Raw genomic sequence first — 57,671 nt, forward strand, 5'->3', positions numbered from 1 at the left:
AGAGTGCCAGATTGTTTAAGATAGATTGGAAGTAGCAGATGGATGGTAAGAATTTGATCGTGATCACGACAGACCAGCAGAGGTATGACAGCCTGGGCTGTAACGGGGGATATTGGATGCACACCCCATATCTGGACAGGATTGCCCGGGCAGGGGCCCGGTTTGAGCGGGCCTATTGTCCGAACCCTGTCTGCACGCCCTCCAGGGTCTCTATTATGACGGGTCTTATGCCCTCGCGCCATGGCTCGTATAATATTGGGACAAGGGTGTTTTCCACAGAACATTTTCTGAGTACAAGGCTGCGAAGGGAGGGGTACTGCTGTCATCATATCGGTAAGGCCCATTTTTATCCCTGGGATGTCAGTTCCCCGGAAAACTGCGGCGTGTTTCCCGAGGAGGGGCTAAAGGATTTTGCGGGTTTTGAAACCGCGGAGATTTCCATCGGACATAGTGACTGGGGTGTGAACGGCCATTATGAGAGATGGCTGGAGGAGAAGGGGATACGCAAAGGCAGGCATATGCCTCAGCTGCAGGTGAAGCGGCTTTTTGAGAAGGACGCCTACGGGACAGGAGACTGGGGAATGCCGGTTTCCTGCCACAGCGGGGCGTGGATCCTGGAGCGGTCGGAGAAGTTTTTGAGAGAGCGGAGAAGGGACAGGCCTTTTTATCTGAATCTGGGGTTCCAGGACCCTCATCATCCACTGGCTCTGCCCTGTGGGCACCCCAGACTGGCCCCGGAGAGTATCCCCCCAAGCCGGGGCGGATATGACAGCCGGCTGGAACATCAGGAGGAGCTTGCCAACGGCAGGATCCTGGACGGAAGATTCGCCGGGCCGCTGGGGATTGCGGGAAATCAGAATACTTCATGGGTGGACTACACTTATGAACAGAAGCAGGTCGTTAAGAGTTATTATTATTCCATGGTGGAACTGTTCGACCGGCAGATGGGGCAGCTTCTGGAACTGCTGGACAGGTATCAGGTATCTGAGGATACCATGCTTGTCATAACCAGTGACCATGGGGATATGCTTTTTGACCATGGGATGGGGGAAAAGGGGCCTCTGGCGTATGAAGAGGTGGTAAAGGTCCCATTGCTGCTTTGTTTTCCCGGGAGGATAAAACCGGGTGTGGTGAAGGAAGTGGTATCTCTCACCGATATTGTCCCTACGGTTCTGGACTATTTGGAAATGGGGAGTCAGCCGGTTTGCGACGGGCTGTCTCTGCGGCCTCTTCTGGAAGGGAAAAAGTGGGACAGGGAAGGGGTCAGGATTGAATTTAAGGAGGAGAAGGATGCGGTCCGCTATAAGTGTTTTGTGACCCGGGAGTGGAAGCTGATAGAGTATATGGGGGAGGCATACGGAGAATTGTATCATCTGAGAGAGGATCCGGGGGAACAGCGCAATCTGTATTTTGAGGAGGCCTGTCTGCCTGTAAAATATGAGCTTTTGAGGATGATGACGGAAGAGGCGGAAAAGAGAGAATTTTGTGCCGAGAGGCCATGCAGATGTTGAGTACAGCGGGAGGAATGTGTATGAAAAATAAAATTATGCTGATCACCTATGCGGACAGCTTTGGAAGGAACCTGAGGGAATTGGGGGATGTGCTGGATACTTATTTCAGGAGGGAGATTGGGGCGGTCCATATACTGCCTTTTTTCCCCAGCAGCGGGGACCGGGGGTTCGCACCTCTCACTTATCAGGAGGTGGAGCCGGCGTTTGGTTCCTGGGAGGATGTGGATAGACTGGCAGAGAACTATGAGCTGATGTTTGATTTTATGATCAACCATTTGTCGCGGCAGTCTGTTTTTTTTCGGGATTTTGTGAAAAAACACCAGGAGTCTCGGTATAAAGATATGTTTATCCGGTTCCGGGATTTCTGGCCCGGCGGGTTTCCCAGTGAGGAGGAGACCGCCGTGTTAAATAAGAGAAAGGACCATGCGCCCTGTGAGCGGATTTTGTTTGATGACGGGGAGGAGGAGGATATCTGGTGTACCTTTTCGGAGGAGCAGATGGACCTGAATCTGGAGTCTGGGGTCACCTGGGAGTTTATTGAGGAGTCTCTTCGGTTTCTTATGGCCCATAAGGCTTCTATGATCCGTCTGGACGCGTTTGCCTTTGCCACGAAAAAGTACGGCACCTCCTGTTTTTTCGTGGAACCGGAGATGTGGGAGCTGATGGAGCGGGTGCAGGATATTCTGGATGAGGGGCAGGTCCCCATGCTGCCGGAAATCCATGACCATTATAAAGTGCAGATGAAAATAGCGGAGAGGGGGTATGGGGTCTATGATTTTGCCCTGCCGGTGCTGGTGCTGCATACTCTGTACACGGGGAACTGCAGACGTCTGAAGCATTGGTTTGAGATATGTCCCGGGAATCAGTATACGACGTTGGATACCCATGACGGTATCGGGACCGTGGATGTGGAGGGGCTGTTGACGGATGAGGAGCTGGAGCAGGTGATCAAAAAGACGGGTGAGTACGGCGCTAATTTTAAAATGGATTTTTCGGAAAAGGCCAAGGACAAACCTGTGGTGTACCAGATCAATTGTACTTACTATTCCGCGCTGGGGGAGGATGACAGTGCTTATCTTCTGGCCCGGGCGATCCAGTTTTTTGCGCCGGGGGTGCCACAGGTATATTATATGGGGCTTTTGGCGGGAGAGAATGACTATGAGCTGATGAAGGAGACGGATTTCCCCAGAAATATCAGCCGTCATAATTATACGGTGGAAGAGGTCAGGGAAGCGGTAAAAAAACCAGTGGTGCGGGAGCTGTGCAGGCTTATGCGGATCCGGAATGAATATGCCGCTTTTGACGGGGCTGTCCGGGTGGCGGACCTGCCGGATGATAGGCTGGAGATCACAAGGGAGAGCAACGGCTGTAAAGCTGTCCTGCTGGCGGATTTAAAGTCCAGGGAATTTTGTATCACCTGCGGTGACGAGTCTTTTGATTACAGGAGCAAATAAGGAAAGGCATGACAAAGAGATGGAAAAAAGAAGGATTCATATGATAGGAAATACACATATTGACCCGGTGTGGCTGTGGGACCGGGCGGAAGGAATGCAGGAAGTGAAGGCGTCTTTTATGTCTGCGCTGGACAGGATGGAGGAATTCCCGGAATTTCGTTTTACACAATCCAGTATCGCATATCTGGAGTGGATCAAGGAGAACTGCCCTGAGATTTTTGAGCGGATACAAAAGCGGGTGGAAGAGGGACGCTGGGAGATCGCAGGGGGAATGTGGGTGGAACCGGACTGTAATCTTCCGTCCGGGGAAGCGCTGGTGCGTCATTTCCTGTATGGGAAAAAGTTTGTGCGGGAGAATTTCGGGAAGGATGTGCTCACGGGGTATAATGTGGACAGCTTTGGCCATTCTTCCAATCTGCCTGCCATCTGCCGGGGGTGCGGAGTTTCTTATTATCTTACTTCCAGACCGGATAAAAAACATCTGGAGCTGCCTCCTGTGTTTTTATGGAAATCGGCGGATGGAAGCGGGATCCTGACTGAGAGGACGGGCGGTGAATATATGGCCTGGACTAGGCCTGCGCTGGAAGGGAACCTGAGGGAAAGCCTGGAGGCCATGGAGCAGTATGGGTGTGACAACATGGCTGTTTTTTATGGTGTGGGCAACCACGGCGGGGGACCTACGGTGGAAAATATCCGTACCATCTGTGAGATGCGGGATGAGTATGCAGACTTGGAGATGGATTTTTCCGGCGTGGACCGGTTTTTCGGCGAGGTTTCGGAGGAGGAGGTCCCGGTATTTTCCGGGGAGCTTGGGCGTATTTTTTACGGCTGTTACAGTGCGGATAAGAAGCTGAAGGAATGTAACCGGAAAGGGGAGTGGGGGCTTTTAAAGGCAGAGGCGGCAGCGGCCATGGCGGCAGAGATGGGAACAAAATCGTACCGAAATCCCGCAAGGGAGACAGAGCTTGCGTGGAAGGAGGTTTTGTTTAACCAATTCCATGATGTGCTGGCGGGAACCAGTGTGAAGCGTGCCAGGGAGGAAGCAGTCCAGGAGCTCCAGGGTGCGGCTGCGGCAGGAAGAAAAATGGTAGGGGAAGCCCTGCAGGCCATTGCCAATGAGATGGATACCCGGGGGGAAGGGCTTCCGCTTTTGCTGTTTAATTTTACGGGGACGCCTTTTACGGGGATTTATGAGGCGGACTTTTATCTTCCGAGAGCGGAGAAGAAGGCATTGCGTCTGAGGGATTTCAAGGGCAGGGAGATACCGTACTGTGAGAGCGGCTATGGGAATCATTCGCCTGAGAGCAGAAAGGCGATCCTGTTCCGGGCAGATGTTCCTGCTTACGGATATGCGGCCTACCGGATTCTGCAGGAAAGCCCGGATCTTGTGCCGAAGGAGGAAGATATCTGTGCGGAGGAAGGTTTGCTGAATAACCGTATCCTCTCGGTGCGGTTTGATGAGACTACGGGCTGTCCCTGTTCCATGGTACTCAGGGGGGAAGAAATGCTGGATGGCACTTCCCGTGTGGCAGTGTATTATGATGACAGAGGGGCCTGGGGGGAGACGGTTTATGAGGAGGAGGAGCGGGGACAATTTGAAGTCATATCCTGCAGGGTAGTGGAAAACAATCCTATGCGTGCCGTTTTAAGATATTTACTCAAATATGAAACTTCAGAGCTGATGATAGACTACATACTGGAAGCCGGCAGCGAACATCTGCGGGCAGACATGAAATTGAGGAACGCGGAGAAGCACCGTCAGATCACGTTGAATATACCTGTCAAGGCGGAGGATCCGGAAGTATTGACAGAGACGGGATTTCTGGCGGAAAAGAAAGTGGACTGCCAAGGGCAGAACCAGGAATACTGCCATCATCGTTTTGCGGATATTGCGGAGGAAAGCGGGCGGGGGATCGCTGTGTTCAATGACAGTGTCTATGGCATGCGTCAGGCGGGCAGTGAATACCGTGCTATCCTTCTGCGCAGTTATGTCTATGCCAGGGGCAGCGGCGGCCCTCTTTTGGAAAACCTGGAGGAGGAGTATACAGGCCAGGGGATTTATGAGTATTCTTTTGTTCTGCGGCCTCACACAGAGGCGGTGAAGAAAAGCAGCCTGTTTGCGGAGGCGGATTTTCTGCATATGCCGTTGGAACATCTTGCGGATAACTGTCACAGGGGACGGAATTTTAAACGAAGGGATTCTCTGTTCCGATACCGGGAAGAGAATGTCCAATTCTCTGCGGTGAAGTGTCCGTACGGGGAGAAGGATGGTTTCCTTGTCAGAGCTTTTGAGACGGAGGGGGAGAAGGGTTCTTTGTGGGTGGAGAAGGACGGGATTTCTGCGGCGGCAGATTTTTCCCCTTATCAGATCAAAACCATGTATTTTGACGGGAATGGGTGGATGGAATGTAATATGCTGGAGGAACAGGAGACATAAGTATGGCGACGGAAAAGGAGTTGTTCACAAAGCGGCAGCTGGCAGCATTGCTGATCCCGCTGATTTTGGAGCAGATATTGGGGATCACTGTGGGGATGGCGGATTCTGTTATGGTGTCAAGTGCCGGGGAGGCGGCGGTGTCGGGGGTATCTCTGGTTGATTCCATCAATATCCTGCTTGTGAATACTTTCTGTTCTCTCTCCACCGGAGGGGCTGTTTTGGCAGCCCACCGGCTGGGAGAGAAGAAGTTTAAGGAGGCAGCCAGGACCGCGGACCAGCTTTTGCTGTGTGTCACGGGGATTGCCCTGGTTATCATGATATTTTCTTTACTGGCAAACCGTATCCTTCTTCAGGCCATATTTGGCGGGGTGGAGCGGGATGTGATGGAGAATGCGGTGGTATATTTTTATATTACGGCGTTGTCCTTTCCGTTTCTGGGGATTTACAGTGCAGGGTCTGCGCTGGCCCGCTCTATGGGTAATTCTAAGGTGACGATGTATATTTCTGTCATGATGAATGTGGTGAATATTGCAGGGAACGCTGTGTTTTTGTTTGTTTTTCATGCGGGTGTCTTTGGCGTGGCGGCTTCCACGCTGATCTCCAGGATTCTGGGCGCTGTGGTCATGACGAAGATCATGCGGAACAGGGACCTGCCTCTTTCTTTTTCCGGTAGAATCCGGATAAAGCCCTGTGGGCAGGTGATCCGGGGAATCCTGAAAGTGGGGCTTCCCACGGGGATGGACAATTGTATTTTTCAGATCGGTAAGATTTTGGTGCAGAGTTTGGTGGCCGGGTTTGGGACTTCTGCGATCACGGCCAATGCCATCACCGGTGTTGTGGCGGGGGCAGCCGTAATCCCGGCCAGCGCCACAGGGGTTGCCATGATCACCATTGTGGGACAGGCCATAGGCGCAGGAGATTTTGAGGCTGCCAAGGGGTATGTGAAAAAACTGCTTTTGGCCGCATATGCAGGGATGTTCTTGCTGAATGGGGGGATCATTATCTTTGCCGGGAATATTGCCGGGCTGTATGATGTCTCGAAAGGTACGGCTTCTCTGGCAAAGGAGGTCATTATCTTTCATTCTGTCTGCGCGGCTCTTTTCTGGCCCCTGGGATTTACGCTGCCCAACGCCCTGCGGGCTGCTTTTGATGCGGCTTATACGATGTTTATTTCTATTGGTTCTATGTGGGTTTTCCGGATCGGATTCAGCTATCTGCTGGGTGTGTATTTCCATATGGGGCTTCTGGGGGTATGGGCAGCCATGGGGATTGACTGGTTTTTCCGCTCGGTGTGTTTTTTGTGGAGGATGAGAAAGGACAGATGGCTGCGGCAGGTGAGGAATGGGTAGGAGCAGCAGGGGGCGATGTGGCATGGAGTCTTTGTATGTTATGATAAAGCCGGTTTCGGGTTTGTGTAATATGAGATGTAAGTATTGTTTTTATATGGATGAGATGTATAACAGGAATGTGGCGGATTATGGCAGGATGTCGGAAGAGACCCTGGAGCTTATCATTCGTCAATCCATGGAGGAAGCGGGCAGGGAGGTCACTTTTTCTTTTCAGGGCGGTGAGCCTACCCTGCGCGGACTGGCATTTTATGAGAAGGCCTTGGAACTGCAGGATAGGTATAACAGGAGGAGGGTGAAGGTTCATAATCTGCTGCAGACGAATGGGTATGATCTGGATGAGGAATGGTGCCGGTTTTTTAAGGAGAACCGTTTTTTGATCGGGTTGTCACTGGATGGGATTTGGAGGACGCATGATGCCAACAGGGTTTCTCCGGATGGGGGCGGTACGTTTTCCCGGTGCCTGGATTCTGCCAAGAGGCTGAAGAAGTTTGGGGTGGAATTTAATGTCCTGACGGTGGTGAATAGACAGACAGCGCCCAGGATACGGAAAATATATCAGCAATATGAAAAGTGGGGATTTGCCTATCAGCAGTATATCGCCTGCCTGGACCCTGTGGGGGAAGGGAAGGGGGGCCGGAGTTATTCGCTCTCTCCTCTGAGTTATGGGCAGTTTTTGTGTGAGCTGTTTGACGTCTGGTATGAGGACTGGAAAAGGGGAAAGCAGCCGTATATAAGGAATTTTGAGAATTATATCGGGGCTTTGCTGGGGTATCTGCCGGAATCCTGCGAACAGGGCAGGGGATGTACGGTCCAATTTGTCATAGAAGCGGACGGGAGTGTGTTTCCCTGTGATTTTTATATGCTGGATGAGTTCTGCCTGGGGAATATCCGGGAGGGAACATTTGAGGATATGAGAAGGATGGGGGCTGAGATGGGGTTTGCGTCTGATGCGGAATCTTTTTCGGGGGATTGTAATGTGTGCCGGTATGAGTTTTTGTGCCATGGGGGATGCAGGCGGCATTGGTATGGAAAGGAGAAGGCGGAGGGAAGGGGAAATTGTTTTTGTGAATCGTATAAGATGTTTTTTGGACAATGTTTTGAGGGGTTGGAGAGGGTTGCTGCCGGTATTTGTGAGAGGGGATGTTAAAGTCCGCTGTCTGACGGCTCTCATGCTTAACGGCGCAGAGCAGCTCCGGCCCCGGGAGAACAGATACCAACAGCCACCCACACATGGATGGCTGGTTGATATCAGAACAAAAATACAAGGTTTGGCCGGCATTTTACTTGCAGCGGACCCAGCTGTTTATCAGCCGCAAACCTTATAGAGCGGAAATATCTCTTACATCGGCCCATTCATGTGTTTGGGCCGATTCTAATATGGCATCAGAAATCAATTCAACTGCATATCCGTCACGGAAATTAGGGACGGGTTCTGTATCTTCCTGCAAAGAACGGAAGAAATCATAGCATTCAATAATTTTTGTTTCGGTATATCCGATGCCGAGAGCGGGGATTGGCCATAATCCGCTGCCGTATGGATGATTGGGGCCTGTGTACACCGTGCGGAATCCCCGTCTGTCTGCAGCATCGCTGGCAAAGCAGACCTGAAGCTCGTCGCGGCGTTCGTAGTTAAAGAAAATAGAACCCTCTGTCCCGTGGATCTCAAAGGTGATATAGTTGTTCCTTCCCCAGGCGTTTCTGGTAGCTTCGATGCTTCCAAAAGCGCCGTTTGCGCATTCTACCATAAATATACACTGGTCATCCACGTCCACCGCTTTTTTAGGCGCATTTTGTTCCACGCGCGCATTGCCGAGGCTGTCGGACATGCCGGACTGTAAGGGCCTTTCTTTGATGTAAGTTGCTGTCCGTGCGTTCACTCTTTTAAAATCTCCTACAAGAAAGCGGAGCATGTCTACCACATGGGTTCCGATATCGCCCAGGGCGCCGCTTCCGCATATTTCTTTTTGAAAACGCCAGGATAGAGGGGAATCAGGATCAGCTGACCAGTCCTGAAGATAGGTACCGCGGAAATCAAGGATTTCACCGATGGCCCCTTCGTCAATATATTTTTTTGCAAGCTGTACCGCGGGTGTTTTCCGGTAGTTAAAAGCCACCATGGTCTTAACATGATTCTTTTTTGCAGCCAGGTACATTTCTTTTGCTTCATCGGAGGTTAGAGCAAGAGGCTTCTCACAGATAATGTGTTTTCCTGCTTTTGCTGCTGCGATGGCAATCTCGGCGTGTACATTGTTTGGCGTACAAATATCCACAACAGAAATTTCCGGATCGTTTATAATATCATGCCAGTCTGTGGAATAAGCCTCGAAAGCCAGTTTTTCCTTAGCGTCCCTGGCTATGGATTCATTCATATCTACGATCATTTTTTTGACAGGGATCGCGGGAGCCGGCCAAAAAAACATTGGCATACCGGCATATGCGATAGAGTGTGCTTTGGCCATAAAACCGGCTCCGATAAGTCCTATATTTATTTTCTCTTGTTTCATATGTTTATTTCTCCTCTCAAATAACAAATTGTCTCATGTAACGGTAAGAAAGCCGGAGGGCGTCCAGCACCCGTTCGGAAGAACTCTCGAAAGCTTTGTCTTCTATTTCTATGCAGCTGTAACCGTTGTAGCCGATATCGGTCAATGCGGATACATATTTTCCCCAGTCCACGTCTCCCAGTCCGGGGAGTTTTGGGGACATATAGTCTAAGGGGTAGGCCATGGTTCCTACATCCTCCAGCTTATCTTGATAGATCTTTATGTCTTTATAGTGTACATGGAAGATTTTTTCTTTGAACTCATATAATGGCTTGATGTAATCCATCTGCTGCCAGACAAAGTGGGAAGGGTCGTAGTTTAAACCGAAGTAATCGCTTGGGATCAAGTCAAAGGCTTTACGCCAGATCGCAGGGGTGGTCATAAGGTTCTGACCGCCCGGCCACTGCTCGGGGCCGAAAAGCATTGGACAGTTTTCAATCGCTATTTTTACTTTGTACTGTTCCGCAAGTTGGATGATAGGAGTCCATACCTCTTTGAAGATCGTTAGATTCTCCTCTACGGTTAGATTTTGGACACGGCCGATAAAGGTAGTGATGGTGTCGACATTTAATTTCGGAGCGGCAATGATCATAGCTTTTAAATGCTCTACTGCCTTTTGGCGCTGGTCAATTTCATCTGACAGAGTGTTGGGATAATAAGCCAGTGCAGATATGGCAACATTTTTTGAGAGACAGTATTGTTTAAGGGAAGCGATCTTGCTTTCGGTAAGTGCTTCAATATCAATATGTGTGATCCCAGCATAACGTCTGGCTGCTTTCTCTTTTGGCCAACAAGCTACTTCAACACACTCATAACCAAGTTCTGAGGCGGTGTCAATGACTTCTTCAAAAGAAGAGGAATCAAGAATCGAACTGATAAATCCAAGTTTCATAGTTATATATTCCTTTCTGGTTTGTTTATTGACAGGAGCGCGCGCTCTTGTCTAAGTATGTAACAGTGGCAAAAATAATTTGCGCAAATTTTTATATAACATATTATGAGGGGGAGCGCGGAAAAAGTCAATGTGTGAAAAGTGACAATAAGAAAAGGCGCAGATTGTGAAAAAATACCAAAAAACAGGAGAATTTGAAAAAGATATTGACGAATAAAACCAAACGAGGTATGATTGCTGCATCAAGAAAATTTGCGCAAATTTAATAAACAGCACAAAAACGGAGGTATTGTTTATGAGAGTTGGTTATATGACAAATGGTTTCGGCCCCCTTGTTGGGGATGGTGCCGGTGTGACAAGTGTCAAGGATATCCGGTATCTGACTATGGGGAATGATGAGGAGATCTTGAAAAGCATAACAGAAGTTGGATTCAGAAGTATTGAAGTCCTGGAAGGCAACCTTACAAAATATAGTAATGACCTTTCCGTGTTGAAAGACATGCTGCAAAAGTATTCCGCAGAAATGATGAGTGTCTGTGTGGGAGCAAACTTTATATATCAGGATGCTCTGGAAGATGAGATGTATCATATGGAAACCGTTGCGAAGGCAGCAAAAGAAGTTGGCGTTACATATATAGGTATCTGCGGAGGTGCCATCAGAGGAAAAGGGATCCAGGAAGAAGATTACACACTGCTGGGGAAAGGACTGGATATGGCTGGTCATGTGTTTGCGGAATACGGGCTGAAAGCAAGCTATCATCCTCATCTGGGTTCCATGGCAGAGGCGCCGGAACAGATTGATAAGCTGTTTGCCAGAACATCAATTGATATTTGTCCGGATCTGGCGCATCTTGCGGCAGGCGGAGGAGACCCTCTGGAAATCGTGAAGAAATATTACGACAGGATCTCTTTTGTACATTTAAAAGATTTGGATGAAAACGGATTTGCTCCTCTTGGTACGGGCAGTATTGATATTAACGGGGTTCTTGACTTCCTGAAACAGAAAGATTACAACGGGGATTATCTTGTGGAAGTAGATGGATATGCCGGTGATCCGGTTTCTGCGTGCAGGACTTCCTATGAATTTCTTAAAGGTAAACTTATTTAAATATAGAAAGGGCAGGTAAAATATGAAAAGAAAATTGGTAAGTGTGATATTAGCAATAGGAATGATCGGGACGATGATGGCAGGCTGCGGAAACTCTGCAGATAGTTCAGATGCGGCAGCAAAAACGAAAACCGATACAGCAGCAGATGCAGATACAGAAAAAGAAACGGACGCCCCGGATGAGGCCGTTCAGGATGCAGATGGCAGTAAGATCTTATCAACGGGTCCGAATGGAGAAGCGGCAACCCCGGCATCTGATATTACATTGACAGAGGAAGAGAAACAGCAGATCCGTGACGGCGGATACAAAGCAGCCATTTCGCTTCATTATGGAGGTAATGACTGGGCAACTTCCCAGCTGGAAGGCTTAAAGGCCACCTTTGAAGATCTGGGTATAGAGATCGTTGCGACCACGGATGCGAATTTTTCAGCAGAGCAGCAGGTATCAGACATAGAGACCATTATGGCTAAAGATCCGGATGTCATCATCAGTATTCCGACAGACGCCACAGCTACTGCCGACGCATTCAAAAAAGCGGCAGATGAGGGGATCAAGCTGGTATTTATGGACAATGTTCCGTCAGAGATGACAGCGGGAAAAGATTATGTGAGCTGTGTATCTGCGGATAACTATGGAAACGGTTGTGTTGCTGCGGAATTAATGGGGGAAGCTCTTGGCGGAGAAGGACAGATTGGAATGGTCTATTATGATGCGGACTTTTTTGTGACAAATCAGAGAGACGAGGGCTTTAAAGAGACAATGGCAGCCAAATATCCGGATGTTGAGATCGTGACAGAACAGGGATTTACAGATGAAAACGGATGTTCCGAACAGGGAGATGCCATCTTAACACAGTATCCTATGATCAATGGAATCTATGCAAGCTGGGATGTTCCCATGGAAGGTGTGCTCTCCTCTGTAAAGGCAGCAGGCTTGACCGGCGATGATGTGAAGCTTACGACCATTGACTTGGGAAATAATATAGCGAAAGAAATTGCAGAAGGCAATGTTGTGGGACTCGGCGCACAGCTTCCCTATGACCAGGGAGTTGCTGAGGCAACACTGGCAGCATATTCTCTGCTGGGAAAAGAGGCACCGGCATACGTTGCGGTTGCGGCAAAGAAAGTAGATGGGTCCAATATCCTGGAAGCATATAAAGATGTTTATCATGTTGAGGCGCCGGACTGGCTGCAGGAAGCAGCAGGCAAATAAGGAGGGAGAAAATGAACCCATATGTGCTGCAAATGCAGGGGATTGAAAAATCTTTTGGAGTACCGGTACTCAAAGGTGTGGATTTTTCTTTGAAAAAGGGGGAAGTCCACGCGCTGGTTGGCGGTAACGGAGCCGGAAAATCTACATTGATGAAGATCATGACAGGCGTTTACACAAAGGATGCCGGGAAGATTTTGGTCAATGGGCAGGAAGTATCCATTCAGGACACGCACGATGCGAAAAAGAACGGAATCGGGATGATATTTCAGGAATTGTCTCTCATCCAGACTATGACAGTGGAGGAGAACATATTTCTGGGGGCGGAGATCGTTGAAAAAGGATTCCGCAAAACTTCAGACATGACAAGACGCTCCCGTGAGGTTCTGGAAGAATTAGGGATCGAAGTGAACCCAAAAGAGATGGTTGGTAATCTGAGTGTAGGTTTAAGCCAGATGATTGAGATCGCAAAGGCCATGGAAAAAGAGGCAAAGATCCTGGTACTGGATGAGCCTACCGCGTCCTTATCAGATGCGGAGACCAAACAGCTTTTTAAAATGATGAAGGACCTGCAGGATAAAGGGGTTTCCATGATCTATATTTCGCACCGTATGAGTGAAATCATGGAGATCGCGGACAGTATTTCCATATTGCGGGATGGCAAAATTGTACATACCAGTCGGATTTCCGACATTACTATGGATGAGATCATTGCTCATATGATGGGGGAGAATACAGGAAAAAAATTTGACTGGGTTCCCAGGACATATGACAAAGACGGCCCTGATCTGTTGAGCGTAGAGCATCTTAAAATAAACGACAGGATATCAGACATTTCTTTCAGCCTGAAAAAAGGAGAAATCCTGGGATTTGCCGGTTTGATGGGAAGCGGCAGGACAGAGATCTTGGAGACTTTGTTCGGGATTAGGAAACAGGAAGGGGGCGTCGTAAAACTGAATGGTAAAACCATGAAGATAGGAAACCCCAAAGAGGCTGTTAAAAACGGTTTTGCGTTGATCCCTGAGGACAGAAGAAAAAAGGGTCTTGTCCTGATCCACTCTGTAAAAGAAAACGCCATCTTGCCCAAAGTGGCAAAACTGAGAAAACACGGAGTTTTTGTTGACGAAAAAATGGCTGATGAGATGGTGGAAGATAATGTCCGGAAACTTAATATAGTGACAGATGATATTCATAAGAGGATCAATCTGCTGTCCGGCGGCAACCAGCAAAAGGTAGTCCTTGCTAAGTGGATGAATATGCAGCCGGAAGTCATGATGCTGGATGAACCCACGGCAGGCGTCGATGTAGGAGCGAAAGCCGAGATCATTGCGCTGATGAGGGATTATGCGGAGGAAGGAAAAGGTGTTTTGTTTGTTTCATCAGAACTGGCGGAACTTATGGCAGTATGTGACAGGATCATCACCATATATGATGGAAGGATTACCGGAGAGATGGATAGGAGCAAAATAGATTCAGAGGAGGAATTACAATATGCAATCCAGCAAAAATAAAAAGAATATACAGTGGGATAAGTATATGGTCTATATTATTTTTACCGCTGTGTTCATACTGTTTGCATTGATCCTGGGGAATAAAGGATTTTTACAGCCCAGGAACCTGATCAATATACTGAGGCAGACAGCAATGATATCCGTTATGGCAGTTGCCGGTGTTTTTGTTATGGCAGCGGGCCAGATCGATCTGACCGTTGGTGCCGTAACTGCCATGACAGCAATGTTGGTATCTCTTGTCCTGCAGGCTACCAACAGTATTCTGCTGGCGCTGGTGACGGGCCTGGGATTTGGCGTGGTCATTGGCTGTATCAACGGGCTGTTGGTCACAAAACTGAAACTCCCGGCCTTTCTGGCTACCCTTGGCGTCATGGAGATCGTAAGGGGTGCTGCCATGTGGATCACCAATACAGCGGCAGTTCCTATTGCAAATAAAACGTTTTGTAATATTTTTGGGATTGGAAGCGTTGCGGGAATCCCGGTACTGGTTTTGTGGACGATCCTGTTTTATATCATTGGAATTCTGATCTTTAACAAAAGCGCATTTGGCCGGCATGTTCTGGCCACAGGCGGAAATGAGAACTCTGCGGTTTACAGTGGTATTAAAACGGACAGAGTAAAGATCATTGCTTTCACCATGTCAGGTGCATTTGCGGCATTTGCGGGGATCATGTATGCGGCCCGTATGCAGGCAGGAAGATATTCCTACGGCGACGGCGATGAAATGTCTGTTATCGCAGCAGTTGTACTGGGAGGAACGGCGATGTCGGGCGGCACCGGTTCCGTGATCGGAGCGTTGTTTGGTTCCGTGCTCATGGGAATGATGAATAACGCAGTTATCCTTGCGAATCTCAGTTCTGCGCAGCAGACAATGATCAAAGGCGGAATTATCATTCTTGCCGTTGCGATCAGCAATTTAAGCCGAAGAAAAAAGAACAATTAAATAAAATATCTATTTTAAGGAGGATTCATCATGAAAAAATTAAATGTAGGATTAGTAGGGGCAGGTTTTATGGGAAAGGCACATGTGGTAGCTTATTCTAATATGCCAAAATTTTTCTGGCCCGCTCCGGCAGTACCTGTCTTAAAGACGATCTGTGATATTGAACCGTCTATCGCGGAGGAAGCAAAGGATAGGTTTGGTTTTCAGGCCTGCTGTACAGATTGGCATGATATTATCAATGACCCGGAAATTGATGTGGTGAGCATTTGTACACCAAACAACGCCCATGCGCCCATTGCTATTGCCGCGCTGCAGGCAGGCAAACACGTCATTTGTGAAAAACCGATCGCATCTACACTGGACGATGCCAAAGCAATGGCCGATGCCGCCAAAGAAGCTGCAAAGAAAGGCATTGTAAGCATGAATGCCTATCAGTATCGCAGAGTTCCCGCCATCGATCTTGCTAAAAAATTTATTGACGAAGGTGCGGTGGGAGATATCCTGAATATCCGCTGTACCTATCTGCAGAGCTGGTCTGCGGACCCGGATTCCCCTCTGTCATGGAGATTCCAGAAGGATATTGCGGGAGCAGGAACGCTGGGTGATATTGCTTCACATGTGATCGACATTGCACAGTATCTGGCCGGGGACATTGAGGAAGTGGTCTCCATGGTAAAAACATATATTAAAGAAAGACCTGTACAGGAAGGCGGAGTGGACCTGCTTGGGACTGTAAAACTGGGTGCAGATGCCCCCAGAAAAGAAGTGGATGTGGATGATGAAGATTCCTTCCTTGTAAAGTTTAAAAACGGAGCTGTCGGCAGCATTGAAGCCACCCGTAATGCATGGGGCAGAAATAACTTTATCACCATCGAACTGCACGGAACAAAAGGCAGCATTGCATTCAATTATGAAAGACTGAACGAATTACAGGTATGCTTTGCGGATGATCCGGATGACAGAAGAGGATTCAAGACAATTTATACCGGGCCGGCGCACTTCCACGGGGAAGTTACCTGGAATATACCGGGTATGAACATCGGTTACGGGGAACTGAAAACCATCGAAATGTATGAGTTTATAAAAGCGATCACAGAGGGATATCAGCCGAGTACCAATTTTGAAGTGGGATACCGTGTGGAGAGAGTCTGCGACGCAGTTATGAGATCCGCCCAGGATAAAGCATGGATGAAAGTTGAAGATTAAAAAAGAGTGCAGGGACCCTTTGCGGTTCCTGTTTCTTTCGTTACGAAAATATGTTACTGTTCACTGCGTTCCAGTAACATGCATAAATCCATTAAAAATCGCCTGCTGTGATGGGATTTATGCACCCTTGCATTACTTTCTCACGTACTGCGCAGTGAATGCACAGTACTGAGTAAACAGTTACGAAAATATTGCCAAATTTGCGCAACAAATTGACTTTTCTATTCGGTAACGGTATAGTAGTAATATACTATATAAGGTGGGAGAAAAATAATATGGCCACAATTAATGACATTGCAAAAATGGCAGGTGTTTCAACGTCTACGGTTTCCCATGTAGTTAACAAAACACGTTATGTTAGTCCAGAGAAAGTGGAAAAGGTGGAGAAAGCAATACGGGAACTGGATACTCCGCCTAATTTTGTTCTAAAGAAAACATTGCCGCACATGCCGGAAATAAAAGAAAAATATATCCTTATGCTGATAGCTGATAAGAAAAGTAATTTTCAACGCAGGGTAGAACAGCAGATTGATGAAAGTTTAAGAGATACGGGGTATTCTTTGATCACCATAGAATGTAATTCGGATATATCCAGCATGAAAAACTTTTTCGATGTTTTGCTGGAGGGGAATACAGTAACCGGGATCATTGTCTTTCCCGATGAAAAGGACATTTTGATACAGCGCGTTCTTTTGGATGTTAAGATCCCCGTAATCGTTCTTGGCAGAGAAGTCAGGGATTTTATGGCAGACACAATTTGTACGGACACTTTGGATGGGGCCTATAAAGCCACAAAGCATTTGATCAATAAGGGCCATGAACGGATCGGATTTCTGGGGAGGAGCAAGGAGCGTTCCCCCCAGCGGTTGGAAGGGTTCAAAAAAGCGCTGCAGGAGTACCATATTCCGGAAGTGTCCGGCTATATCTATCCGCATCTGCAAAAAGAGCAGGATATTTTTGAGGCTTTGGATGAACTTTTGAGTGGTGAACAAATGCCCACAGCATTAATAGCTGCCAATTACGCGGTAGTGATACCTTTTCTGAAATATATAGATGCCCATAATATAACCTGTCCAACAGACATATCCGTGGTATGCTTCGGTTCTTTTGACTGGGCACCTCTGCACACCCCGGCGCTTACAACTGTGGAACAGGATACGGAACAGTATGTAAAACTGACCATTGAGACCTTGCTGCAAAGGATCGCAAACAAAGAATATGCCAATGTGTCCGCTTATAAAAACGTTTATAGGACCGTTACGCTGCCCACAAAACTGGTGGTGCGCTCCTCCACTTGCGGAATCGGCAGGGGACCATTTGGAGAAAAGGCATCTTCCATGAGTGAACTTGTACTCTCGGAAGCCGAGATACAGAATATTCGATATAAAAAGCTGACAGCAGCCATTTCTTTCCATTATGCGGGAAAGGCATGGATGGAGCTGCACCAAAAAGGGATACGGGATATTTTTGACAATCTGGGCATTTCTGTCATTGCGATCACGGATGCCCACTTTGATCCTCAGCTGCAGTGCAGGCAGCTGGACAGTTTAAGGATGCTGGAACCGGATATCCTGATCGCTATCCCCACCGATAATAAGCTGACGGCAGACGCGTTTAGAAAAATTGCGGACAGTGAGATAAAATTGATCTTGATAACAAATGTACCGGATGGACTGCAGCCGGAGGATTATGTTACCTGTGTTTCTATTAATGAACACTCTCATGGACAGAATATGGGACATGGCCTTGGGGAATATATGTATCAGCATAATATGAAAAATTATGGATTGATCGTCCATGGAGCTGATTTCTACGCGACTATGCAGAGGGACAACGCGGCAAAGCAGGTGATAAGTGAGGAATATCCGGTGCTGCATTTATGCGAAGAGATCAGGTTTGAAAAAGAAGATGAAGTATATAAAAAGACAAAAGATCTGATCAAACGGTATCCGGAAATAGAAGCCCTTTATATCTCCTGGGATGGTCCTGCCATGGAGGCCATTGCCGCGCTGACAGAAATGGGGCGGACCGATATTGCCATCGTTACCAGCGATCTGGACTATGCAGATGCTATGAATATGGCAAAAGGCGGTATGATCAAGGTACTTAGCGCACAGTGCCCGTATGAGCAGGGACAGGCGATCGCATTGGCGGCTGCTAAATCCGTTTTAAATGAAAAAGTACCATCATTTATCGGAATTGAGCCAATCAGTGTGACGCCTGATAACCTGTTAAAATCATGGAAAAAAGTTTTTAAAGAAGAACCGGGGCTGGAGTTGGTACAGGCATTTAAAGAGAATCCCAACTATGTTTCTACGAAAGAGTGATGAAGACTGTGGACAAAGTAAATGATGTTATGAAGGGGCTGTGAAAAACAGTCCGAATAAAAAAGAGGATTTTCAATACACATTAGTGGTTGAAAATCCTTTTTTTGTGGTAAGATTTATCTGCTATGAAAAATAAAACTACAACTTATTCTATTTCGGGCGAAGTTCATTTCCAATTGTTAAAAGTTTTTTGCTTGTCATCCGCAGATGATTTATCTTAATTGAGCATACCTTTCCAGTTGTCATTGACGAAATTAAAAGGGGAGCTATAAGACCATCGACTATGCTGATGGTCTTATAAAGGGAGCTTTTTTCACAGCCTCTTTCTTTTTGTTTTTTTTACTGGTATAATCAAATAAGTGAGTATTACTCATATCTCCGGATATGGAATTAAGATCAAGGATGCTTCAGTTGACCATAGCTTAGAAAGGAATCGTAATGGTAATAAATAATAAGATAGATCATCTTTCCCATATTACAGTATCATTCCGTATGCTTCTTTTTGCTGTGTGCTTAACTATGAATGTGCTTTTTTGTAGTACATATGCTCCCTATGGATCATTAGATAAGACAACTGTAATTGAGGCGTGGGCAGCTTCAGAAAGTATCATTGTCAATGAAGACGGTGATCATACTACCGGTTTTAAGGATTCATTATTGGATCGAAATAACTCTTATAATGAAATTTTAACCAAGAATGTATGCCAAATACTCATGGTCGCAGCTCTTCCAAAAGGGATTCGTCCGCTTTTTTATCTTACTATAGTTTTTCTTTTTTTCTTTTTGACCTTATTTATATTACTGCCTGATGGATGGACATTAATTAAACAGAAGGTACGTCTGGACAATTGAATCAATTGTTTTTCAAATCATGGATAAAACTTAATTAGGTACCATTATAAGAAGACTCTATTGCAGGTGTTCTGGTAGTTATAAGTCATTTTTAGGATCAAATGATGGCTTCTTTTTTGTGTGCAATTTAGGCAGTGACTATAAAATGCATACTTATTACGAGAGCAAGGCAGAGATAAGATCGGAGGAAGATAATGAAAGAAAGGATATATAAACTATTTCTTACCATAATGGTGTGCTTATCCTTGGGTTCGGGTCCCATAGCACAAAATGAGATAGTCAAGATGCTCGAAGCCCTTTCGGGAACAAAGGATGCTAAGGTTCAGGAACTTGATGAAGAAGAGGAGTCCGAAGAAATAAGAAAGAAGAAATTTCTAAAACATTTTCAAGAGTAGTTTATCTACAGTCAAAATGGTTCGCAGGAGCAGTCCTGCGAACCGTTTTGTATACAAAATCATCCGAAGAAATAGTTGGGGAAACAAACGAACATTTAAATTTTAACAAAACCATGAAAAAATCCTAAATCCTTGAAAAGGCCTTAAAATATTGATAATTCACACAAACATTTTACTAAAATTTTATCGGCATGGTATGGTAGAATGACAGTACAAAACGAAACATCCTGTTAAATATTAGGAGAATAAAATGAAAGAGAAGAAAGTATTTGCCATGCTGCTTACGGCGTCCTTGATTTTAGGTGTGACAGCATGTGGCAGTTCAGATAAAGGAAACGCAGAAAAAGGCAGGGATAAAAAAGAAACAGTAAATGACAATGACGACCAGGCAGGAGAAGAGCTGACGATCTGGGCCTGGGATGAAGCATTTAATATCAAAGCTGCACAGAATGCCAGGGATATATATATGAAAACAAATCCTGATGTGGAGATCAACATCGTGACCATGGCACAGGATGACATCGTAGCAAAGTTGAACACAAGCCTTTCTTCCTCCTCCTATGAAGGACTTCCTGATATTGTACTCATTGAGGATTACAAGGCACAGGGATACCTGACTTTATATCAGGATGAATTTGCGGATTTATCCGACATAGTAAAAGCAGAGGATTTTGCGGAATATAAGACTGCAGTATGTCAGACAGGAGGGAAGATATACGGGGTACCCTTTGACAGCGGTGTGGCAGCTACCTTCTACCGAAAAGACTACATTGAACAGGCTGGTTTTACACAGAAAGACATGCGGAACCTGACTTGGGAAAAATACATGGAGATTGGCAAAGCCGTAAAAGAAAAATGCGGCGTTCAAATGTGCACACTGGATCCAAGTGACATCGGACAAGTCAGGATGATGATGCAGAGTGCAGGCGCCTGGTATACAGGAGATAAGGGCGAAGTCACAATAGCTGGTAACAAAGCTTTAAAAGATGCTATTGGGGTATACAAAGCATTAGTGGATTCGGACTGTACAAAACAGGTATCGGACTGGAATCAGTTTGTAGGAGCACTTAACAACGGTGAAGTCGCATCTGTTATATCAGGGTGCTGGGTTGCGCCGTCTATCCAGAAAGCGGAGGACCAGAGCGGAAAGTGGGCAGTGGCTGAATTTCCGAAAATGAAAGCCAACCAAGATTCTGTCAATGCATCCTCCATCGGCGGAGGCGGATGGTATGTATTGAAAAATGTTGGAAATCAAGAAACAGCAAAAGATTTTCTGAAAAAGACATTCGCCAGCAGTGTAGAACTGATGAATACCTTGGCAGCAGACATCACTCTGGTAAGCACCATGAATGCAGCAGCCGAAGCTGAAAATTATAAAAAAGGGAACGCGTTTTTCGGCGGACAGGAGATCTTTAAGGATTTCGCTGCGTGGACAGCTCGTGTACCTTCGGTAAATTATGGATTGAATACATATGCCATTGAAGATTTAATGACAAAAGCAGTCCAGGCCATTGTGGGCGGCGCTGATGCAGACAGCACCTTAAATGATTATCAGGCACAGGCAGAAGCAGCCACAGCACAGTAGAAAACGAGATTTTGCGAGAGCCAGGAAACCAATATCTTAAGGAGGAGAAGGTAAAATGAAAAGAAGGATCAAAGCCGGGATCGGCCTTTTTTCCATGATGCTCGTCACCCAGTCCGTATGGGTACATGCGGCGGAAACACCGAAAATCTTTATGGAAGTGGCAGACTACCATGCTGGTGAACGCTCACTCGATGTGAGCTGTAAGATGGAAAACGGTGACAATGTAACTAATGGAAAGCTGCGTATCTTCTATGATGCGGAGAAACTGACGCTTACACCAAGTGAAGCCGGAGAAGCACTCTCCGGAACAATGCTGGAAGTGAATGACTGTCTGACAGGTAATAAACCGGAGGGAGAGATGGTGGTTGCATTTGCATCGGCAGAGAGTATACCTTCTGACGGAAGCCTGCTGGATATGGGATTTAAGCTGAAAGACGGGGTAAAAGAAGGCGATGAGATTACTTTTCAGGTAAAAGCAGAGAAGCTGTCAGGGGACAATGGGGACCTGGAAACAGAAACTCCGGAAATTGTCTATACCGTGGGGAAAGAACAGGCAGAAAAACCCGGTGGACAGGACAATGATAAAAAGAACCAGAACAAGACAGACAACGATAAAAAACCTTCTTCTAACAGTGGGGGAAAAAGCAGCACAAAAAAGGGGAGTGTGAAGACAGGTGATGAGACACCGGTTGCCGCATATCTGTTCTTAGGCGCAGGGGCTGTGGCAGTTCTGGCAGGGTGCACATGGACAAGGAAGAACAAGCAATAAAAATTTATATAAAATGGAGGTATTTATGAAAGGCAAAAGATGTTTCAAGAAGACAGTCACCGGAATATCCGTGATCGCTATGAGTGTATCCGTTGTAACACCGGCAATGCCGGTCGTGGCGGCGGAGCAGGATACACCTCAGGTACAGCAGGAAAACGGGCAGGGACTGACATATGAACTGATCAAAGAAAATGATAATGTACTCTATACCGTAAACTGCGGTACTCCGGACCCCACGGTTGTTCCCAATCAGGATTCAGAGCGCATGGGCGTACTGCAGTCCAATATGGATCAGGAGTATGGGGTGGATGAGGCAGCCGGAACCACTTGGGGCCGTAATCCTGCAAATGAATACTCCGACGCTGTGAACAACGGTGATGACGCTTCAGACATTGGAAACAGCTTTATTTACATGTCAGACAGCGTGACATTTGATAAGTATAAAAGTGCACTTGGATATTCCTTTGAGGTTCCGGATACTCCGGTTGAAGGGTTAGAGGAAGATACCTACGAGGTGTCTGTGGCATTTAAACATTATTGGGACGACCGCCTGGTAAATGTCATGCTGGAAGGAGAGACAGTTGCCACGGATATATCCGTAAATTACGGCGAGTGGGTATATAGAACATTCACCACAAAGGTTACGGACGGGGAATTGAATCTTGAGATAAAATCTCCCAGAAGAACAGGCAACAAGCAGGACCCCATTCTTAACTATGTAAAAGTAAGGGCTGTAGATGAACAGCAGAAGGAAGTTCCAACATACGATTCCATCACAGGTGTGGCAGGAGATACCATGTACGATACCAACGGAAACCAGATCCAGGCTCACGGAGGCCAGATACAGCAGTTGACAGTAGATGGTGTGACCAAGTGGTACTGGATTGGTGAGGATAAGACCAATGACTATCGTCCGGTTGGCGGCATCCATATGTACAGTTCGGAAGATCTGTATAATTGGACGGACGAAGGTGTGGTACTGCGCACGATGGAGAGTCCGGAGCAGTTTGAGACAGATCCGTATTTCAATGAATTATATGGAAATGAAAGTGTGGAAAAGCAGGAAGAGATTTTTGTGGATCTGGACAAAAACAATGGCGTTATGGAACGTCCAAAGATGCTTTACAACGATAAAACCGGAAAATACGTTATCTGGTTCCATGCTGACGGCCGTTATCCGGGAAGCGATGCTGACTATGGAAAAGCCAAAGCAGGTGTTGCCATCAGCGACAGCCCTACAGGACCATTCAAACTTCTGGGAAGTTATAAATTGAATTATCACAACGACCCAAATGCAGACCATGGGTACGATGGCTGGGACGGCCGTGGTTCGGTCCGCGACATGAATCTTTTTAAAGATGACGATGGGACTGCATATGTAATCTATTCCTCAGAGGGAAACAGGACCATGTTTGTGTCAAGATTAAATGATGAGTATACAGGACTGGAAGTACCGCGGGAAGAAGCGGAAGAAGGCGTTCACTTTACCCGTAACTTTGAGGGCTGGTCCCGGGAAGCCCCGGCGATGTTCAAATACAAAGATAAATATTATGTAGTTACGTCAGGATGTACCGGATGGAGCCCCAATCAGGCAAAATATGCGGTGGCAGACCATCCGATGGGACCGTGGACAGAGATCGGTGACCCCTGTACAGACTGGGGCAGCGGTACCACATATGACACCCAGAGTACATGTGTATTCCCTGTAGATGCAGAAAAGGGCCAGTATATCTACATGGGTGACAGATGGAATGCAGGAGATTTAAGTGAATCGAGATATGTATGGATTCCGGTTGAATTCCAGCCAAATGAACAGATCGCACTGAGAAGATACGAAAACTGGACGTTGGAAGACCTGAACGGAAAAGGAATCTTTGAAGTGACTTCAGATCTCCCCACAGCGGCGTCTTCTGTTTCCGAAGTGATCGGACAGCTTCCGGAAGAGGTGACTATCTCTTACGGCACAGAGGAGGAGACAACTCCGGTGACCTGGAGCATGGACAGCTATGACGAAGATAAGATCGGAACCGTAACGGTAACAGGAACACTTACCGAAAAGGGAAAAAGTTTTGACCATGTAATGAATATCGTAAACAAAGACACCCTTTATTTCTTTGACAGCGGTGCAGAAAGCTCAGAATACTTCGACGCTGTAAAAAAAGAACTGGGTAATAAAGTGAAAAACGACACCGCTGACCGGAAATATACAGAGGAAAACAAGGCCGGGTATACCGGAGTTACTGAGTCGGAATCACCAGACAATTTTGATATGGGGCTTCACGGAGGCGGCAATTATTTGGAAACAGGCTGGTGGGCAGCAGAAGGAAAGAACATTGCATACGCATTTGATCTGCAGCCTGGGACATACACTTTGGCAGCAGGTTTCCAGGAATGGTGGGATGCAGACAGAGGTATGAAAGTGAGCATCACCATGGGAGAGCAGGTTCTGGGAGAACAGGATTTTACGCTGCCATATGACAGCAAAGATCTGCAGATCGCTCAGTCCTTTGAGCTCACAGAAGCAGGAAAAGTGACAGTGACTATCAGTAAAACAGGCGACTCCGATCCCGTCTTAAGCTGGATTGGAATGATGGGCAGCGAAAGTGAAGGACCGTCTGTAGATACTAACCGCAAAAGTCTGGAACTGGCCATTGCCATGGCAGAGAAAATGGAGCAGGAGCAGCAGGAAAACAACTGTTATACAGCAGAAAGCTGGGAGGCAGTCCAGAAAGCCCTTGACAGTGCAAGAACACTTATGGAGAATCCGGATGCAGCGCAGGCTGATATTGACAGCACATTCCTGGAACTGATCACAGCATGTAATCTTCTGGAAAACGGTGTACAGAGAGTGGGCCTGAAAGCAGCCATCGAAGGTGCAAAGGCAGTCCTTGCAGATGAAGCGGCACTGGCAGATTACACAGCTGAAAGCATAGAAGCAGTAAGAACCGCGCTCACAGAGGCAGAGCATGTATTTGCGGAGAGCAGCGCGGATCAGGGGACTGTAAATAATGCGGCCAGAAAGCTTATGGACGCAGTTACCGGTATGCTGGTAAAAGATGAGACAACAAGACTGGGCATCCTGATCCGGAAAGCAGAAGAGCTTTTGAAGGAAAAAGATAAATACACGGCCTCCAGTATGCAGAAGCTGGAAGAAGCGCTGGAAGCAGCAAAAACGGTGGATGGCAATAAAGAGGCATCAGAAGCTGAGATAAGCGCAGCGTACAACAAGCTTGCGGAAGCTATGACGTCCCTGGTAAGAACAGGCAGCAAAGAGGAACTGAAGAACGCTCTGGATAAAGCAAATGAAATTCTGAGTGAGTCTGGAAGATATCTGGAAGCCAGCATTGCAGGTCTGCAGGCTGTGACAGATGAGGCCCAGACAGTATTCGACAGTGATGATGCAGATGCGGACACAGTCAGCGAAATTCTCAAAAAGCTCATTGACCAAATCCTGAAAGCACGCCTGATGGGTGATGTGAATACAGACGGGGCTATTGACACAGAAGACTCTGCAGAAGTATTGAAAAGTGTAGTGGAGATCAGTGAACTTACTGAGGAACAGGGCCAGGTGGCTGATGTGAATGGCGACGGCACAGCAGACAGTATGGATGCAGCGTCTATCCTTCAGTATGCATCAGAGAAAATAACAGAATTTTAAGTTTAAAAGGGGCAGAAAATATAGGCGGAATGCTTAATGATTTCTGCCCCTTGTGTTTTATAATACATCCAAGACAGGAGACAAGTATGAAAAAAAGGAGATATAGAAAGACAGTGGCCGGTATATCCGCGTTCGTGATGGGGGCAGCCGCAGTAATACCGTCAGCAGTGCCCGTAATGGCTGACAGAGAGGCAGATATGCGGGGGAATATAACGGTTGATCCGGATATCCATTACCAGACATTGGAAGGGTGGGGAACCTCTCTCTGCTGGTGGGGGAATACCATAGGTTCCTGGGGAGATGCGGACTGGAACGGGGATGGAAGACCTGACCGGGAGGAAATCGCTGAGCTGGCATTTTCTCCTGAATATCTGAATCTGAACGTTGTCCGCTATAATGTGGGAGGCGGAGATAAAGAGGATTCCAGTATCAAAAGATGTGAAGGCCTGGTCCCCGGCTGGACAGAGGATATGACGGGGACAGCAGACGGAACAGCGCCCTTTCAGGCGGAAGAGTTTTATGCTAAGTCTACAGAGGAGATGAAGGATGCGGGACAGCTCTGGATGCTGGAGCAGGCAAATGCGTACCGTAAAGCCTACGCCGAAGAAACGGGGCAGGAAAATGATGTGATCAATAAAGTATTTTCCAATTCGCCTCCTTATTATATGACAAAATCGGGAACCTCCACAGGTGGTACGGGCTGGGATCCCAACAATCTGAAGGATGACTGCTATGATGATTTTGCTATGTACCTGGCAAGAGCCACGGAGTGGGTGGACAAAAATCTGGAGTCAAAGTACGGTGCCGGAGTATCTTATGTGGAACCGCTGAATGAGCCGGACACCAGCTATTGGTATGAGGGAAGCACCAAACAGGAAGGCTGTATATTTAATACAGGGGAACTGCAGTCAAAAGCTTACCGTGAGATGCAGTACGCATTAAATGCAGATGAATTTCAGGGCAGTCTGGATGATGTGCGGATTACGGGTACTGATGAGACCAGCCTTTGGAATGCCATAAATTCTTTTAACAGGCTGGATGATGATGTGAAATCCAATCTGGAAACCATAAGTGCCCATACATACAGCGGCAGTGACAGCGAGAGACGGGAGCTGCGCAGCATTGCCAGGAAGTACGATAAGGGGCTCTGGATGTCTGAGGTGACAAAGGGAGGCGGCAGCCACTATGACGGGTGCCATGAATCCATGGAGGCAGGCAATACCCGTTCCCAGAGTGAAGGCATAATGGCGGACTTAAAGGAACTGCAGTCTTCCGCATGGATCGCATGGCTGGTGGCAGACAGTGAGTATGAGTGCCTGCAGACCAATTCCAACTGGGGGCTTCTCCATGCTGTCTTTGAAAAAGACGGACAGCCGGTACCGGATTACCACACCAATCTGGTGGATGGAAACGGCAGCCGGCTTGACTGGGTACCTGGCGAAGGATACTGGGCGGTGACCAAGCAGTTTTACACTATGATGCAGTATAGTAAATATTTGAAAGCCGGATATACCATGATCGAGATTGACGATTCCAATATGTGCGCAGCTATTTCTCCTCAGGGGGATGAGCTTGTGATCGTGGCCCAGAATTTCGGTGATGACAGAAATGATACCGTAGATCTGGGGGCTTTCCCCGGTGCGGAAGAGGCAGAACTGTACAGAACTTCTGATTCGGAAAGCTGTGAGCTGGCTGAGGTACAGGATGTGACAGATGGTGTGCTGGATGTTACACTTCCGTGGAATTCTGTTTCTACCTATGTTATAAAAGCGGCAGATGGAAGCAGTATATGCAATCCGGAAAATTATGCAGAGATCGTGGAGGCAGATGTGGAGATGCCTGGGGAATCATGGGTTTCTGATATAGATAAGTTTTCCTATGAAGATTCCTGGGGGGAGTCCTCAGAGGATTTCGGGGGTGGTAAGTACAGCACAGCGGAAAACGCATCTGCAACGCTCACATTTGAAGGAACACAGGCTTTGATCTACGGAAGTAAAGCTCCGGAGGGTGCCGTGGTAAATATATCGGTAGACGGAGGGGATGCAGAGCAGGTTTCTTTGGCGGCGGACAACAAAGACGGCGGTTCACTGCTCTATAATACAGGCGAACTCAGTCAGGGCAGCCATACGGTCACCATAACCAAGGCTGAAGGACAAGGAGACAGGCTTTTGGAACTGAACTATGCCAAAGTAGTCAGAGGAACTCTGGATGAGAGAATTGAAAAAATAGAGGAGAGCGGGGATCTATACACAGTAAGCGGTATAACCCCTGCACTTCCCACAAAAGTATATGCCCTGACCAACATGGGAAACAGAATAGAAAAGGATGTGGTCTGGGATCTGGAAGGCATAGATTTTACAGAGAATACGACGCTTAAAGGCTCTGTGGAAGGAGCCTCGGTGAAGGCTGCCGCAAATGTGAAGATCGTACCGGAGAATGTGCAGTATTTTATAGACTGCAACAGTCCTGATTCTCCGGAATATTACCGTGTGGACGGATATGCGGACCTTCTCAATGAGACAGCGGACAGGAAGTACACGGATGGCTCCTGGGGACGTATGGAAGATTACGGTGCATACGATGGAGATATAAATGACAATTATGATACTGGGTGGTATGCCGGACAGGGACAGGCGATCAGCTATACAGTACCTCTGGAGAAGAGTACATACAGATTAAATCTCGGATTTAAAGAATGGTGGAATCAAGACCGTCCCATGAAGGTTTCTCTGAATACAGGTGGCGAAACCATAGAGCTTGGAAAGACAAATACCTGGAACAGCGGAAATCCATGGAATGAGGAGACATACGAATTCACATGTGATAGGGCGGGGAATGCCACTATTACAATAGCTGCTGATGGTGGACCAGATCCGGTGCTTTCCTACATACGGATTCAGAATATACTGGAGCTGCAGGCACTGAAAGATGCAGTCAATCAGGCGGAGGAAATTGACAGAGATCCGTATCAGAATGAAAAGCTGGCGGTACTGGATGAAGCCGCGGCAGCAGGCAGGAGTCTGCTCTTCCGTGCAGACGCAGCACAGAATGACATAGATCTGGCCGCAGAAAAAATCCGTCTGGCTATAGAGGATTTAAATGGAGGAGTACAGACAGAAGCGGATATGACCAGCCTCAATCTGGCAATCCTTATGGCAGAGAAGATGGAGGCACAGCAGGCTGAGAATAACTGCTACACAGCTGATAGCTGGAAGATGGCAGCAGAAGCCCTTGCAGAAGCGAGAACTGTGAAAGAAAACCCAGAGGCGTCCCAGAATGCAGTAGATGAGGTTTTCCTGAAACTGCTGACCGCTTGTAATCTGCTGGAGGACGGAGTACAGAAGACAGGACTTAAAGCCGCAATGGAGGGCGCAGATACCATTCTGGGTGATGAAGTGGTTTTGGAACAATATACCAGTGACAGCGTAGAAGCAGTGAGGGCTGCCCTTAAAAAAGCGCAGCAGGTATACGGCAGCGAAGCTGCTGATCAAGAAACTGTTAATCAGGCGGCAAGGGAGCTGATGGATGCAGTGACAAGACTGCTGGCCAGGGAAGAGGCCACCAGGCTTGATATTCTGATTCAGAAGGCAGAGGGATTATTGGAGAGAGAGGAGCAGTATACCCCTTCCAGTATCCTGAAACTGAAAGAGGCGCTGGAAGCTGCAAAAGCAGCGTCAGGCAGCAGTCAGGCAGATGAGGGCGGGCTTTGGCAGGCTTATGAGCTGCTGGCAGAGGCCATGACTTCACTTGTGAGGAAAGCAGACAAGGCAGAGCTGAAAAATGCTCTGGATAAAGCAGAAGAAATCCTGTCTGAAGCGGAAAAATATCTGGAAAGCAGTATAGCAGGGCTTCAGAGATTGACAGATGAAACCAAAGTGGTTTATGATGATGCTGAAGCAGATAAAGAACGTGTTGGGAATGCATTAAAAAGACTGATAGATGAAATCCTAAAAGCCCGCCTTATGGGTGATGTTGATCTAAATGGTGCAGTGGATACAGAAGATACTGCAGCGGTATTGAAATACAATGCGGAGCTTGCAGAATTTACGGATGAACAGCAGCAGGCAGCAGATGTAGACAGAAACGGGATAGCAGACAGCAGTGATGCGGCTGTGATCCTACAGTTTGCCGCAGAAAAAATCAAATCATTTTAACCTGAAGCGAAGCGGATTGCAAATACCCGCTTTGTCTCAAAGGAAAGGATGGAAAATCCGGGCATGTTGTGTTCAGCAGATATGTCCGGATTTTTGTATACTGAACGGAGTCAGGGGCAGGGAATGGAGCCAGAGCCGGAAACTGCCGTAGAGAAAAGAAAGAGATGGGGGAACGGTTATGGAAAGTGTGTGCAGGATTATGATAATAGACGATGAGTTCATCATGCGCCAGGGAATCCGCTTTATGATGAGGTGGGAGGAGGAAGGGTATGTGATCGCAGGAGAGGCATCCAATGGGAAGGAGGCCCTTGACCTGATTCCTGCGTTAAAGCCCCATATTATCCTGTGTGACATAGCTATGCCCGTAATGAACGGTCTCGATTTTATTAAAATAGTAAACAGGGAGTATCCGGATATCAAACTTGTTGTGCTGAGCAGTTATGACAATTTTGAATATGTGAGGGAAGCGCTTGTAAACGGTGCCGTGGACTATGTGCTGAAGCCAACGCTTAATCCGGAGGAGCTGCTGAAGATCGTGAGCAGGGCAGCGAAAAAGGTTCCTGATCTGGAATTGAAACGGAAAGCCGCATCCAGCGCTGACGACATACTTGAAACTTATCTGACCCAGGAAAATGGCGTACATGCGGAGGCATTTCAGGGACTATTTCCCCATAGCTGTTACAGGCTGTTTCTGCTTCCACTCTGTTATAGGGATGGTAACGGTATTGATATGTCACCGGTCCTTTATGAGAAAGTAGAATCATTTTTGAAAGGAATTACATACTGCAGCTATTTAAAATTCCTGCGCGGCCAGGAAACTCTGTGCGTGGTGCTGAATTACAGCGTAAAAGATGATGAGAAGCTTATCCATGCCCTGGAGGTCTTCATGGGACAGCTTGGATTGATTTCAGAACGCGTTTTGGGGGTTCTGGGAGTCCGCCATATGCGGATGGAGGAACTGAAAAGGGAATATCAGGAGTCCGAAGTTGTGGAGAAGGAGATTTTCTATAACAGAGGAATGCATCTTTATAAAAAGGAAACAGGGGCAGCAGGCAAAATGCCTTGGGAGAAATTTGATTTCAGGAAGTTCACATCTTTTATAGCTGTATGCAAATATCACGAGGCCATAGAATTGTACCGCTCTTATATTTATGGAGCAGTAAATAACCAGATGCAGGAGTTTAAGCTTAAAAACCAGACAAAGAATCTTCTGTATAATCTTATTGGGAGCTGTGAAGAGCATATCCGTGAACTGGAAGAGATCAGACGAGAGTATTTTGTGAAAATAGAGCAGGTCATGTATTGCGATGATTTCCTGGCAGTTTTTGATGAAATGCTGTACAAGCTGGAGGAAGTGATGGTGAATACAGAAGACGATCAGAATGTCTATCTGGGAAAAATTTTGGACTATATACAGGAGCACTATGCGGAAGAGCTTAATCTGCAGAGTCTTGCAGAGGAGTTTAATTTCAGCTATTCCTATCTGTCTGCGTATTTTAACCAGCACATATCTGAGGGGTTCAGCGGATATCTCAACCATATCCGTATCCAAAAAGCCTGTGAATTCCTGGAGCGATCCAATCTTTCTATTGCACAGATAGGTTCGGCTGTGGGATATGCGGACCAAAGCTATTTCTGCCGGGTGTTCAAGAAAGCTACTGGGAGTACGCCAAGTATGTACAGACGTGGGATCCGGTGATGCGTATGAAGAAAAAAATATATCTCAACAGTATGGTGACAAAGATTTTGGCAGTCGTCACCTTTGGACTCCTATGCGGCATCTTAATGGTCACTGTGATCATAATCAGCATATCCAAAAGTGTTTTTGTGGATACCTACGGGGAGTCCCAGAAAAAGGTGTTTTTCAGGATTGAGAATGAACTGAATTCGTATCACGAGGACCTGATGAAGCTGTTCAATCAGGTCAATTCAAGCTGGAATCTGAAGCTGTATCTGCAGCAGGAGAACTCCAATCCCCAGCAGGCATTTAAGATTGCATACAGTGCGGATCAGGATATGAAGAAAGCGATTCCGTCCAGCATGGATGATATTAGTGTTATGGCGGTGAGTAAGAGCGGGGGCAGTTATCTGGACCGGGAGGAGCGGATCATAACGCCTGTGAATGAGATCATGGAGTCAGAGGAGGCAAAATACGCCATGGAAAACCCGGAAACTGCCCACTATGTGCTCAAAGACAGCGGATATACATCTACAACCAGAGATGTCCCTGTGCTTATGGCAGTCAAAGCCCTGAGGTCTCCCGGAAGCGTAACACCTTATGGGGTGGCTTACGTGACGCTGAAAGAAAAAGATTTTAAGGAGTATTACGATTATTTTACGTCTGATTACGCCGAATTCTATTTGGCAGATGAGGCAGGTATTGTCATCTCTTCCTCGGACAAGGAATCATTGGGCGAAAAAGTCCCAGATAAGAATCCGCATACAAGTATAACCCTGGAGAAAGAACTTCCATATTACAAGTGTACTGCTTACGGTATTATTGACAGTAAAAAGGCGTTGGAGGACCTGTATAATGTACCCATGATCGTGGCAATCTGTGTTACGGTCATGGCCGTGACGGGGATTATCATATTTTATTTTGTAAGCCAGACAGCAAAGCCTTTGTCGGAGATGGTGGATAAGATGTCAAATGCCGGGGAAACCAAATATGACGAACATATAAACCTCACCGGGTCAAAGGAGATAGAAGAACTGTCCCGCACCTACAATGCAATGCTGGATGAGATGAACCGATACATAGAGGAACTGATGACCAGCCAGAAGGAGAAGCGGAAAGCAGAGATTTCAGCCCTGCAGATGCAGATCAATCCTCACTATATCTATAATACATTGGCAAGCATAAAGTGGCTTATCTTCCAGGGAAATGTTGAGAGATCAACGAAGACCATTGATGCGTTTATTTCGCTACTGAGAAATACGATCAGCAATACAGATGAATATATTCCCATAGTCAAAGAGATTGAAAATCTGAAAAATTATGTGCTGATCAACAATACCAGATATGGTGATAAAATACAGGTGGAATATTTTGTTACGTTTGGATGTGAGGAATACAGAATTCCCAAAATGATCCTCCAGCCCTTTGTCGAAAATGCCTTTTTCCATGCATTTCCCTATGGGGCAGAGGGAAGCATAAAGATTCTGGTACGCACCTTGGGAGGCAGACTTCAGATTCAGATCATAGACAATGGAATCGGAATACCGGATGAACAGCTCAGTGAACTGCATGAGAAAAACGGAAAGGCACAGCATTACAGTGGAATCGGGATCAAGAATGTGGATGACCGGTTAAAACTGTTATATGGCAGTGCATACGGGATCCGTGTGGAAAGCCGGGAGCATGAAGGGACAACCGTGACCATATCTGTGCCGGCCGATAAGTAGACAGCCTTCTTACATATACGGGAAAAAATACAAAATTATAAATAAAGTCCTATTATAGGTAGAAATATTAAAAAAACACCGGAATATAGTCCTAAAGGTATCGAAAGGAGATGTGATATTATAGAAAAAAATTAGAAAGTTTAGGAGAAGATGGAAAAATGGGGAAACTATTTAGAAGGGCTGCTGCATTTGCACTGACAGGTGCATTGACTATATCATCCGGCTTTCCGGTTATGCATGTGCGGGCAGAAGATACCGATTTTGCCGTGGAGGGGCAGTCTGAAATTTCACAGTTTATGGATTGCTTCCTGCCCATGCCTGTTATGGATCCAAGTGGTCTTTCTGCCGATTGCTGGGGCGCAGAGGAAGTAGGTCCCCGCGACCAGTACAATGGCCTGGAGGACGATGATATGTCTGATTATTCCTATTGGGATGGAGGCATAATCAGGGATGAAGAATCAGGTAAGTATTATATGTTTGCCAGCCGGTGGGATCAGCGTGGCGGTCATGAAGGAGAAAACGGGTATCCGGGATGGAAACGTTCGGAGGCCATATATGCTGTCAGTGACAATTTATACGGACCTTATGAAGACCAGGGGATGCTTTGGCCCGATTATTATGAAGGGGCAGGGCATAATGTATATCCTTTTGTATTGAGCGGAAATGACCCGCTTTATGAGGAGGGCTACCGATATGGCATTGTTTTGGGTGACCCCTGGGAGGTACAGGGCACCATACATCTCTCCAAGACGTTGGAGAACGGGGGCGAATGGACCCATTTTGAGCAGATGGACTGTGATGGGAGTTTTACCATGACCAATATCAGTATCTTCGTAAGACCGGACGGAAGATATCAGGCAGTCAGCAGAAATGGAGACATTGCCACCGCAGATTCTGTAAATGGCCCCTGGCATGTGGAAAGTAACGGATTGTGGTGGAATCTTCCGGGATTGGACACCACAGAGGATGATATGGAAGATCCGGTGATGTGGTACTCAGATGGGCTGTATCACTGCCTGGTAAATAAGTGGAATGCAAAACAGGCATATTATATGACCTCTTTTGACGGCCTTACGAATTGGACATTGCATGAAGGGGCAGCCTATACATCGTATGAAAATTTTTTGAGCTATGAGGACGGTACCGAAAATAACTGGACAAAGCTGGAACGGCCGAATGTATATATTGAAAATGGTGAATTAAAAGCCATGCTGCTATCGGTTATAAATGTGGAGAAGGTGGAGGACAGGGCTGATGATCAGAATGGAAGTAAGATTATTGTCACTCCTTTTGACGGAGCAGCATTAAAAGAATTCGTTGACAGCCGATATGCCGGTACTCTTCCGGAAAGTGATACCACAGCCCAGACATGGCAAAGTGAAAGATATAATAATTACGGAGGCAGGACATACCTTCAGATACAGAGACAATCCGGTGTTGAGGGAATAGGGGAATCCGGCAGCTCAGGCTGGTGGTGGCCGGATTGGGAGTATGACTGTAAGATTGGATTCTTAAAATATGATCTGCCGGATACGGAAAGAGAAGTGGAAAGTGCTTATCTTTCTTTGAATTATCTGGGGAAAAAGGCGGGAGACGCAGAAACGGATCGTGTGCGTATTGTCCTGGCTGATCCTGAGTGGATAGAAGGGACAGGTATAGAAGAGGACACACAGGAGGAGGATCTTGCAGGTTTGAATTTTCCTAAGCTGCATTATGATGCTTCTGACCTTGAAAATACTTCTGTTGTATCTGAAGAATTTGCAGTCAACGATGGCGCAAAGACTGTACAGGCTGATGTGACAAAGCTGGTCAGAGAATTTAAAGAAAACTATCCGGAAGAACAGTACATAAGCTTTGCGTTAAATGAGACGGAAGCAGGAAATTGCCTTCAATTTGGAAGTAAAGAAGCCGGTGAAGGTTATGGAACAAGACTGGTCATAAATTATAAAGAGGGGGCTGCAGTGCAGGATGATGCTCTAAAACTGGCAGTTGGTATGGCGGAGAAACTGGAGCAGGAACAGACAGAGAGCCAGTGCTATACAGAGGCATCCTGGATGGAAGTACAGTCAGCCCTTGACGAGGCCAGGGCACTGCTGGAAGATCCGGATGCAGCCCAGCAAGAGGTGGATGATGCATTCCTGAAACTGATGACTGTGTGTAATCTGCTGGAGAGTAATGTACAGCGGGTAGGTTTAAAAGCCGTGATTGACGGAGCCAAAGCAATACTGGCAGACAGCGGGGCACCGGAACAATACACATCGGAAAGCATACAGACAGTAAGAGATGCTCTGGCATATGCGGAGAGTGTATATACTTTTGAAGGTGCGGACCAGACAACCGTCAATGGGGCGGCAACAAGGCTGATGTCTGCAGTGAATTGTCTGCTGATTGAAGATAGAGATAGCAGACTTGATATCCTGATTCGGAAAGCAGAGGAACTGCTCAATAATAGAGATAAGTATACTGATATCAGTATAAAGGCACTGGAGACAGCACTGGCAGCAGCAAAGGACGCAGCAGCGAATCCTCAGGCTGCACTGGAGGAGGCAGAACAGGCATATGAGGATCTGGCAGCAGCCATGACTGCTTTGGTGAGAAAAGCAGATAAATCTGAATTGAAAAATGCACTGGACAAAGCCAATGAAATCCTGAAAAATCCGGCAGATTATGTGGCAGACACCATCGCAGGTCTTGCGGAAACGACAGAGAAATCCCAACAGATCTATGAGGATCAGACAGCAGATGCATCGTCAGTGGGTGCAGCTGTAAAAGCGTTGGTGGAAGAAATTCTGAAAGCCCGCCTCAAAGGTGATGTGAACCTGGATGGAACCGTGGATACGGCAGATACAGCGGAAGTGCTTCAGTATGCAGCAGAATATAAGGAACTTACAGAGGAACAGCATAAGGCTGCTGATGTAAACGGAGACGGCGTATCAGACAGCAGTGATGCATCCGGGATACTTCAATATGCGTCAGAAAAAATAACAGAGTTTTAGAAAATAAGTCCCTGCTTTGGCATTATTTGTATTGAAGTGGGGACTGTCATAAGAGTCCGGCAAAATGTTAAGGTTCTGCCGGATTTTTATGTTGTTCAGGTCAATTGACGGATATGATTATGCAATGTCTAAGGGATGGGAAGAAGTGGTAAGGATATGATTAACACACTCATTTCCTGTATAAGATATTAAAGCAGATATGGCGAAAAGGGATGTTACAGAGACAAAACTGATTACAAAATGGCATTTTTTATTAAGACACCCACATCCAAACTTGTTATAATGACGAGAAGGAGGCAAAAAACTATGGAACGGCAAAAAGATATTGTAAAACAAGTCCTAAATTATATGGAAGACAACATGGAGAAAGAAATTAACGTAGATAAAATTGCTAAAAGTGTTGGTTATTCAAAATTTTATCTTAATCGTATATTTTCCGAATGCACGGGGATCACCATCTATAAATACCTGCAAAGCCGCAGGCTTACGATCGCTGCAGAAAAATTAGTGGAATCCAATGAGCCGATTACACAGATCGCTTATGAAGCCGGATATGATTCACAGCAATCATTTTCCTTTGCTTTTAAGCAGCTATACCTATATCCGCCTAAAACCTATAGAAGTATGGGGGCTTTTATTCCAAAGCAAAACAGAATTTCCTTGTGCGGGAATTTCTATAATACAAAATATATTATGTTTATTAGTGAGATCAAGGAGATGGCAGCATGAGTACAATTCCTTATGTAGTGGAACAGACGAGCCGGGGAGAACGAAGCTATGATATTTTCTCCCGTTTGCTGTCAGACAGGATTATTTTTCTGGGGGAAGAGGTTAGTGATACCTCTGCCGGTTTGATCGTGGCACAAATGCTCTTTTTGGAAGCCCAGGACCCAAACAAAGAAATTCAGTTATATATTAACAGTCCGGGAGGCTCTGTAACTTCCGGCTTTGCAATTTATGACACCATGAGCTATATAAAATGTGATGTTGCCACCATAGGTGTCGGTTTAGCTGCAAGCTTTGGCGCATTTTTGTTAGCCGGAGGCACACCCGGTAAACGTATGGCGTTACCCAATGCTGAAATAATGATACATCAGCCGGCGATACATGGGAATGGTATTCAAGGACCGGCCAGCGATATAAGAATCATGTCTGAATATATGCAAAAGAACAAACAAAGATTAAACAGAATATTAGCTGAAAATACAGGACACACGATCGAAGAAATAGAAAGAGATACCGATAGGGATAACTTTATGAGTGCGGAGGAAGCACTCAAATACGGTTTGATTGACTCTGTTATTTCAAGAAGACAGTAAAAACAGCCGCGTCAGTCAACGGCAAGACGAATGTTCTTCGCCTGCTGTTGTCAGCCGCGGCTGTCCTTGCCGGAGATACCTCCGTGTCACACTATTGTTTCCGTCACACTATTGTTTCAATTTCTTTATTAATAAATTCTATTATATCTTTCGCTGCAGGCTGAAAAAGCGCAGCAACAGATACCACGACTTTTTTCGATGGATTCACATAAATCACATTTCCACTGTTCCCCATGGCAGCGTACCCATTTACGATCTTTGTCCACCACAAGTATCCGTAGGGTAGATCCTCTTTTTTCCATCGGCTGTGTTCCGTGGTACTCTCACGTACCCACGCAGAAGATACGATCTGCCTGCCATTCCATTTCCCTTCCTTTAAATACAATTGTCCGATCTTTGCCATGTCCATGGCGGTCAATGTCAGCCCCCAGCCGGCCGTGTTGGTCCCGCTTTCATCGGCCACCCAGCCGCTGGCATTGTTTTTTTTGACAAATGCAACATGAAGCTTTGATGTGTATAAAATAATATTAGATGGGACAGTGATCCCAAGAGGGGAGAATAGGAATTCCTGTGCGAAATCAAGCACCGGGCGTCCGGTTGCCCTTGTAAGGATACCGGTCAGTATATCCGGTCCTATTTCTTCCATGTACCTGAACTCCCCGGCAGGCTTCTTTCCGCCCAATAAATCCAGAGTAGCTTTTACCCAGTCTTTGCTGGAAAACACCTTTGCGTATGGCGTCCACCTGAATTTATAAGGAGCTGTCATGGTCAGCAGGTGCTTGATGGTGATCGTCTGGATCGTTTTCTCTCCCTTCTTGATTGTGTAGTCGGGGAAGAAATCCAATACTTTCTGGTCAACATTCTTGATATATCCCTTATCGATCGCAATGCCGATCAATATAGATACGATACTTTTTGTCACTGAGAATACATGGAAGGTATCCGTGGGGGTATATCCATTAAAGTAATTCTCGTACAGTGTCTCATTATTTTTGAGGACAACCATACCTGCGATATTGCCATATTCGCAGTTGATTTTTTGCTCCAGTCCTCTGATCTTTTCTTCAAACATGGTTTGTTTTCTCCTTGATATTTTTAACGGATATATCCTTAAATTGAGGATAAGCCCTTTAAAAATGGATTGCAAGCACTTTTTTGTATGTATTATCTGCCCATAAAATTTTGGGGATTTAAATTTTTAGAGACCGTTTCAAGCTTCGCATTTACACAAAGCCGGAAACGGTCTCCTTTAGGTTCATAAATCTATAATAAATACCTTTTCAATAAGCGGGTCAGTTCTTTGACATCAATAGGCTTTGCAATATGGGCATTCATACCGCACTCCAAGCATTGACGTATGTCATCAGAAAAAGCATCCGCACTCATGGCAAGGATGGGAATAGATAACGCATCCGGATGATCCAGTCCCCGGATCGCTTTTGCAGCCTCGTATCCTGTCATATGCGGCATTCGTATATCCATTAAAATAGCATCATAATATCCCTCAGGTGATTTCCGAAACATCTCCAGACAGATCTGGCCATCTTCTGCCCAATCCAGTTCGATACCCAGAGCGGCCAACAATTCCTTTGCCACCTCCCAGTTCAGTTCATTATCCTCGGCAAGCAGGATACGGCGTCCGGTCATGTCAAGATTCTGATCCGATATCCGATCATGGGATTCTTCACTGCCCATATATTGACGCAAACTATAAAATAGAGTGGATTTAAACAACGGTTTGGAAATAAAACCACTGATCCCGGCTTCCCTGGCCTCAGTTTCAAATTCACTCCAATCGTATGCGGAGATCAGCAGGATGGGTATATCGTCCCCTAAATTACGTCGGATTTCTTTTGCAGCCTGAATACCATTCATGCCGGGCAGCTTCCAGTCTAATAAAATGATCTGATAGTCGTCTCTCATTTGGTGGTGCTGCACCACCAGTTTTATGGCATTCTCGCCGCTCAGTGTCCATTCGGCCTTTATTCCAATGGATTTAAGCGCATTTGCTGCGGTTTGGCATAATAATTCGTCATCATCAACCACCAGCATATTCCATGGGGGGAGGACCATATCCACTTCCGTTGTGGCAGCTTTTTCAAAGTCCGCAGTAAAATGGAATTCTGTACCTTTATTCGGTTCACTCTGTACATCAATGGTTCCTTCCATTGCGTCCACAATGTATTTCGTGATCGACATTCCCAAACCGGCTCCCTCAGTCTTATGTATTCTGGTTCCGTCAGCACGGCTGTAGGAGTCATATATCCTTTTCAAAAATTCCGGTGTCATGCCAATTCCGTTATCTTTGACACGAATATGAATGCGCACATAGTTGTCTCCTCTTGGAGATTTTTCCTCAAACAGGGATAATCGTATGGAACCTCCTTCCGGTGTATATTTTGTGGCATTGGATAACAGGTTCAGTAAAACCTGATTCAAACGTACACCATCGCACCACACATTTTCCGTCAGAATATTATCTACATGTATTTCAAAATTTTGCTTTTTTGCCTTCACCTGGGGCTGCATAATGTTGACGATCCCTTCAACAACTTCCTTTAAAGAAATCTGTTCTATCGTTAAAGATAATTTACCACTTTCAATTTTAGACATATCCAGAACATCATTGATCAGTCCTAACAGATGTTTACTTGACAGCGTGATCTTTCTCAGGCAGTTCCGCACCTGTTCCCGGTCTTCTATGTGGGCGGTGGCTATGGCGGTCATACCCACGATGGCATTCATTGGTGTGCGGATATCATGACTCATATTAGCTAAAAATTCACTTTTCGCTTTATTTGCCTCGATAGCCAGCTGACGGGTCTTTTCCAGTTCCTGGAGCTGCACACGGGTCATGGAAAAATACCGAAGAAAGATCAAGGTCAGAAGGATCAATACAGAGGCACAGGCCAGCAGTGTAATATACATGCGCTGAGCGCTCAGGCTGTTTATGGTCTGGTCCAGTATACCGTAAGGCATTACCCCTACCAGATACCACTCGGAACAAGGGAGAGGTGTACCGTAAATCTGCCGGTCTTCTCCATTTATTTTCAGTATCGTAGTATACTTTTTATCGGATCTTAATGCTGCGTCAAACTCCGCAAGAGAATTCTCTAAAGAGGAGTCGTCTGCAGGGGAATCATGCTGCGTTTGCAGTTGTTCAAAGTAAGCCCATAACTCGTTATTGGGATTGCGGATCACAAAAGTGCCATCAGGCCGGATGATATAGTAATAGGTCAGCTGTCCCTCGTCCTCTAAGGAAAGAAGATCCGTGATATAATCCAGAGGAACAGCAGCGATCAGACCCAGGCATTTCTCACCATTCTGCATAGGATAAGCAGCCCGGACGCCAAACAATACCACATCATTTCCATCTGCGTCAACGCCTACGGCAACTCTTTGCGCTCCCTGTTTTAATGCTTCCACGAAAGGCGGCGGATTAATTGGCTGTATTGGTTCTCCGCAGAGAGTCTCAAACTCCCCCTCATCAGAGCAGAGCGCTAGATAGCCAAAACCTCTGACCTGCGCTCTGTAAACCAGTTCCTCATATAGGCTTTCCTTATTGTGGTTCTCCGTAGAAACCACGGAGATGATGCCGTCTACCTGATCAAATCGCAGTTTGATGATATTTTCAAAATGCCTGGACATTTGCTCATTCATGCCGGACATGTAGATTTCCCCAACTTCGTAAATGGTATTTTTACTCTTACGATTCATATAAATGCCCAGAAGACTGAAGACAACCACGCTAAAGAGCAGAAGACCAATAAAACTGTATAGTAGAAAACGGGTTGTAGGATTTTTTTGTTTACTTCTGCCCATTTACCTTACGCCTCCCCGGAGTGCTTCCACATAATCTGCCTAATACTTCATCGTAATCGCCGCCGAAACCTATATTACAGTCTCTTAGATTCATAGTCATATCTCCTTCCTTTTTCATGCCGTCTGTTTCCCTGCCCGGGAAACGTGTCACCACTTGCTTTTTGATCACACTGCTTACCAGTTAAGCATCCGTGTCAACAGCATTTTGGCGCCGGCCGCTGCCTTTATTATAACTAAACATATAATTGGTTAGCAATAAGCATATTGGTAAGGTGTGCAAATAGGTTGTCGCTTTTAATACTGACAAAAGTGGTTCAACATGTTATAATTCGGACAGATAGGAGATAGATTATGAAACCGCAGGAAACAAAATTTGAATTTATATATAAGGAAATTAAACAGTGTATTTTGGATGGTCAGATACTCCCCGGCAATTCCCTGCCATCTTCAAGGGCGTTCTGTGACCAATTTCATGTGAGCAGATATACGATCAACCATGTCTTTGATGCATTGCGGCAAGAAGGGTTGATCGAGATTCAGCCCCGTCTTGCACCCAGGGTTGTTTCGAGACAAGATGCGCCTGATCCTTCGGACACCATAACTGAGATCTTGAAACAAAAAGACAGTATCCTGCAGGTGTACCAGACCTATGCTCTAATCATGCCATCCATTCAGGTCTTTGCTTCACAGGCCTGTGATATAGAGATCATGCCGCACTATAAGCAGGCCATGAAAGCAGCACGTTTGGGACTTTCTGCCGGTGGGTGGCGTCCGCCCTCTAATTTGGGATACGATATATTGAGAGTAGGTGGAAATTCATTGTTTAGTGAACTCTATTCTGCCTTTGGCCTTTATAATAAACTTACATTTTTTACAGAAGAGTGTCCTTATTTCTCTCAGCACTTTTTACAGAGGTCTCCATCTGTGGCCGGTGATATTATAGAGATATTGAAAGGTACGGATCCATCCGTGAAATGCGGGCGATTAACAGAGATGTATCAAAGACTTACAGATTCCATTGAAAGCACATTACATTATTTATCAGAGGTGACGCCTGGATGTACAGAACAGGCCAACGTGTTATTTTCGTGGAATCCGATGCGTGGCCAGGATTACTACCATTCAAAGATCGTTGACGATTTGAACCGGAAAATTGGCCTTGGAGAATACGCGGTTGGAACGTATCTTCCGTATGAAAAGCAGCTTGCCGCCCGGTACGGTGTTTCTTTGTCGACGGTCAGAAAAGCATTGTCCGAACTCGAACAAAGAGGCTTTGTAAAAACATTAAACGGTAAAGGCACTATTGTTATAGAACCGGATGATACCGGGGTCCATCAGCTGATGCTTAACTCCGGATACGCGGAAAAGGCCTTACGTTATCTTCACGCCCTGCAGTTAATGGTGTTGATCATTTATCCCGCTGCGCTGGCCGCAGCTCCGCGGTTTACGAAAGAAGAATTGGACCGGTTAGAAGACAAATTGGCTTCTCCGGGTTCTGTTTACATAGCAGATATATATGAGGCCATATTAAAACATACCACTTTAGACCCTCTATCTGTTATATTATCTGAAACCTGCCGCCTTCTGGATTGGGGACATCATTTCACTTATTACCCTTCCAAAAAACATAGCGTTCCACGTCTCAATAGACAAGTCATGAAAGCATTTCAGCAAATAAAGGAAGGGAATGTAAGCTCTTTTGCAGAGGGTGTAGCAGACTGCTACCGTTATATGTTAGTCCGTGTAAAAAAGTATATGGTAGAAAAATATAAATTTAATAATGCGGCTCATATCCGGATTCCGGAAAGATATTAGGTGGAAATGGAAAGAGATATGGGTCGGTCTTTCACCGGTTGCGGGGGATGCCGCTGCCATCATATTTGCAGGTTAAGTATAAGAGCGGTATTAATTGAAGAGTTGAAAAAATGCAGGTTACCTGAAAAAGGTCCTGCATTTTTTTGTCATTCCAAAGGGGTTGCGTTTAATTGTTCAGTAAAAAATTAATGTGGTAATATTCCGGAAGAAAATAGAATTTATTCCGGGCAAAGGGGAGTTTCATTTTGTTATGATGTATTGCCTCAATGAGCAAAAGAGGGGTCTGCAGCGGCACGTTCAGGAACTCCATCTCTATTTCGTTGGCGTAGATCAGTTTTACGGTCATGTCCAGTGTTTTTGTAAACTTGAAGAGCGTTTCAAGGATCAGTTCTTTAATGGATTCCTCTCTGGAAGTATCCAGGCTTAGTTCGTCAAAGAATGCAGCCGGAACCTGTGTAAAAGAGTATCCGAGAACAGTGTCATCGGATTTGAAGATACAGTTACAGGCCAGTACGATATCGCTTGCAGAAAGGTTCAGCTTGTCTCTGGCGATATCGGTGGGGGCACCGTAATTGTAAGAGAGGACAGTGCTGTTCACCGGCAGCTTGTTCATGGATAGTAGGGGCGTTGTAGTCTGCTCTGCAGAAGCTTTGCTGCTTTTGGGGGCTACAATTGTCCCTTTACCCTGAGATTTAATGATCATTCCATCCTCACAGAGAATTGCGAGGGCCTGGCGGAGCGTATTGCGGCTGACCCCATATTTTTCAGACAATGCGGTTTCTCCGGGCAGATGTTCATTTGGCGGATATATGCCTTCTATGATATCGGAATATAAGGAATTGTAAACACCCAGATAGGTGGGCATGTTCTCATTCTGTAATTTAGTTTTCATAAGTTATCCTCCCTTGGTTGATAAACAAGTTTATTTTAGCATAAAAACAGCGTTTTGACAATTGAAAGAGATACGGTATGAACATGTTGAGCAAGCTGGAAGGGTTTGGATATATTACACAAGAAACAGAAAATGAAATTATGCATATTTGATAAAAAATAATTATTTGTTGTATGTTTATTGACATATAATATATTTAGTGATAGTATTTGAACAAGTTCAACATGTTGAACAAGATGAAAGGAGAGTGTCATGTTAAGGAAATGCGGGGAAGAGGACAGGGAAAGACTCAAAGAGTTTTTGAATGAGAAGCCTGTGTATCACACGTTTTTGATTTCCGATCTTGACAAGTATGGGTTTGATAAAGATTTTCAGACAATTTACATGCAGGAAGAAGAGGGAAGATGCATTGGAGTGTTTCTGAAATATTTTTACAATCTTATTGTGGCAGGAGAGGATCAGGAACTTGATCATGAGGCAGTCAGCAGACTTGCTGACGACAAGATCACTACGATCATGGGAAATGCAGAAGTAGTCCAAAATGTAGCAAATCGGGTTGGTAGGCGGCAGCGAATGACGTATAATAATCTGTATATCCATGAGGAGACAGAAAGACAGGAACCTGCTGATAACAAAGTGAGGTTTGCAGATCTGGATGATGTAGGACGGATATATGAGTTCCTGATGGGTTTTCCGGAAATGAAGAATCTGTATTCTGAGAAGAAGATGATCGAAAACAGGATCAGCAATATGGAAGGGGTTCATGCCATCATAGAAAAACAGGGCAGGATTGTGGCTCATGGAAACAGCGCTGCGTCGGCAGAACTGACTTGTATGCTGGGCGGAATCTGTGTAGGTGAAGGATACCGGGGAAGAGGGTATGCAAAGGATATTATCCGTACGTTGTGCAGGGAGATACATAGCCAGGGAAAGATCCCCTGCATGTTTGCTCCGGAGAATAATCCCTATACAATCTTTTCAGAACTTGGATTTAAGATTTATGGCAGGTGGGGCGTGGCCCAGCTTATATAACAGGGGGAAAAAATGGGAGAGAAAAAACTAAAAACAAAAGATATTCTGGGTTATACCGTTGGTTCAATTGGAGATTCTACATCGTATAATTTTGTACTGTCGTTTTTTTCGTTTTTTATGATCACTGTTGCCGGGGTAAGCCCGGTAGTGGCAGGAACGATCATTTCGGTGGCCATAGCGTGGGATGCGGTAACAGATCCGATCATCGGTTATCTGGTGGATAATTCAAAAAGCAAATATGGGAAGAGACGTCCATGGATGCTGAAATCCTTAATACCGCTTGGAGCTTCACTGGTGCTGATGTTTCTGAAGGTGGATTTTCCACAGACTCAGAAAAACATATACTATCTGATATTGGTACTGATATTCTGGACAGCATATACAGCGTTCAATATTCCTTATTATTCATTTGGTTCGGTTTTATCAGATGTAGACAGTGAACGTGTAAGAGTTGCAGCTTTTCGTGAAGTCCTTGGATATGTGGGGATCTTTTGTGCCAGCTCGGTACCTACATTCATTGTAGGCAAATTGATGGAGAATGGTTTTGATAATGCAAGATCATGGTCTATGGCAGGGATCATATCAGCGGTGATATCAGTCAGTACCATACTGCTGATGTGGAGATGTACAAGAGGAAAAGAACGGACAGACGAAGTGGCAGATGCAGAGAAAATGAACCTGAAAGGCTTCTTTTCCAACGTGATCAGCCTTATGAAAATGAAACCTTATGTGCTTGTGATCGTCTGTGCACTGCTCACAAATATTTACCTTACCTTATTTAATTCCAGCCTTTTGTATTACGTTACTTATAATATGGGATTGGGGGAAACGCAGGCATCACTGATGTTTACAGCTATGAATATAGTTTCCATCCTGTTCATTCCTTTTATAACAAAATCGGTTGCCGTATTCAGTAAGAGTAAAGTGTTCGTTATCTGTATGGTTTTCAGCGGACTGGTAATGATCCTTACAAAATTCACGGGAATCCCTAATATTACACTGGGCTGTTTCTATGTTGTATTAGTAGGAGTGGGAACCTGTGCATATTGGATGTGCGTGTTTAATTTTCTCTATGATGTAGTGGATTACGATGAGTTTAACAGAGGGAAAAAAAGAGATGGGATCATTATGTCTTACTACTCATTTCTGCTGAAACTTGGTGGAGCAGTAGCAGCGGCAGTCCAGGGATTCCTGCTTCAGAAAAGTGGATTCGATGCATCCCTTGCAGCACAAAACAACGGGGCGCTTGGCATGATCGAATCTATGTTTACCATATTGCCCGGTATCTGTGTACTGGCGGCTGGACTTGTCATTGCACTTACCCCTCTGCAGGATAAGAAGATGAATGCCCTGAGGCTGGCACTGGAAAAGAAACGTGTAGGCGAGGAATATACAACAGAAGGATTTGAGTCACTGGTAGTTAAAAAATAAGATGTAACTGTTCAGTACCTTCACAGTTACAGGCAAAAATCCATGCAGAATCGCCTTTGGCGATGGGGTTTTTGTTTGGCTGCGGAATGCTTTCTTACGGTCAGCGCAGTGAATGCGCAGACCTACTGAATCGTTACAATAAGATCATATAAATTTCAGGAGGAAAAAATAATGACAACAAATAAACCGGCAATCGTAATGCAGACAGATTTCACAAAGGATATTTCCGTATGTACCATGCAGGGGGTATGCATGATGGTAGACCCCGAATTAAGAGTGTTTGACAGCACGCATGAAATTAAAAGTTTTGACACCTATCAGGCTTCCACTTCTTTGAGCTTCGTCATAGATTTCTGGCCGGCCGGTACGGTATTTGTATCTGTAGTTGACCCGGGTGTAGGGACAAGCCGTCGTGCCTGTGTGGCAAAGCTTAGCAACGGAAGTTATGTAGTGACACCGGATAACGGCAGTCTTACCCACGTGAAAAAATATTTTGGGATCGATGAGGTTCGTGTGATCGATGAGAATGTCAACCGCCTCAAGAAAACAGAGAAATGTAATATTTTTCATGGAAGAGATTTATTCGCATATTGTGCAGCAAGACTTGCATCAGGCGTGATCACATATGAAGAAGTAGGAGAAGCTTATCCGGTAGAAGAGATCGTTGAGCATGAGATCATACCATATAAGGTAGAGGATGGCTGTATCTCAGGAATGATCGACACAGCGGACTATCATTTTGGACTGATCTGTTCTAATATTCCGGCAGAAGTTTTTGAAGAAGAAGGGATCGGATATGGAGACTGGATGGATGTACAGATCTTAAAGAAAGGACAGGATGCTCCTGTATACTCACAGAAAGTGCCGTTCCAGCCGTCTTTTGGTGCAGTTGCTGTGGGAGAGCCGCTTTTGATGGTAAGCGAGACACTCCAAATCCAGATTGCGGTCAACAGCAGAAATATGAGTGATCAATATGGTATCCAGGTCGGACCGGAGTGGATAATGAAAATGAAAAAGTGTTAGGAAACCAGGAAAACAGATAAGAGGAGGAAATGAATTATGAAACCGACAATTGTAATGCAGTCAGATTTTGGAGTGAACTCAGGGCTTGTAGCTTGTATGCATGGAATGTGTAAGCTTGTGGACGGTGAGCTGATCACATGTGATATTACACATTTACTGCCGGCTTTTGATATCGAAGCGGCATCGTACTGTCTTCAGTATACGGTGCCTTACTGGCCGGCGGGAACGGTATTTGTCTCTGTGGTAGATCCGGGAGTAGGAACGAGCCGCCGTGCATCTGTGGCAAAGTTGAAAAATGGAAGTTATGTAGTGACTCCTGACAATGGAACACTGACATATCTCAATGCCATGATCGGGGTGGAAGCGATCCGGGAAATCGACGAGGAGAAGAACCGTTATCAGGAGACAAAAGAAGTACATACATTCCATGGCAGGGATTTATTCGCCTACTGTGCAGCAAAACTAGCTTCCGGCAAGATCACTTTTGAGGAGGTTGGAAAAGAATATCCGACAGAGGAGATCGTACTTCATAAGATCCAGACAGCGGAAGTACGTGAAAAATATGTGAGAGCAGTGATACAGAGTTATGATCCTTTCGGCAGTGCAGAACTTTCTGTTTTAAACAGTAATTTTGTCAAAGCAGGTTTTAAAATAGGTGAAAAACTGCATGTGACCATTGGAACAGATGATAAAAAGGTGTTTGACGGGCTGATCCCTTATGAGCGGTCATTTGGTTATGTGGGAAAAGGTGAGGATGTCTTATTCAATAATCTTGCTTCTTTTGTTACGATCGGCAGCAACCAGGCGGATTTCAGGCAGAAGTATCATATGGAGCCGGATGTAAATTATACAGTGGAAATCTGTGAGGCGTAAAGAATGGAGCTTCAGTTTATAGACGCCCATTTTGGCCTTTCAGTCGAAGAGGCGAAAAAGCTGATGATTCAGGCAATGGAAACATCATTTGCAGAAAAAGGAAGAAAAGAGAGTGTGATAAAGGAGGTTTGGCAGTGGAAGGAAGAGTCTGCCTGAGCGTGTTACACAGCTTTAGGACGGAAGTAGAGGATTGGCTGGGAATCAAAAGGATTGGAGTGAATTAGAATGTCTACACCACATAATGAAGCACAAACAGGGGATATTGCAAAGATCGTTCTGATGCCCGGGGATCCGCTCAGGGCAAAGTTGATCGCTGAGACATATCTGGAGGAAGCTGTATGTTACAATACGGTCAGGAATATGCTTGGTTATACAGGAAGCTACAAAGGAAAGCGGATCTCGGTACAGTCAAGTGGGATGGGAGTCCCGAGCATGGGAATCTATTCCATGGAGCTGTACAGAGACTATGATGTGGATACGATCATCCGGGTTGGTTCCGCAGGCGCTATCTCGGACAGTCTTTCCATGGGAGATGTTGTCATCGGTATGGGCCTGTGTACAGATTCCGCTTATGTATCCCAGTATGATCTTCCGGGTACATATACGCCGGTTGCGGATTTTGGTCTGGTGAAACTGGCCTCAGAGATTATGGAGGAGAGGGGTGTGTCTTATCAGACAGGCGTGATCCTGACTTCGGATCTATTTTATACAGATGAAAAAGATGCTGTTGCGAAGTGGAAGAAAATGAACGTACTGTGTGTAGAGATGGAGTCTCTTGCGCTCTACTGTAATGCGGTCAGATTAGGGAAAAAGGCTCTTACCATGCTTACAATATCAGATCTTCCTCTGCGGGGGGAAGCTATGGGAGCAGATGAGAGAAGAACAAGCTTTACTGTAATGCTGGAAGCTGCGCTTAGACTGGCGGAGAAAGCAGATGTGTAAAAGTATAAGGACAGTCCGGCTGTTATTCGGAAATCTGGCGGCGGGATTAGGCGTAGCTTTATGTACGAAGGCCGGGATGGGTGTTGATCCTGTCAGTGCCCTTTATGATGGAGTGCATAAGATCATTGGTCTGGAGATGGGGACCGCATCTTTTGTGGTCAATATGCTGATCCTGGTGGTATGTACCTTATTAAACAGGAAGTACCTGAAATGGGGGACATTTCTGTCAATGCTGAGTTTTGCCGTATCTCTGAATACATTCGTAGGACTCGTTTCACCTTTTACAGTAGAACCCTATACGGTGTCAGGGTATCTTCTATTTTTGGCAGGAATGTTTTTGGCAGGGGCAGGATTTTCGACTGTGGTATTCCAGGATTTGGGACCAAATTGTGCGGATATACTCCTGGAAGTGTTGAAAGACAAAGCCGGAATTTCTATGAAGTATGCAAAGATATCTGTGGATCTGTGCTGTACTGTGCTGGGGTTCCTGATGGGCGGTGCTGTCGGTTTAGGTACTGTCCTGTGCGTATGTGGCATGGGGCATATCTATAACCGGGTATTTTGCATATGGCAGCAGGCAGTCTCAGAAAACGGAGGGGGAAAGAGAAATGCGTTTACAGAAGAGAGCTTCAGAGCCGGAAGCGATGGATGAAATAGTAATGTATAACCGCAGATTTGTGCAGGAAAGAAGATATGAGAGGTACCAAACCGAGAAATACCCTAAAAAGAAACTTGCGATTCTGACCTGCATGGATACAAGACTGACAGAACTTCTGCCCGCGGCGTTGGGACTGGAAAACGGTGATGCCAAGATCATCAGAAATGCGGGCGGCGTAACGAGGGATGCCTATGGGAGTGAGGTGAAAAGCCTGCTGGTGGCTATCTTTGAATTAGGAGTTACGAAGATCATGGTGATCGGACATACAGACTGCGGCGTGGAAAAGATGGACAGTATCCAAATGATTGAAAAAATGCGTAAACGTAAAATTAAAATAGAGAGCCTAGAGAGATCAGGCAGTGAAGGATTTGATCTGAATGAGTGGCTTTCCGGAATTCAGGAAGTGGAGGAAGCCGTACGGGATACCGTTTCATTATTAAAAGAACATCCTCTGGTTCCGGAGGAGGTGGGTATCTTTGGTTTTGTAATGAATACCGAGACAGGGGAATTGATGGAAGTGAAAGAATCCGATTGTCTGTTTTAGTTATGGGGGAAACTGTACAATACAAAAACCTTAAAGGGCCGGAATTGGTTTCCGGTCCTTTGAATGTAGACAACCATCATTTATTGGCGATTGTCTATTATTTTATATTAAAGGAAAGTTCTCCTATCGGAGAAACCTTTTCCTTCTGGTGGATCTTTGATATATTTTTGCCTGAGTTCGTCTATAAATTTTTGCTCCACTTGTATCGTCCTCCAATCTGTAATAAATACAGTATGGAACAGATGGGAAGAGAAGTCAAGCAGACCGGGAGCGGGGATAAAGACCATGCTTTATCATTGTCCTTTTGTATAATTCCTCCAGAGAAACCCGTTCGTGTTTATGATACAGCTCAAGAAAGAGCATTTCTTTTTTGCAGTTTAGACATTGCAGAGGGTCATAACCCATGGTGAGCAGAAAACGATTGCGCCAGGTATTAAGATCAAGGATTATCCGGTGTTTTGATCTTTGGACAGCTTTGTGAAGCTGCTTGTCGATCTCCCGGTGTCTGGCATAAAGCCCATAGCACCGGGTCATCTTGAAATTCTTTTCAGGGATATGCTGGATGAGCAGTTTAATGAAATCAACTGCAGGAAGAGTCCTTTGGACGAAGGAGTTGTCTTCATATATGGAAGGTTACAAGGCGGGGCTGGTGAAGGACACTTCCTATAAGGGACTGTGGAAGGTATCGTTTACTTTGAAAGAATTTTAATAAAATTCTGAAAAGAGCATATCATATTGACAAAAGAGAAAATATGTAATACGATTGTATTACAGAAAAGGAGGCGGTATTATGGCGAAGGAAGCAACATTACAAGTTCGTATGGATGCTGATTTGAAAGAGAAGGCAGAAGCATTGTACCGGGATATGGGGACATCTTTTGCAGAGGCGGTACGCATATTTGCAAAGCAGAGCGTTCAGGAAAACGGGATGCCGTTTGCTGTGACGGCAAACCGGAAAAACACCTATGGGCGTCTTTCCGGATATGCAAATACGAAGCTGGTGGCAGAGGAGGACGGCGCATACGAAAGGGCAATGGTAGGAAAGCATAAGAAAACTGATTGATGCGAATGTCATCTTGAGATATCTTCTGGGAGACCATCCGCAAATGTCAGAGGAAGCCAGACGGATTATAGAGGATGGCGCTTTCACCCTGCCGGAGATTATTGCGGAAGTAGTTTATGTTCTGAAAGGTGTGTACAAAATTGAACGGGATGCGATTGGCAGGACTTTGATAGAGTTTTTGGATGAAGTGACAGTGGAGAATCAGGAGGCTGTCTGTGAGGCATTGTCCCTGTTTTCAGAAACATCCCTTGATTTTGTGGATTGTATCCTGATTGCACGGTACAGGGTGCTGGGTGATTAGATTGCGAGTTTTGATAAAAAACTGAATAAGATGCTGTAAAGGAATGTTGGAAAAAGCGCTTTGTGCCGTATATGCAGGGCGCTTTTTTGATGTGGAAAATAAGGATGAAAGGGGTGTTTTTATGTATCCGGTCAGTGAAGTCTTTTTAACAGCGGTGCAGGAGAACACCCGGAGTTTTTATTGGACAGGCAGGATTACCACAAAAGACGGGGCAGTGTATGAGTTTGGGAATGGGGACATTGTTAAAGGCTCCGGCTACATCACCAGCCAATGCTGCGGCAGCACGGAGATTGAAATCGGCACAGTGTATGCGGCGGAGATGGGGCTTGCCCTGTTATCGGAGATTGACCGCTATACGCTGCAGAGCAGGTACTGACAGCGAAGGGGAAGAAACGGGCAGGAAGGCCGGATATGGATGCCGGGAGCTTGAAGGCAGAAATGAAAAAGCTGGAAAGCGGAAAGGTTTCTGATTATGATAGCTATAAGGCCGGGAACATTACAAGGGAGACGTTTATTGAACAGAAGAAGGCTTCGGATAGAAAGAGACAGGAGTTGGTGGCTGTTCTGGCAGAGCTGGAAGTCCCACCCTTGACGTGAGCTGAAGGAAAGAAACGTGTCGAAGTTTGTCATATAATGTAATATTATCTAATTTATATGTGATTAGTTTGAAATGGAATAGAGGTGAAAAGCTTGTCAAAAGATATAAAGATATTTAATGACTCATATTTTAAAGATTGGCTCTAAGATATAAAACAGAGAATAAAACAGAGTCAGCTAAAAGCTGCTGTACGTGTAAATACTGAATTGTTACTTCTCTATTGGGATATTGGAAAAGACATCGTTCAAAGAGATGTTGAGTCAAAGTGGGGCAGCAAAATATACTCAACATTGAGCGCTGAACTAAAAGATGCTTTTCCTGGAATAAAAGGTTTTTATCCTAAAAAAATATAATATAAAAATCAAGAGCAGAAGAGTACCTTTCTGAATCAGGAAGGACTCTTCTGCTTTTTTAGTGGAAAAAAGGGATTGTATGAACCGATATTATGCGATAGAAGCAGTAACAGTAAGGCATCAGGAGAAACTGTGTGACCTGATTGCAGACAGTAACTTGGATGAATGTCTGAGAGTGGATTCAATAAGTATACCTTATCGCGCAGTGTCCGTTCCTTAGGAGTATATGTCACGAGATGCCCGCATGGGTATAAATATGGGTTAGTATGTCATAGAATAGGTTTCAACTATACATGATCATTAATTATAAGTATTTGTTATTTTGTGTCTGCAATATTATACTAACATTAAAGAAAAAAAGTTATATTTTAAAATCTGGAAGCAAGTCCAAGTCCGGCAGTTATCAGTGGTTAGCCTTTGTGCCGGTACAATCCATTCCGGATATGGAGAACATCATTATGGATGACAAGGATGCAAAAGGTGAAATCAGGACCGATGAAACCACTAAGATAGAACATCAAATAACAACATGTGCATAAAAGCAAATACAGAAGGAAGCAGTGAAGTAAATGATAAATTTAGAAAAAAGAGAGGCCGTTGTCCAGAATCTGAAGGATGCAGGGTGCACCTGGGAATTTATTGAAGATTTTCTATTATGTTTTGACAAAGAACAGAAAGAAAAGCAGCTTGCATTGTTGGAAGCACACAGAAAACAACTTTTAAACACCGTGCACAAGGAAGAAAAAAAGATATACTGTCTGGATTACCTGGTGTACCGGATTAACAAGGAACATATCCGGTAACAGGCTGCAGGATATGTTACTCTCGCGGCAGCTGCCAAGGTCAAATGAGCTTGACTTTGGCTCGCTGTCCGCAGAAATAAAGAAAGAGAGAGGCAGATATGGGAAAAAATATTTTGGTTATTTCGTTTAGTCTTCGTAAGAGGAGTAATTCAGAGTTTTTAGCAGACTCATTTATTGGTGGGGCAAAGGCGGCAGGACATCATGTAGAGAAAATAAGTATACGGGATAAGAGGATTGACTTTTGTCGGGGCTGCCTTGCCTGTCAGCATACAGGGAGGTGTGTCATTGGGGATGACGGGAATGACATCGCCGGCAAAATGCTGGCTGCAGATGTGCTTGTATTTGCCACCCCAATCTATTATTACGAGATGAGCGGACAGATGAAGACCGTGCTTGACCGCGCGAATCCATTATACTTTGCGGATTACCGGTTCCGGGATATTTATCTGCTTGCCACAGCGGCAGACGAGGGTGGGAATGCGATAGAGGGAGCGCTTACCGGAGTGAAAGGATGGATCTCCTGCTTTGAAAAGGCACGTCTTGCCGGCACTGTGTTCGCAGGCGGAGTCGATCAAGCGGGAGAGATTGAAAAGCATCCGGCATTGGAAAAGGCCTACCAGACCGGAAAAGAAGTATAAGGGAGGCGTGAGAGCATATGAAAATCTTAGTATTCAATGGAAGTCCCCGCCCCAATGGGAATACAGCTGCCATGGTGAATGCTTTTGTGGAAGGGGCAGAGAAAAACGGGCATGACATTACCGTTGTGGCTGTATGCAGCAAAAATATAGCAGGATGCCTTGCCTGTGAATACTGCCATACAAAAGGAAACGGAAGATGCATCCGGCAGGATGATATGAAGGAGATCTATCCGGTTCTGGAGGAGGCAGAGATGATCGTGCTGGCATCCCCGGTCTATTATCATAGTTTCACAGGACAGCTTCAATGCGCCATCAATCGCATTTATGCGTTAGATAAACCAAAACATCTGAAGAAAGCAGCTTTGATTTTAAGTTCCGGAAGTGACGGCGTATTTGGCGGTGCCATCTATGAGTATCAGAACTCATTTCTGGATTATTTAAAGCTGGAGGATATGGGAATCTACACGGCTTATGGTAAGCAGAACAAATCAGAAGAAAAGTTAAATGAATTAAGAAAATTTGGTGAGAGACTGTAGAAAAGGAGATAGGAACTATGGATGCAAAGTTGTTAGAAGGAAAAGTTGCAATCATTACAGGAGCAAGTTATGGAATGGGTCGGACAATGGCGGAGCTCTTCGCAGAGGAAGGGGCCAGTGTTGTGCTTACTGCCAGAGGAAAAGAAAAACTGGATCAGGTTGTGGAGGGAATCTGTAAGAAGGGTCAAAAGGCCATTGGTATTGTTGCGGATACCTGTTCAACGGAAGATACTGGGAGGGTGATGAAGGAGACAGTGGAAACATTTGGCGACCTGGATATCTTAATTAATAATGCGGGCATTGGTGAGCAGAAGATGATCGACGAGACCGATGACGAATGGATGCGATATGTGATGGATACAAATTTAGGAGGTCCCATGCGTTACATTCGGGAGGCATTGAAAATATTCATGCCGAAGAACGAAGGCGTAATCATCAATATTTCATCTGTAAATGGAGAAAGACCTTTCTGCGGGGCAACCTATACATCCACAAAAGGCGCGCTGAAACACTGACTAAGAACGTGGCAATGCGGCTTGTCGATACCAACATCCGATGTAATGCCGTTGCACCGGGAGCAACCATCACACCGGCCCATCTTGCCAATAAGGCGGGTGAACAGCCAGGAGGAAATGAGATGCTGAAATACAGTGGTCATTATGTCTATTTTCCGGGACCGGAGTGTGATGCCATGGATCAGGCATATGCCTGCCTGTACCTGGCCAGCAAGATGGGGAAAGCCGTACGGGGGCAGGTGCTCCAGGTCTGCAACGGTGCATTTCTTTAAGGATATGGATTTCATATAGAGAGGAACATGAAAAATGCAATATAAAGAATATAAAGGCATCCGGCTTTCCAGACTGGGTATGGGCGTTATGAGGCTCCCGGTAGAGGATCAGGATGATTCCAGGACTTGTATTGGGTGCGGCTCCTGCAGCCGGCACTGCCCCAGGGCTTCGACATTCCCAAATATATGGAAGAAATGAAAACCATGATGGAAAAGGATTAGTTTATAAATAGTTTATTTTTTTGTGAGAAATCCTTTATACGCATATGATAGCCTGTATTTCTGATGAAGCCGTAAGATCCACACACTTCTTGAGACAGGATACCGGGTTCAGTAAAGATACAGGGATAAAGGAGAGCGAGCAAATGACGATCAAGAAAAAGATCAGGCTGTCCAATATTATGATGGTCCTGATACCAATCTTATTTACGGCAATCGTGATCAATGTCTGCCTGCACACATCGCTTGGCAGCTTCTGGTATACACTGGAAGCTATGTACAGTGATGAAAACAGTATTCAGTTTGCCCAGAGCATGATCTATACCTATCAGCAGGAACTGTGGGAGAATAACTGGGGGCAGGGAGTGCATACGGATGTCTCAGGGGAAATTACGAGGACGGACGAAATGCACCATCTGGAAAATAAGCTGTCGGGGATGGGATATCAGTTTATGATCACAAAAAATGAAAAGCTGATCTATACCAACCTTACAGAGGAGGATATGCAGGCAGCCCGGTCAGTGGCCGGGGATGCGATTGATACGGCAAAGACACTTACGGCCAGCAGGCACGAGGTGTCTGTCATTAAAAATACATTTTATCATGGGGAGAAGACTTTCTGCATTACAGCCGTACATCGACAGCAGACGGATCAGGGCGTAGTCAATTACCTGAAGAATTACATTCTAAAATACCTGTATGGCATTATTCTTTTCTTCGTCCTTTTGACGCTGTTTGTGAATGGAATCTCATCCTGGTGGATCTCGAGGAGCATCTTAAAGCCTCTGCGTCAGCTTAGTATAGGAACGAAAGAGATCCGGGAAGGCAATCTGGATACGGTAATGAGGTATCAGAAAAAAGATGAGTTTGGGGAAGTATGCAGGGATTTTGACGAGATGCGTGCCTACCTAAAAGAGTCTGTGGACCAGCGTCTGCGGGATGAAAAGCGGAGAAAAGATCTCATCAGAGGTATTTCCCATGATCTGAGGACGCCGCTTACCTCCATCATTGGATATCTGGATGGGTTAATGGAAGGCATTGCAGATACTCCGGAAAAGAGAACACGTTATCTGAGTGCAATCAAGACCAGGACCGGTAATCTTGTGAGTCTTGTAGACAGTCTTTCTGAGTACACCCGGCTGGACAGCGGTTTTTGTTACCACATGGAGGAAGCGGATCTCAAAGAATTCGTGGAACAATATCTGGAAACCTGCAGGCATGACGCAGAGCAGAATAAGGTAGAAATGAAATTTGTGTATGGAAAAGAGGCATTTCCGGTGCAGATTGACAGGGAGGAATTTAAGAGGGTATTTGACAATCTGTTTACGAACACGGTCAAATACCGTAATTCAGAAAAATCACACATTCTGATCACCCTGAAACGCACTTTAGAGGGTGCGGATATCGAATTGGTATTTCAAGATGATGGACCGGGAGTACCGGGAGAGAGTTTGGAGCAGTTATTTGACAGTTTTTACAGGGTGGATGACGCAAGAAGCCAGTTGGAAAAAGGCAGCGGTATAGGATTGGCGGTGGTGAAAGAGATCATCCTCGGACATGGAGGGAAGGTGAAAGCAGAGAACAGGGATGGTCTGGCAATCGTTATCCATCTGCCGGCTGACCGGGAGGATATAGATGGAAAAAATATTGATCGTGGAAGATGATGAATTGATCGCAGAGCTGGAGCGGGACTATCTGGAGGCGAATGGATTTGAGA

General features: G+C 45.6%; 48 protein-coding genes and 3 pseudogenes (2 of these 51 cut by a window edge). 44 read left to right on the forward strand and 7 right to left on the reverse strand.

Going from position 1 to position 57,671, the window contains the following annotated elements; translation table 11 throughout:
- The 6 genes in view from CI595_RS12410 to CI595_RS12435 are tightly spaced (at most 40 nt apart) and all read left to right on the forward strand, a layout consistent with a single transcriptional unit that may run on beyond the window.
- On the forward strand, positions 1 to 35 hold the final stretch of the coding sequence (locus CI595_RS12410; RefSeq protein ID WP_095173580.1) for a glycoside hydrolase family 36 protein. Its footprint begins 2,059 nt before the window's first position; 35 of the gene's 2,094 nt are visible here — the last part of the coding sequence; its start codon lies off the left edge, out of view; it ends in the stop codon at positions 33 to 35.
- A gap of 3 nt (positions 36 to 38) precedes the next feature.
- Positions 39 to 1,511 carry a sulfatase-like hydrolase/transferase gene (locus CI595_RS12415; RefSeq protein ID WP_095173581.1) on the forward strand — a complete coding sequence of 491 codons (1,473 nt, stop codon included), beginning with the start codon at positions 39 to 41 and terminating at the stop codon, positions 1,509 to 1,511.
- Between the two features lie 20 nt (positions 1,512 to 1,531).
- Positions 1,532 to 2,965 carry a sucrose phosphorylase gene (gene gtfA, locus CI595_RS12420; protein WP_187144020.1) on the forward strand — a complete coding sequence of 478 codons (1,434 nt, stop codon included), beginning with the start codon at positions 1,532 to 1,534 and terminating at the stop codon, positions 2,963 to 2,965.
- Positions 2,966 to 3,005: 40 nt separating this feature from the next.
- Positions 3,006 to 5,402 (forward strand): glycoside hydrolase family 38 N-terminal domain-containing protein, encoded by a 2,397-nt coding sequence (locus CI595_RS12425; protein ID WP_243135157.1) that lies wholly within the window; start codon positions 3,006 to 3,008, stop codon positions 5,400 to 5,402.
- A gap of 2 nt (positions 5,403 to 5,404) precedes the next feature.
- Positions 5,405 to 6,751, forward strand: coding sequence for an MATE family efflux transporter (locus CI595_RS12430; protein ID WP_095173582.1), 1,347 nt, complete (start codon positions 5,405 to 5,407; stop codon positions 6,749 to 6,751).
- A gap of 22 nt (positions 6,752 to 6,773) precedes the next feature.
- Complete coding sequence (locus CI595_RS12435; RefSeq protein ID WP_095173583.1) at positions 6,774 to 7,898, forward strand: anaerobic sulfatase maturase; 1,125 nt, start codon at positions 6,774 to 6,776, stop codon at positions 7,896 to 7,898.
- A 172-nt stretch (positions 7,899 to 8,070) separates the two neighbouring features.
- Here CI595_RS12435 and CI595_RS12445 read toward each other — a convergent pair whose 3' ends face one another.
- Positions 8,071 to 9,255, reverse strand: coding sequence for a levoglucosan dehydrogenase (locus CI595_RS12445; protein ID WP_095173585.1), 1,185 nt, complete (start codon positions 9,253 to 9,255; stop codon positions 8,071 to 8,073).
- 16 nt (positions 9,256 to 9,271) lie between these two features.
- On the reverse strand, positions 9,272 to 10,186 hold the full coding sequence (locus CI595_RS12450; protein WP_095173586.1) for a sugar phosphate isomerase/epimerase family protein: 915 nt from the start codon (positions 10,184 to 10,186) through the stop codon (positions 9,272 to 9,274).
- Positions 10,187 to 10,481: 295 nt separating this feature from the next.
- Here CI595_RS12450 and CI595_RS12455 point away from each other — a divergent pair, with 295 nt between their 5' ends.
- The 17 genes from CI595_RS12455 (at position 10,482) to CI595_RS12535 (ending at position 37,624) form a co-directional block, all read left to right on the forward strand.
- Complete coding sequence (locus tag CI595_RS12455; RefSeq protein WP_095173587.1) at positions 10,482 to 11,294, forward strand: sugar phosphate isomerase/epimerase family protein; 813 nt, start codon at positions 10,482 to 10,484, stop codon at positions 11,292 to 11,294.
- Between the two features lie 22 nt (positions 11,295 to 11,316).
- Positions 11,317 to 12,507 (forward strand): substrate-binding domain-containing protein, encoded by a 1,191-nt coding sequence (locus CI595_RS12460; protein ID WP_095173588.1) that lies wholly within the window; start codon positions 11,317 to 11,319, stop codon positions 12,505 to 12,507.
- 11 nt (positions 12,508 to 12,518) lie between these two features.
- Positions 12,519 to 14,015 (forward strand): sugar ABC transporter ATP-binding protein, encoded by a 1,497-nt coding sequence (locus tag CI595_RS12465; RefSeq protein WP_095173589.1) that lies wholly within the window; start codon positions 12,519 to 12,521, stop codon positions 14,013 to 14,015.
- The gene (locus CI595_RS12470) at positions 13,996 to 14,958 is read left to right on the forward strand and encodes an ABC transporter permease (protein ID WP_095173590.1); all 963 of its coding nucleotides are present in this window, start codon (positions 13,996 to 13,998) and stop codon (positions 14,956 to 14,958) included. Before CI595_RS12465 ends, CI595_RS12470 begins: the two co-directional genes overlap by 20 nt.
- Positions 14,959 to 14,988: 30 nt before the next feature.
- Positions 14,989 to 16,164, forward strand: coding sequence for a Gfo/Idh/MocA family protein (locus tag CI595_RS12475; RefSeq protein WP_095173591.1), 1,176 nt, complete (start codon positions 14,989 to 14,991; stop codon positions 16,162 to 16,164).
- A 275-nt stretch (positions 16,165 to 16,439) separates the two neighbouring features.
- A complete protein-coding gene (locus CI595_RS12480; RefSeq protein WP_095173592.1) occupies positions 16,440 to 18,491 on the forward strand; it encodes a LacI family DNA-binding transcriptional regulator in 2,052 nt (683 codons plus the stop codon).
- A 438-nt stretch (positions 18,492 to 18,929) separates the two neighbouring features.
- Positions 18,930 to 19,343 (forward strand): hypothetical protein, encoded by a 414-nt coding sequence (locus tag CI595_RS12485; RefSeq protein WP_095173593.1) that lies wholly within the window; start codon positions 18,930 to 18,932, stop codon positions 19,341 to 19,343.
- A 194-nt stretch (positions 19,344 to 19,537) separates the two neighbouring features.
- Positions 19,538 to 19,738: a hypothetical protein gene (locus tag CI595_RS12490; RefSeq protein ID WP_095173594.1), complete on the forward strand. Its 201-nt coding sequence runs from the start codon at positions 19,538 to 19,540 to the stop codon at positions 19,736 to 19,738.
- A 250-nt stretch (positions 19,739 to 19,988) separates the two neighbouring features.
- Positions 19,989 to 21,323 (forward strand): ABC transporter substrate-binding protein, encoded by a 1,335-nt coding sequence (locus CI595_RS12495; protein ID WP_095173595.1) that lies wholly within the window; start codon positions 19,989 to 19,991, stop codon positions 21,321 to 21,323.
- Positions 21,324 to 21,378: 55 nt separating this feature from the next.
- Positions 21,379 to 22,092 carry a hypothetical protein gene (locus CI595_RS12500; protein WP_095173596.1) on the forward strand — a complete coding sequence of 238 codons (714 nt, stop codon included), beginning with the start codon at positions 21,379 to 21,381 and terminating at the stop codon, positions 22,090 to 22,092.
- 25 nt (positions 22,093 to 22,117) lie between these two features.
- Complete coding sequence (locus CI595_RS12505) at positions 22,118 to 25,750, forward strand: family 43 glycosylhydrolase (RefSeq protein WP_095173597.1); 3,633 nt, start codon at positions 22,118 to 22,120, stop codon at positions 25,748 to 25,750.
- Between the two features lie 86 nt (positions 25,751 to 25,836).
- Positions 25,837 to 29,904 carry a glycoside hydrolase gene (locus CI595_RS12510; protein WP_162291871.1) on the forward strand — a complete coding sequence of 1,356 codons (4,068 nt, stop codon included), beginning with the start codon at positions 25,837 to 25,839 and terminating at the stop codon, positions 29,902 to 29,904.
- A 178-nt stretch (positions 29,905 to 30,082) separates the two neighbouring features.
- Positions 30,083 to 31,603 (forward strand): response regulator transcription factor, encoded by a 1,521-nt coding sequence (locus tag CI595_RS12515; RefSeq protein WP_095173599.1) that lies wholly within the window; start codon positions 30,083 to 30,085, stop codon positions 31,601 to 31,603.
- Between the two features lie 5 nt (positions 31,604 to 31,608).
- On the forward strand, positions 31,609 to 33,309 hold the full coding sequence (locus CI595_RS12520) for a cache domain-containing sensor histidine kinase (RefSeq protein WP_162291872.1): 1,701 nt from the start codon (positions 31,609 to 31,611) through the stop codon (positions 33,307 to 33,309).
- Between the two features lie 158 nt (positions 33,310 to 33,467).
- Positions 33,468 to 36,305: a dockerin type I domain-containing protein gene (locus CI595_RS12525; protein ID WP_095173601.1), complete on the forward strand. Its 2,838-nt coding sequence runs from the start codon at positions 33,468 to 33,470 to the stop codon at positions 36,303 to 36,305.
- A 306-nt stretch (positions 36,306 to 36,611) separates the two neighbouring features.
- The gene (locus CI595_RS12530; RefSeq protein ID WP_095173602.1) at positions 36,612 to 37,034 is read left to right on the forward strand and encodes a helix-turn-helix domain-containing protein; all 423 of its coding nucleotides are present in this window, start codon (positions 36,612 to 36,614) and stop codon (positions 37,032 to 37,034) included.
- On the forward strand, positions 37,031 to 37,624 hold the full coding sequence (locus CI595_RS12535; protein WP_095173603.1) for an ATP-dependent Clp protease proteolytic subunit: 594 nt from the start codon (positions 37,031 to 37,033) through the stop codon (positions 37,622 to 37,624). The genes CI595_RS12530 and CI595_RS12535 overlap by 4 nt, the downstream gene beginning before the upstream one ends.
- A gap of 103 nt (positions 37,625 to 37,727) precedes the next feature.
- Here CI595_RS12535 and CI595_RS12540 read toward each other — a convergent pair whose 3' ends face one another.
- From CI595_RS12540 to CI595_RS26070, 3 genes are all read right to left on the reverse strand, one after another.
- Positions 37,728 to 38,696 carry a serine hydrolase domain-containing protein gene (locus tag CI595_RS12540; protein WP_095173604.1) on the reverse strand — a complete coding sequence of 323 codons (969 nt, stop codon included), beginning with the start codon at positions 38,694 to 38,696 and terminating at the stop codon, positions 37,728 to 37,730.
- Between the two features lie 191 nt (positions 38,697 to 38,887).
- A complete protein-coding gene (locus tag CI595_RS12545) occupies positions 38,888 to 41,446 on the reverse strand; it encodes a response regulator (protein ID WP_095173605.1) in 2,559 nt (852 codons plus the stop codon).
- Complete coding sequence (locus tag CI595_RS26070; RefSeq protein WP_147737716.1) at positions 41,433 to 41,615, reverse strand: hypothetical protein; 183 nt, start codon at positions 41,613 to 41,615, stop codon at positions 41,433 to 41,435. Before CI595_RS26070 ends, CI595_RS12545 begins: the two co-directional genes overlap by 14 nt.
- A gap of 182 nt (positions 41,616 to 41,797) precedes the next feature.
- On the opposite strand from CI595_RS26070, the gene CI595_RS12550 reads away from it, so the two are divergent.
- Positions 41,798 to 43,261: a GntR family transcriptional regulator gene (locus CI595_RS12550; RefSeq protein WP_095173606.1), complete on the forward strand. Its 1,464-nt coding sequence runs from the start codon at positions 41,798 to 41,800 to the stop codon at positions 43,259 to 43,261.
- 166 nt (positions 43,262 to 43,427) lie between these two features.
- Here CI595_RS12550 and CI595_RS12555 read toward each other — a convergent pair whose 3' ends face one another.
- On the reverse strand, positions 43,428 to 44,153 hold the full coding sequence (locus CI595_RS12555; protein ID WP_095173607.1) for a GntR family transcriptional regulator: 726 nt from the start codon (positions 44,151 to 44,153) through the stop codon (positions 43,428 to 43,430).
- A 252-nt stretch (positions 44,154 to 44,405) separates the two neighbouring features.
- Here CI595_RS12555 and CI595_RS12560 point away from each other — a divergent pair, with 252 nt between their 5' ends.
- From CI595_RS12560 to CI595_RS12590, 8 genes are all read left to right on the forward strand, one after another.
- Positions 44,406 to 45,185: a GNAT family N-acetyltransferase gene (locus tag CI595_RS12560; protein ID WP_095173608.1), complete on the forward strand. Its 780-nt coding sequence runs from the start codon at positions 44,406 to 44,408 to the stop codon at positions 45,183 to 45,185.
- 12 nt (positions 45,186 to 45,197) lie between these two features.
- Positions 45,198 to 46,616, forward strand: coding sequence for an MFS transporter (locus CI595_RS12565; RefSeq protein ID WP_095173609.1), 1,419 nt, complete (start codon positions 45,198 to 45,200; stop codon positions 46,614 to 46,616).
- A gap of 171 nt (positions 46,617 to 46,787) precedes the next feature.
- Entirely contained in the window at positions 46,788 to 47,639 is an 852-nt protein-coding gene (locus CI595_RS12570; RefSeq protein ID WP_095173610.1) for an SAM hydrolase/SAM-dependent halogenase family protein, read from the forward strand.
- A gap of 36 nt (positions 47,640 to 47,675) precedes the next feature.
- Positions 47,676 to 48,512: an SAM hydrolase/SAM-dependent halogenase family protein gene (locus CI595_RS12575; protein WP_095173611.1), complete on the forward strand. Its 837-nt coding sequence runs from the start codon at positions 47,676 to 47,678 to the stop codon at positions 48,510 to 48,512.
- 3 nt (positions 48,513 to 48,515) lie between these two features.
- A complete protein-coding gene (locus CI595_RS26075) occupies positions 48,516 to 48,668 on the forward strand; it encodes a hypothetical protein (protein ID WP_156087471.1) in 153 nt (50 codons plus the stop codon).
- A gap of 69 nt (positions 48,669 to 48,737) precedes the next feature.
- Positions 48,738 to 49,454 (forward strand): purine-nucleoside phosphorylase, encoded by a 717-nt coding sequence (deoD, locus tag CI595_RS12580; protein WP_095173612.1) that lies wholly within the window; start codon positions 48,738 to 48,740, stop codon positions 49,452 to 49,454.
- Positions 49,447 to 50,106, forward strand: coding sequence for a YczE/YyaS/YitT family protein (locus CI595_RS12585; protein ID WP_095173613.1), 660 nt, complete (start codon positions 49,447 to 49,449; stop codon positions 50,104 to 50,106). Before deoD ends, CI595_RS12585 begins: the two co-directional genes overlap by 8 nt.
- Complete coding sequence (locus CI595_RS12590; RefSeq protein WP_243135158.1) at positions 50,063 to 50,656, forward strand: beta-class carbonic anhydrase; 594 nt, start codon at positions 50,063 to 50,065, stop codon at positions 50,654 to 50,656. The genes CI595_RS12585 and CI595_RS12590 overlap by 44 nt, the downstream gene beginning before the upstream one ends.
- Positions 50,657 to 50,911: 255 nt before the next feature.
- Here CI595_RS12590 and CI595_RS27480 read toward each other — a convergent pair.
- Positions 50,912 to 51,280 (reverse strand): annotated as a pseudogene (locus CI595_RS27480) (transposase); the annotation flags it as partial.
- Between the two features lie 166 nt (positions 51,281 to 51,446).
- On the opposite strand from CI595_RS27480, the gene CI595_RS12600 reads away from it, so the two are divergent.
- The 12 genes and pseudogenes from CI595_RS12600 to CI595_RS12655 form a co-directional block, all read left to right on the forward strand.
- A complete protein-coding gene (locus CI595_RS12600; RefSeq protein WP_095173615.1) occupies positions 51,447 to 51,719 on the forward strand; it encodes a type II toxin-antitoxin system RelB/DinJ family antitoxin in 273 nt (90 codons plus the stop codon).
- Positions 51,720 to 51,762: 43 nt separating this feature from the next.
- A complete protein-coding gene (locus CI595_RS12605; RefSeq protein WP_243135160.1) occupies positions 51,763 to 52,020 on the forward strand; it encodes a PIN domain-containing protein in 258 nt (85 codons plus the stop codon).
- 121 nt (positions 52,021 to 52,141) lie between these two features.
- A pseudogene (locus CI595_RS12610) lies at positions 52,142 to 52,384 on the forward strand (hypothetical protein); the annotation flags it as partial.
- Between the two features lie 47 nt (positions 52,385 to 52,431).
- A complete protein-coding gene (locus CI595_RS12615) occupies positions 52,432 to 52,617 on the forward strand; it encodes a hypothetical protein (RefSeq protein WP_095173617.1) in 186 nt (61 codons plus the stop codon).
- A gap of 150 nt (positions 52,618 to 52,767) precedes the next feature.
- On the forward strand, positions 52,768 to 52,971 hold the full coding sequence (locus CI595_RS27350; RefSeq protein WP_095173618.1) for a DUF1016 N-terminal domain-containing protein: 204 nt from the start codon (positions 52,768 to 52,770) through the stop codon (positions 52,969 to 52,971).
- Positions 52,972 to 53,540: 569 nt separating this feature from the next.
- Positions 53,541 to 53,774, forward strand: coding sequence for a hypothetical protein (locus CI595_RS12630; protein WP_095173620.1), 234 nt, complete (start codon positions 53,541 to 53,543; stop codon positions 53,772 to 53,774).
- Positions 53,775 to 53,872: 98 nt separating this feature from the next.
- Entirely contained in the window at positions 53,873 to 54,412 is a 540-nt protein-coding gene (locus CI595_RS12635; RefSeq protein WP_095173621.1) for a flavodoxin family protein, read from the forward strand.
- Between the two features lie 17 nt (positions 54,413 to 54,429).
- On the forward strand, positions 54,430 to 54,948 hold the full coding sequence (locus CI595_RS12640) for a flavodoxin family protein (RefSeq protein WP_095173622.1): 519 nt from the start codon (positions 54,430 to 54,432) through the stop codon (positions 54,946 to 54,948).
- Between the two features lie 86 nt (positions 54,949 to 55,034).
- Positions 55,035 to 55,735 (forward strand): annotated as a pseudogene (locus tag CI595_RS27140) (SDR family NAD(P)-dependent oxidoreductase).
- Positions 55,736 to 55,823: 88 nt separating this feature from the next.
- Positions 55,824 to 55,934 (forward strand): 4Fe-4S dicluster domain-containing protein, encoded by a 111-nt coding sequence (locus tag CI595_RS27145; protein WP_279233387.1) that lies wholly within the window; start codon positions 55,824 to 55,826, stop codon positions 55,932 to 55,934.
- A 166-nt stretch (positions 55,935 to 56,100) separates the two neighbouring features.
- A complete protein-coding gene (locus CI595_RS12650; protein ID WP_095173623.1) occupies positions 56,101 to 57,618 on the forward strand; it encodes a sensor histidine kinase in 1,518 nt (505 codons plus the stop codon).
- Positions 57,590 to 57,671: the start of a response regulator transcription factor gene (locus CI595_RS12655; RefSeq protein ID WP_095173624.1), read on the forward strand. 614 nt of this gene lie beyond the right edge of the window; 82 of the gene's 696 nt are visible here — the first part of the coding sequence; its start codon is at positions 57,590 to 57,592; its stop codon lies beyond the right edge, outside the window. Before CI595_RS12650 ends, CI595_RS12655 begins: the two co-directional genes overlap by 29 nt.

The sequence above is a fragment of the Blautia hominis genome (assembly GCA_002270465.1).
In the GTDB taxonomy this organism is placed as follows: Bacteria; Bacillota; Clostridia; order Lachnospirales; family Lachnospiraceae; genus Blautia; species Blautia hominis.

Coding starts and splice junctions, on each gene's coding strand:
- CI595_RS12520 (WP_162291872.1), top strand. CDS start 31,609: ATGAAGAAAAAAATATATCTCAACAGTATGGTGACAAAGATTTTGGCA.
- CI595_RS12455 (WP_095173587.1), top strand. CDS start 10,482: ATGAGAGTTGGTTATATGACAAATGGTTTCGGCCCCCTTGTTGGGGAT.
- CI595_RS12425 (WP_243135157.1), top strand. CDS start 3,006: ATGATAGGAAATACACATATTGACCCGGTGTGGCTGTGGGACCGGGCG.
- CI595_RS12525 (WP_095173601.1), top strand. CDS start 33,468: ATGGGGAAACTATTTAGAAGGGCTGCTGCATTTGCACTGACAGGTGCA.
- CI595_RS12460 (WP_095173588.1), top strand. CDS start 11,317: ATGAAAAGAAAATTGGTAAGTGTGATATTAGCAATAGGAATGATCGGG.
- CI595_RS12600 (WP_095173615.1), top strand. CDS start 51,447: ATGGCGAAGGAAGCAACATTACAAGTTCGTATGGATGCTGATTTGAAA.
- CI595_RS12540 (WP_095173604.1), bottom strand. CDS start 38,696: ATGTTTGAAGAAAAGATCAGAGGACTGGAGCAAAAAATCAACTGCGAA.
- CI595_RS12505 (WP_095173597.1), top strand. CDS start 22,118: ATGAAAGGCAAAAGATGTTTCAAGAAGACAGTCACCGGAATATCCGTG.
- CI595_RS12500 (WP_095173596.1), top strand. CDS start 21,379: ATGAAAAGAAGGATCAAAGCCGGGATCGGCCTTTTTTCCATGATGCTC.
- CI595_RS12550 (WP_095173606.1), top strand. CDS start 41,798: ATGAAACCGCAGGAAACAAAATTTGAATTTATATATAAGGAAATTAAA.
- CI595_RS27145 (WP_279233387.1), top strand. CDS start 55,824: ATGAGGCTCCCGGTAGAGGATCAGGATGATTCCAGGACTTGTATTGGG.
- CI595_RS12565 (WP_095173609.1), top strand. CDS start 45,198: ATGGGAGAGAAAAAACTAAAAACAAAAGATATTCTGGGTTATACCGTT.
- CI595_RS12555 (WP_095173607.1), bottom strand. CDS start 44,153: ATGAAAACTAAATTACAGAATGAGAACATGCCCACCTATCTGGGTGTT.
- CI595_RS12480 (WP_095173592.1), top strand. CDS start 16,440: ATGGCCACAATTAATGACATTGCAAAAATGGCAGGTGTTTCAACGTCT.
- CI595_RS12545 (WP_095173605.1), bottom strand. CDS start 41,446: ATGGGCAGAAGTAAACAAAAAAATCCTACAACCCGTTTTCTACTATAC.
- CI595_RS12640 (WP_095173622.1), top strand. CDS start 54,430: ATGAAAATCTTAGTATTCAATGGAAGTCCCCGCCCCAATGGGAATACA.
- CI595_RS12465 (WP_095173589.1), top strand. CDS start 12,519: ATGAACCCATATGTGCTGCAAATGCAGGGGATTGAAAAATCTTTTGGA.
- CI595_RS12535 (WP_095173603.1), top strand. CDS start 37,031: ATGAGTACAATTCCTTATGTAGTGGAACAGACGAGCCGGGGAGAACGA.
- CI595_RS12490 (WP_095173594.1), top strand. CDS start 19,538: ATGAAAGAAAGGATATATAAACTATTTCTTACCATAATGGTGTGCTTA.
- CI595_RS12435 (WP_095173583.1), top strand. CDS start 6,774: ATGGAGTCTTTGTATGTTATGATAAAGCCGGTTTCGGGTTTGTGTAAT.
- CI595_RS12510 (WP_162291871.1), top strand. CDS start 25,837: ATGAAAAAAAGGAGATATAGAAAGACAGTGGCCGGTATATCCGCGTTC.
- CI595_RS12575 (WP_095173611.1), top strand. CDS start 47,676: ATGAAACCGACAATTGTAATGCAGTCAGATTTTGGAGTGAACTCAGGG.
- CI595_RS12560 (WP_095173608.1), top strand. CDS start 44,406: ATGTTAAGGAAATGCGGGGAAGAGGACAGGGAAAGACTCAAAGAGTTT.
- CI595_RS12475 (WP_095173591.1), top strand. CDS start 14,989: ATGAAAAAATTAAATGTAGGATTAGTAGGGGCAGGTTTTATGGGAAAG.
- CI595_RS12635 (WP_095173621.1), top strand. CDS start 53,873: ATGGGAAAAAATATTTTGGTTATTTCGTTTAGTCTTCGTAAGAGGAGT.
- CI595_RS12485 (WP_095173593.1), top strand. CDS start 18,930: ATGGTAATAAATAATAAGATAGATCATCTTTCCCATATTACAGTATCA.
- CI595_RS12530 (WP_095173602.1), top strand. CDS start 36,612: ATGGAACGGCAAAAAGATATTGTAAAACAAGTCCTAAATTATATGGAA.
- CI595_RS12470 (WP_095173590.1), top strand. CDS start 13,996: ATGCAATCCAGCAAAAATAAAAAGAATATACAGTGGGATAAGTATATG.
- CI595_RS12590 (WP_243135158.1), top strand. CDS start 50,063: ATGCGTTTACAGAAGAGAGCTTCAGAGCCGGAAGCGATGGATGAAATA.
- CI595_RS26075 (WP_156087471.1), top strand. CDS start 48,516: ATGGAGCTTCAGTTTATAGACGCCCATTTTGGCCTTTCAGTCGAAGAG.
- CI595_RS12430 (WP_095173582.1), top strand. CDS start 5,405: ATGGCGACGGAAAAGGAGTTGTTCACAAAGCGGCAGCTGGCAGCATTG.
- gtfA (WP_187144020.1), top strand. CDS start 1,532: ATGAAAAATAAAATTATGCTGATCACCTATGCGGACAGCTTTGGAAGG.
- deoD (WP_095173612.1), top strand. CDS start 48,738: ATGTCTACACCACATAATGAAGCACAAACAGGGGATATTGCAAAGATC.
- CI595_RS12605 (WP_243135160.1), top strand. CDS start 51,763: ATGTCAGAGGAAGCCAGACGGATTATAGAGGATGGCGCTTTCACCCTG.
- CI595_RS12445 (WP_095173585.1), bottom strand. CDS start 9,255: ATGAAACAAGAGAAAATAAATATAGGACTTATCGGAGCCGGTTTTATG.
- CI595_RS12615 (WP_095173617.1), top strand. CDS start 52,432: ATGGATGCCGGGAGCTTGAAGGCAGAAATGAAAAAGCTGGAAAGCGGA.
- CI595_RS12450 (WP_095173586.1), bottom strand. CDS start 10,186: ATGAAACTTGGATTTATCAGTTCGATTCTTGATTCCTCTTCTTTTGAA.
- CI595_RS12515 (WP_095173599.1), top strand. CDS start 30,083: ATGGAAAGTGTGTGCAGGATTATGATAATAGACGATGAGTTCATCATG.
- CI595_RS12495 (WP_095173595.1), top strand. CDS start 19,989: ATGAAAGAGAAGAAAGTATTTGCCATGCTGCTTACGGCGTCCTTGATT.
- CI595_RS12585 (WP_095173613.1), top strand. CDS start 49,447: ATGTGTAAAAGTATAAGGACAGTCCGGCTGTTATTCGGAAATCTGGCG.
- CI595_RS12630 (WP_095173620.1), top strand. CDS start 53,541: ATGATAAATTTAGAAAAAAGAGAGGCCGTTGTCCAGAATCTGAAGGAT.
- CI595_RS12415 (WP_095173581.1), top strand. CDS start 39: ATGGATGGTAAGAATTTGATCGTGATCACGACAGACCAGCAGAGGTAT.
- CI595_RS12570 (WP_095173610.1), top strand. CDS start 46,788: ATGACAACAAATAAACCGGCAATCGTAATGCAGACAGATTTCACAAAG.
- CI595_RS12650 (WP_095173623.1), top strand. CDS start 56,101: ATGACGATCAAGAAAAAGATCAGGCTGTCCAATATTATGATGGTCCTG.